Source organism: Streptomyces sp. NPDC054757, from assembly GCF_053612185.1.
In genome coordinates, this window is record NZ_JBSHBW010000005.1 from 113,257 (window position 1) to 170,927 (window position 57,671).

The 57,671-nt window shown below is 70.0% G+C and carries 48 protein-coding genes, 1 tRNA gene and 2 pseudogenes (1 of these 51 running past the window's edge); 28 read left to right on the plus strand and 23 right to left on the minus strand.

The genetic code is table 11. The features are described from left to right. The 4 genes from ACWGKJ_RS09235 to ACWGKJ_RS09250 form a co-directional block, all read left to right on the plus strand. Positions 1 to 130, plus strand: the final stretch of a protein-coding gene (locus ACWGKJ_RS09235) for a hypothetical protein (protein ID WP_385020723.1). The gene continues 281 nt to the left of window position 1, outside the view; 130 of the gene's 411 nt are visible here — the last part of the coding sequence; the start codon falls outside the window, past its left edge; it ends in the stop codon at positions 128 to 130. A 133-nt stretch (positions 131 to 263) separates the two neighbouring features. Further along, positions 264 to 872, plus strand: coding sequence for a phage tail tube protein (locus ACWGKJ_RS09240; protein WP_385020725.1), 609 nt, complete (start codon positions 264 to 266; stop codon positions 870 to 872). A 197-nt stretch (positions 873 to 1,069) separates the two neighbouring features. Then, positions 1,070 to 1,360, plus strand: coding sequence for a hypothetical protein (locus ACWGKJ_RS09245; protein WP_385020728.1), 291 nt, complete (start codon positions 1,070 to 1,072; stop codon positions 1,358 to 1,360). 65 nt (positions 1,361 to 1,425) lie between these two features. Beyond that, on the plus strand, positions 1,426 to 1,776 hold the full coding sequence (locus ACWGKJ_RS09250) for a hypothetical protein (RefSeq protein ID WP_385020731.1): 351 nt from the start codon (positions 1,426 to 1,428) through the stop codon (positions 1,774 to 1,776). A gap of 185 nt (positions 1,777 to 1,961) precedes the next feature. Here ACWGKJ_RS09250 and ACWGKJ_RS09255 read toward each other — a convergent pair whose 3' ends face one another. From ACWGKJ_RS09255 to ACWGKJ_RS09265, 3 genes are all read right to left on the minus strand, one after another. After that, the gene (locus ACWGKJ_RS09255; protein WP_453315697.1) at positions 1,962 to 2,387 is read right to left on the minus strand and encodes a hypothetical protein; all 426 of its coding nucleotides are present in this window, start codon (positions 2,385 to 2,387) and stop codon (positions 1,962 to 1,964) included. Between the two features lie 157 nt (positions 2,388 to 2,544). Continuing rightward, the gene (locus ACWGKJ_RS09260) at positions 2,545 to 2,934 is read right to left on the minus strand and encodes a DUF3592 domain-containing protein (RefSeq protein WP_385024416.1); all 390 of its coding nucleotides are present in this window, start codon (positions 2,932 to 2,934) and stop codon (positions 2,545 to 2,547) included. A gap of 707 nt (positions 2,935 to 3,641) precedes the next feature. Then, positions 3,642 to 4,034, minus strand: coding sequence for a hypothetical protein (locus ACWGKJ_RS09265; protein ID WP_385024412.1), 393 nt, complete (start codon positions 4,032 to 4,034; stop codon positions 3,642 to 3,644). Positions 4,035 to 4,205: 171 nt separating this feature from the next. Here ACWGKJ_RS09265 and ACWGKJ_RS09270 point away from each other — a divergent pair, with 171 nt between their 5' ends. The 16 genes and pseudogenes from ACWGKJ_RS09270 to ACWGKJ_RS09345 form a co-directional block, all read left to right on the plus strand. Beyond that, complete coding sequence (locus tag ACWGKJ_RS09270; protein ID WP_385024410.1) at positions 4,206 to 4,778, plus strand: hypothetical protein; 573 nt, start codon at positions 4,206 to 4,208, stop codon at positions 4,776 to 4,778. An 84-nt stretch (positions 4,779 to 4,862) separates the two neighbouring features. Beyond that, positions 4,863 to 6,056, plus strand: coding sequence for a phage tail protein (locus ACWGKJ_RS09275; RefSeq protein ID WP_385024408.1), 1,194 nt, complete (start codon positions 4,863 to 4,865; stop codon positions 6,054 to 6,056). An 83-nt stretch (positions 6,057 to 6,139) separates the two neighbouring features. Next, entirely contained in the window at positions 6,140 to 7,351 is a 1,212-nt protein-coding gene (locus ACWGKJ_RS09280; protein WP_385024406.1) for a hypothetical protein, read from the plus strand. 229 nt (positions 7,352 to 7,580) lie between these two features. Next, positions 7,581 to 8,534: a phage distal tail protein gene (locus ACWGKJ_RS09285; RefSeq protein ID WP_385024404.1), complete on the plus strand. Its 954-nt coding sequence runs from the start codon at positions 7,581 to 7,583 to the stop codon at positions 8,532 to 8,534. A gap of 161 nt (positions 8,535 to 8,695) precedes the next feature. Then, positions 8,696 to 9,901, plus strand: a complete 1,206-nt coding sequence (locus ACWGKJ_RS09290; protein ID WP_385024402.1) for a hypothetical protein — start codon at positions 8,696 to 8,698, stop codon at positions 9,899 to 9,901. A gap of 10 nt (positions 9,902 to 9,911) precedes the next feature. After that, on the plus strand, positions 9,912 to 11,036 hold the full coding sequence (locus ACWGKJ_RS09295) for a hypothetical protein (RefSeq protein WP_385024400.1): 1,125 nt from the start codon (positions 9,912 to 9,914) through the stop codon (positions 11,034 to 11,036). Positions 11,037 to 11,039: 3 nt separating this feature from the next. Continuing rightward, a complete protein-coding gene (locus tag ACWGKJ_RS09300) occupies positions 11,040 to 11,786 on the plus strand; it encodes a hypothetical protein (protein WP_385024398.1) in 747 nt (248 codons plus the stop codon). A gap of 300 nt (positions 11,787 to 12,086) precedes the next feature. Then, a complete protein-coding gene (locus ACWGKJ_RS09305) occupies positions 12,087 to 13,535 on the plus strand; it encodes an AsmA family protein (RefSeq protein WP_385024396.1) in 1,449 nt (482 codons plus the stop codon). A 121-nt stretch (positions 13,536 to 13,656) separates the two neighbouring features. Continuing rightward, entirely contained in the window at positions 13,657 to 14,520 is an 864-nt protein-coding gene (locus ACWGKJ_RS09310) for a peptidoglycan-binding protein (protein WP_385024394.1), read from the plus strand. Between the two features lie 218 nt (positions 14,521 to 14,738). Then, positions 14,739 to 15,020: a hypothetical protein gene (locus ACWGKJ_RS09315; protein WP_385024392.1), complete on the plus strand. Its 282-nt coding sequence runs from the start codon at positions 14,739 to 14,741 to the stop codon at positions 15,018 to 15,020. Next, complete coding sequence (locus tag ACWGKJ_RS09320; protein WP_385024390.1) at positions 15,007 to 15,270, plus strand: hypothetical protein; 264 nt, start codon at positions 15,007 to 15,009, stop codon at positions 15,268 to 15,270. The genes ACWGKJ_RS09315 and ACWGKJ_RS09320 overlap by 14 nt, the downstream gene beginning before the upstream one ends. Before the next feature lie 138 nt (positions 15,271 to 15,408). After that, a complete protein-coding gene (locus tag ACWGKJ_RS09325; protein ID WP_385024388.1) occupies positions 15,409 to 16,296 on the plus strand; it encodes a peptidoglycan-binding protein in 888 nt (295 codons plus the stop codon). Between the two features lie 209 nt (positions 16,297 to 16,505). Beyond that, a pseudogene (locus ACWGKJ_RS09330) lies at positions 16,506 to 16,941 on the plus strand (PadR family transcriptional regulator). 131 nt (positions 16,942 to 17,072) lie between these two features. Further along, complete coding sequence (locus ACWGKJ_RS09335; RefSeq protein WP_385024386.1) at positions 17,073 to 18,047, plus strand: ATP-binding cassette domain-containing protein; 975 nt, start codon at positions 17,073 to 17,075, stop codon at positions 18,045 to 18,047. Next, positions 18,044 to 18,847, plus strand: a complete 804-nt coding sequence (locus ACWGKJ_RS09340) for an ABC transporter permease (protein ID WP_385024384.1) — start codon at positions 18,044 to 18,046, stop codon at positions 18,845 to 18,847. The genes ACWGKJ_RS09335 and ACWGKJ_RS09340 overlap by 4 nt, the downstream gene beginning before the upstream one ends. 87 nt (positions 18,848 to 18,934) lie before the next feature. Continuing rightward, positions 18,935 to 19,096, plus strand: a pseudogene (locus ACWGKJ_RS09345) (transposase); the annotation flags it as partial. A gap of 31 nt (positions 19,097 to 19,127) precedes the next feature. On the opposite strand, the gene ACWGKJ_RS09350 reads toward ACWGKJ_RS09345, so the two are convergent. The 12 genes from ACWGKJ_RS09350 to ACWGKJ_RS09405 all read right to left on the minus strand — a co-directional run bounded on the left by ACWGKJ_RS09350 (position 19,128) and on the right by ACWGKJ_RS09405 (position 37,134). Then, complete coding sequence (locus ACWGKJ_RS09350) at positions 19,128 to 19,433, minus strand: DUF7677 family protein (protein WP_385024382.1); 306 nt, start codon at positions 19,431 to 19,433, stop codon at positions 19,128 to 19,130. Positions 19,434 to 20,068: 635 nt separating this feature from the next. Further along, positions 20,069 to 20,142, minus strand: a tRNA-Thr gene (locus ACWGKJ_RS09355). 97 nt (positions 20,143 to 20,239) lie between these two features. After that, complete coding sequence (locus tag ACWGKJ_RS09360) at positions 20,240 to 21,802, minus strand: alpha/beta hydrolase (RefSeq protein ID WP_385024380.1); 1,563 nt, start codon at positions 21,800 to 21,802, stop codon at positions 20,240 to 20,242. A 243-nt stretch (positions 21,803 to 22,045) separates the two neighbouring features. Beyond that, entirely contained in the window at positions 22,046 to 23,257 is a 1,212-nt protein-coding gene (locus ACWGKJ_RS09365; RefSeq protein WP_385024378.1) for a DNA polymerase III subunit delta', read from the minus strand. A 252-nt stretch (positions 23,258 to 23,509) separates the two neighbouring features. Beyond that, positions 23,510 to 26,959, minus strand: coding sequence for a dTMP kinase (tmk, locus tag ACWGKJ_RS09370; RefSeq protein ID WP_385024376.1), 3,450 nt, complete (start codon positions 26,957 to 26,959; stop codon positions 23,510 to 23,512). Positions 26,960 to 27,219: 260 nt separating this feature from the next. Then, positions 27,220 to 30,096, minus strand: coding sequence for a type I DNA topoisomerase (gene topA / locus ACWGKJ_RS09375; RefSeq protein WP_385024375.1), 2,877 nt, complete (start codon positions 30,094 to 30,096; stop codon positions 27,220 to 27,222). A 453-nt stretch (positions 30,097 to 30,549) separates the two neighbouring features. After that, on the minus strand, positions 30,550 to 30,747 hold the full coding sequence (locus tag ACWGKJ_RS09380; RefSeq protein ID WP_385024373.1) for a hypothetical protein: 198 nt from the start codon (positions 30,745 to 30,747) through the stop codon (positions 30,550 to 30,552). A gap of 202 nt (positions 30,748 to 30,949) precedes the next feature. Further along, positions 30,950 to 32,461, minus strand: coding sequence for a DUF7059 domain-containing protein (locus ACWGKJ_RS09385; RefSeq protein ID WP_385024371.1), 1,512 nt, complete (start codon positions 32,459 to 32,461; stop codon positions 30,950 to 30,952). Positions 32,462 to 32,601: 140 nt separating this feature from the next. Further along, a complete protein-coding gene (locus ACWGKJ_RS09390; protein ID WP_385024369.1) occupies positions 32,602 to 33,171 on the minus strand; it encodes a small secreted protein in 570 nt (189 codons plus the stop codon). 243 nt (positions 33,172 to 33,414) lie between these two features. Next, positions 33,415 to 35,820 carry a sodium-translocating pyrophosphatase gene (locus ACWGKJ_RS09395; protein ID WP_385024367.1) on the minus strand — a complete coding sequence of 802 codons (2,406 nt, stop codon included), beginning with the start codon at positions 35,818 to 35,820 and terminating at the stop codon, positions 33,415 to 33,417. Between the two features lie 423 nt (positions 35,821 to 36,243). Beyond that, positions 36,244 to 36,696 carry an ATP-binding protein gene (locus ACWGKJ_RS09400; protein ID WP_385024365.1) on the minus strand — a complete coding sequence of 151 codons (453 nt, stop codon included), beginning with the start codon at positions 36,694 to 36,696 and terminating at the stop codon, positions 36,244 to 36,246. Positions 36,697 to 36,780: 84 nt separating this feature from the next. Further along, positions 36,781 to 37,134 (minus strand): STAS domain-containing protein, encoded by a 354-nt coding sequence (locus ACWGKJ_RS09405; RefSeq protein ID WP_385024363.1) that lies wholly within the window; start codon positions 37,132 to 37,134, stop codon positions 36,781 to 36,783. Between the two features lie 80 nt (positions 37,135 to 37,214). On the opposite strand from ACWGKJ_RS09405, the gene ACWGKJ_RS09410 reads away from it, so the two are divergent. Beyond that, positions 37,215 to 39,713 (plus strand): DEAD/DEAH box helicase, encoded by a 2,499-nt coding sequence (locus tag ACWGKJ_RS09410; protein ID WP_385024361.1) that lies wholly within the window; start codon positions 37,215 to 37,217, stop codon positions 39,711 to 39,713. Here ACWGKJ_RS09410 and ACWGKJ_RS09415 read toward each other — a convergent pair. From ACWGKJ_RS09415 to ssd, 7 genes are all read right to left on the minus strand, one after another. Continuing rightward, on the minus strand, positions 39,634 to 40,032 hold the full coding sequence (locus ACWGKJ_RS09415) for an Rv3654c family TadE-like protein (protein ID WP_385024359.1): 399 nt from the start codon (positions 40,030 to 40,032) through the stop codon (positions 39,634 to 39,636). The two genes, ACWGKJ_RS09410 and ACWGKJ_RS09415, sit on opposite strands and share 80 nt — an antisense overlap. Then, positions 40,029 to 40,628, minus strand: a complete 600-nt coding sequence (locus tag ACWGKJ_RS09420; RefSeq protein ID WP_385024357.1) for a TadE family type IV pilus minor pilin — start codon at positions 40,626 to 40,628, stop codon at positions 40,029 to 40,031. The genes ACWGKJ_RS09415 and ACWGKJ_RS09420 overlap by 4 nt, the downstream gene beginning before the upstream one ends. Then, a complete protein-coding gene (locus tag ACWGKJ_RS09425) occupies positions 40,615 to 40,752 on the minus strand; it encodes a DUF4244 domain-containing protein (RefSeq protein WP_385024355.1) in 138 nt (45 codons plus the stop codon). Before ACWGKJ_RS09425 ends, ACWGKJ_RS09420 begins: the two co-directional genes overlap by 14 nt. Positions 40,753 to 41,048: 296 nt before the next feature. Next, complete coding sequence (locus ACWGKJ_RS09430) at positions 41,049 to 41,825, minus strand: type II secretion system F family protein (RefSeq protein ID WP_385024353.1); 777 nt, start codon at positions 41,823 to 41,825, stop codon at positions 41,049 to 41,051. A gap of 23 nt (positions 41,826 to 41,848) precedes the next feature. Then, a complete protein-coding gene (locus ACWGKJ_RS09435) occupies positions 41,849 to 42,694 on the minus strand; it encodes a type II secretion system F family protein (protein WP_385024351.1) in 846 nt (281 codons plus the stop codon). Beyond that, positions 42,691 to 43,881, minus strand: a complete 1,191-nt coding sequence (locus ACWGKJ_RS09440) for a TadA family conjugal transfer-associated ATPase (RefSeq protein WP_385024349.1) — start codon at positions 43,879 to 43,881, stop codon at positions 42,691 to 42,693. The genes ACWGKJ_RS09435 and ACWGKJ_RS09440 overlap by 4 nt, the downstream gene beginning before the upstream one ends. Next, complete coding sequence (gene ssd, locus ACWGKJ_RS09445; protein WP_385024347.1) at positions 43,878 to 44,981, minus strand: septum site-determining protein Ssd; 1,104 nt, start codon at positions 44,979 to 44,981, stop codon at positions 43,878 to 43,880. Before ssd ends, ACWGKJ_RS09440 begins: the two co-directional genes overlap by 4 nt. Before the next feature lie 485 nt (positions 44,982 to 45,466). Between ssd and ACWGKJ_RS09450 the strand changes: the two genes are divergently transcribed. Continuing rightward, positions 45,467 to 46,324, plus strand: coding sequence for an HAD family hydrolase (locus tag ACWGKJ_RS09450; protein ID WP_453315698.1), 858 nt, complete (start codon positions 45,467 to 45,469; stop codon positions 46,322 to 46,324). Positions 46,325 to 46,798: 474 nt separating this feature from the next. Here the strand turns inward: ACWGKJ_RS09450 and ACWGKJ_RS09455 are convergent, their stop codons facing one another. Beyond that, complete coding sequence (locus ACWGKJ_RS09455) at positions 46,799 to 47,659, minus strand: Fic family protein (protein ID WP_385024341.1); 861 nt, start codon at positions 47,657 to 47,659, stop codon at positions 46,799 to 46,801. A gap of 102 nt (positions 47,660 to 47,761) precedes the next feature. Here ACWGKJ_RS09455 and ACWGKJ_RS09460 point away from each other — a divergent pair, with 102 nt between their 5' ends. The 6 genes from ACWGKJ_RS09460 to ACWGKJ_RS09485 all read left to right on the plus strand — a co-directional run bounded on the left by ACWGKJ_RS09460 (position 47,762) and on the right by ACWGKJ_RS09485 (position 57,657). Next, positions 47,762 to 48,751, plus strand: a complete 990-nt coding sequence (locus ACWGKJ_RS09460) for an ATP-binding protein (protein ID WP_385024339.1) — start codon at positions 47,762 to 47,764, stop codon at positions 48,749 to 48,751. A 401-nt stretch (positions 48,752 to 49,152) separates the two neighbouring features. Continuing rightward, positions 49,153 to 52,047 carry a bifunctional SulP family inorganic anion transporter/carbonic anhydrase gene (locus ACWGKJ_RS09465; protein WP_385024337.1) on the plus strand — a complete coding sequence of 965 codons (2,895 nt, stop codon included), beginning with the start codon at positions 49,153 to 49,155 and terminating at the stop codon, positions 52,045 to 52,047. 161 nt (positions 52,048 to 52,208) lie between these two features. Further along, positions 52,209 to 54,164 carry an acetate--CoA ligase gene (gene acs, locus ACWGKJ_RS09470; protein WP_385024335.1) on the plus strand — a complete coding sequence of 652 codons (1,956 nt, stop codon included), beginning with the start codon at positions 52,209 to 52,211 and terminating at the stop codon, positions 54,162 to 54,164. Between the two features lie 352 nt (positions 54,165 to 54,516). After that, positions 54,517 to 56,034 (plus strand): Na+/H+ antiporter NhaA, encoded by a 1,518-nt coding sequence (nhaA, locus tag ACWGKJ_RS09475; protein ID WP_385024333.1) that lies wholly within the window; start codon positions 54,517 to 54,519, stop codon positions 56,032 to 56,034. Between the two features lie 166 nt (positions 56,035 to 56,200). Beyond that, positions 56,201 to 56,734, plus strand: coding sequence for a phage holin family protein (locus ACWGKJ_RS09480; protein ID WP_385024331.1), 534 nt, complete (start codon positions 56,201 to 56,203; stop codon positions 56,732 to 56,734). Then, the gene (locus ACWGKJ_RS09485) at positions 56,731 to 57,657 is read left to right on the plus strand and encodes an alpha/beta fold hydrolase (RefSeq protein ID WP_385024329.1); all 927 of its coding nucleotides are present in this window, start codon (positions 56,731 to 56,733) and stop codon (positions 57,655 to 57,657) included. The genes ACWGKJ_RS09480 and ACWGKJ_RS09485 overlap by 4 nt, the downstream gene beginning before the upstream one ends. Positions 57,658 to 57,671: the final 14 nt, after the last annotated feature.

The window sequence follows — 57,671 nt, forward strand, 5'->3', positions numbered from 1 at the left end:
CACCGTCTTCGGTACGTCGTTCGTCAGCGACGTGACCGAGGAGGACGGGCCGCGCTGGCTGCCCGACTACGTCTACGCGGGCGCCAACCGCTACGTCTGCATCCTCCGCCTCACCGTCCGCACGGACTGACACCGCACCACCTCTCCTCCTCCCTCCCCCTTGAACCGGGCCCCGCCGAACCGACCGGCGGGGCCTTCGCCGTGTCCGCCCCGGACACGGCGGCCCCGTCCCGGGGCAACTCCCTGGAAAGGAAGCCACTTTCATGGCTGGTAACAACTCGTCCGAGATCCGCATCGCAGGCACCGGCCGCATCCTCGTGGCCCCGGCCGGCACCCCGGCGCCGACCCAGTTCTCCGCCGACCCGGCGGCCGACTGGGACAGCGCGGTGTGGCGGGACCTCGGATACACCTCCACCGACGGCGTGACCTTCTCCAAGAAGGACAAGCTCGACCCGGTGGAGACGTGGCAGGCGGTCAGCCCGGCCCGCTTCATCTACGCGGACCGTGATCTGACGCTGAAGTTCGCCATGCTCCAGTTCAACGAGGACACCCTGCCGTTCTTCATGGGCGGTGACACGGTGACCGCGGTGAACGCGACCACCAACCCGGGCGTCTACTCGTACAACGTGCCGGACGGCCCGCAGTTCGACGAGCGCGCCCTCGGCCTGGAGTTCCACGACGGGGCGGACATCACGTACCGGTTCGTCATCCCGCGTGGCCAGGTCACCGCGTCGGACGACATCAAGCTGGCCCGCAAGGCGGCCGCCTCGCTCGGCGTCACCTTCACGGCCCTGTCCTCCGGCGAGACCATGCCGCTCGCGACCTTCGTGATGAAGGACCCGTCGTACCTCACGTCCACGCCCAGCGTCTGACCCGCCGCCCCCGCCCAGGGGGCAGCACCCGGGGTGCCGGGCCACCGGGCCCGCCCGGCCCGGCACCCCGCCGTACGCGACCGGGCCCCGGATCCGTACGGCCGGCCGACTCCACCCGGCCAGGCCACCCCACCACTCAGCACGTCCGCATCAGCACCCATCAGCACCCATCAGCACCCATCCGAAACGGAGACCCCATGGCCACCTTCGACGTGAACAGCGCCCGTGCCCAGCGCATGGAGGCGCTCGGCCGCACCTGGTCGTTCGAACTCGACGGCGAGACCTACCAGCTGCCGACCGAGCTGACCCGCACGACCGCCGGGGCGCTCCGCGGCCTGGACGACAACGACGTCGACGGCCTGCTCGAACTCCTCCTCGGCAAGCAGCAGTTCGCCCGCTTCGCCAAGCTCGACGTCACCATGCAGGACATCGCGGCGATCCTGGAGGCGTACGGCAAGGAGACCGGGCTCGGCCTGGGGGAAGACTGAGCCTCGTCGCGTTCGCCGAAGAACACGCCGAGGCTCTGGAAGCCGACCTGCTCCGGCACTACGGGGTGGACCTGCTCGACTGGCATCGCGGCCGGCTCTCGTCCCGCCGGCTGTCGATCCTGATCAAGCACCTGCCACGGGACAGCGCCACCATCCGCGACACGGACGGCGAGACCGCGGACTGGGCAGTCACCGACTACCTGCTCGCGGCCGTCGTGGACCATCTCGCGGCGGCCAACTGGATGTTCTCCGTCGTCAACGGCGACGGAGAGTCCGACCCGCCCGAGCAGCCGGTCCCGGTACCACGCCCGGGCGACCGGGCGGAGCGGGACGGGGCACCGGCCGAGACCACCTCACCGGCCACCACTCCCCAGCCCGCCCCGAGCCCCTCAGAACTGGCCCGCTTCTTCAGCTGACGCCACCGCCGGCCGTCCCGTGCCACGGGACGGCCGGCGGGCACAGGAGCCGCACAGGACTTCCCGGACGGGGCACATCAGCGCGCCGACGCTGCCAAAAAATATGACCCGTCAGGAATAGAAGACCCGCAAAATTAGCCCAGTAATGATCATGGTCAGACCCACACCGGTAGTGAACCCGGCGCTCACGCCTGCGCGCTGACACACACCAGGATGAGCGAGACAGCGGCCACGGCCAGTAGGCAGCCGAGATAGACGCGCTTCCGCTTCACGTTCTCCGGCATGAGAGACACGAACTCGGAGCGCTTGGGGTTCTCCGGATCGTAAATGACCGATGGCGCTCCCTGGGGCTGCATGGAGAGGCCACGCATCCATTTGGTGCGCTGTGGTTCCCCATCGCCCCCGTCGTACGCGTACTGCACGTCGATCTTGCCATCACGGGGAACTGTCCTTCCTACCTCCCAGGCGGTCGTATGCGTGCCACGTTCGCGCAGCGGCCTCTGCAGCATGAAGGGAACTCCCGAATAAAGAAGCGCCAGGACAGCGACGGCGAGCACTACCACACCGGCATCGAACACTGAATCCTCCATGGATTGAATCGCCAGCACCACGAGGCGTTCGGCGTCACAGCACCGCGCCGGTACATCCCGGAAAAATCAAGACCAGCGCTATCACAAAGCAGGGAAATAAAGAGGACCAACCCTCTGTTCACACACTTCTCCCCACGACGCCGCCCGGCCGCAAAATCACCGGTTCATACAACCGTAGTCAGATCAGCAAGCCAACACAGAGCAAAATGAGCGCTACGACTGCCACTACTCCCACAACCGTCAGGATGCCAACCTTCTTCTTGGGGTTCCGAGACATGAAAATCATAAACTCGGCCCGCTTGGGATTCTGCGGATCGTAAATGACTCGCTCACCCCCCTGCGGGTACTGAGAGCAGCCACGCTGCCAAATAGTGTGCCGCTCCCGCTCGTGGGTGATGTACAGGTATTCCACGTCGATCTTTCCGTCTCGTGGAACGGAGCGGCGCGCCACCTTCGCATCAACAACCACGCCTCTTTTACGCAGAGGGGCTTGCGCAAGAAAAGGGACTCCAGAACTCAGAAGCACCACAACGGAAACGAAGAATATTACGCCGACAACGACAAACATCGAGCCTCCACCTGCGCCTTGAAGGCGACACTCGCACACGCTTGAATGGTTCATCCGATCACACCGCGGCAAACTCCGGAGACAGAGAGGCCGCAGGCACTCCCAGTCCTCTCGGGGGCTGCTACACCAGCAAAGGCAGCTGAAACAGGCGAGTGAAGAAAATCCATTCAGCCCGCTGCGACCACAGGGAAGAGTCAGGACCAAATCGTCAGAGAAAGAATCTCGACAACCACAAGGAAGCACCAAATAGAACTCAGCACCACAGTGAACACACCACTGAACCCAATGTGCTCATCCGCCTCCGTCCGCGGCATCGACCGACGCTGACGCCGCGGATCATAAAGAACAGGAACCTCCGACCCAGCAGCAGGCGGACTGTAACTGTACAGCTTTGACTTCCCCTGCCGCGTTTCACCATCCGCCGAGACGTACTCATAGGCCATACCAACTTGATTGTTCGCATAAAACCACGTCGTACAGCGGCCTGACACCTCACGCCACGAATCCCGCGCAACCCCGGCACGCCACAGGCAGTAGAACTGCCCTATGAGAATGCATGAAACCGCAAAGATAAATATCAGAAGTACTAGGTCCACGGCCCCCACCAAGCGAAATCAGCACCCTAAACCATTGAGTAAGCAGATCCAACTCAGCCAGCGGCACACGCCGCCGATATCCCCACAAGCCCGCGCACGAACTGCAGCCGATCAGGTCAAAGCGCCGATAAGACCCAGAATCAACGAGATCAGCGCCACACCCCACAAGGCATAGAGAAGATTCCGCCTCTTGTTCACATTCTCCGGCATCCGGGAAACGAATTCCGCTCGCTTCGGGTTCTCGGGGTCGTACACGACCTCCTGCGAACCCGAGGGCATCGAGGTGAGACCGACCATGGCAATACTGTGCAATCCGCCATCCCGCCCGTCGTACCCGTACCTCACGGTTATTTTCCCGTCCTGGGGAACCGACTTGGAAGCCTCCCAGGCCCATGTCTTCACACCCCTCTTCCGCAGCGGAGCCTGCGTGCGGTAAGGAATTCCGAAAACGATAAGGCCCAGCACAGCGAGAGCGAAAACAACTCCGCAGACGTTGGTCTCCACAGATCCTCCACATTCCCTTTCTTGAATGATGACACAGCGTCACCTCTGGTGGCAACAACCCGATGCCGTGACAGTAGCGGGACTATCCCGTGCAAAGTTTCTCTTATGGTGAAATTTCCGACCTCTTCTGAGGGTGGATTCCAGCACCGGTAAGCGTAGAAGGGTTGCCCGATGACGACGAACGAAGAACTCCTCGCCAAGGACACCGAGATTCTGCAGGCTGTAAAAGGCGTCCAGGACTCGATTCCGGGAAAGGGGCCGAGCCGACTGGCCACCGAGGAATACATAGCCAAACAGATCGCTGCACTGAAGAAGTCATCCACCGGAACAGGGGCGAAGGCCCCCGAAGAAGAGAAGAAACCAGAGCCCGGATCCATCGAAACTCTTTTGTCGGGCATCCTGGGCAAGGACATCGTGGACAGCGTAAAGAGCCTCGCCACTTCGTCATTCTCGATGACGACGGTCGTGACACTGGGACTCGCACTCGTCGGAACACTCGGCGTGAAGCTCATCCAGTTCGACGTCGCACTGCAAAAATTCCTGGAGGGAAAAGGAAAGAAGATCGGCACGACCAAACGGGGCCTGCCTAAACTCGAAAGCACCGAGGTCACACAGATGAATGCCCCGGATACCGAGTGGACCAACCGCTCGGTCGCGAGGATCGAAGCGGCGACCCGGAAGCTCGACACCGCGATCGGCAGCCTGCACACCAAAGTCGACGGGCTGCTCGCCGAGTTCGCCTGACCGCCCATCGGCGGCGCACGCCCTCACCCACCCTCCGGCCGCCAGCCGGTCGGCTGAACAGGCCGATGAACGATCGGACATGGAATGGCGTTCACAGCCACACTCAAGAAGGCCTCCGACAGCCTCCGCGGCTTCAAGACCAACCTCGACCAGGCCAGCCGGTCGGCGACCGGCCTGAAGCAGAGCGCACAGAGCACTAACAGCGGTATCAACAGCATCAAGTCCTCGTCCCAGCAGTCCGCCAAGGAGCTGAAGTCGCTCCAACTGGCAGCCGACAAGGCGGAGAAGTCCGTCACCAAGGCCGGCAAGTCCGGGCAGACCGGCGGAGCCGGCATAGGCAAGTTCCAGACCGGTGCGGCCAAGGCCGACAAGGGCATGCAAGGGCTCAACAAGTCGATGAAGGGAAACCTCATCGGCGTCCTCATGGCGCTGCTGGCCCCGCTGATCGCCAAGATCGTGGACATGGCGATGCAGTCCAAGACCATGCAGAAGATCCTCAATACCGCCTTCAGCGTCATCAAGAGTGTCATCACCAGCGTGATGAAGGCCGTCGGCCCGGTCATGCAGGCCGCCGGGGCGCTGATGAAGAAGGTGTGGAACGGGATCAAGACGGCGGTCTCGGTGGTCGTCAAGGCGGTCGCGACCGTCATCAAGACCTACTTCAATCTCTGGAAGTCCATCATCACCACGGCCATGAACGCCGTGAAGAAGGTCGTCACCGCGGTCTGGAACGGCATCAAGTCCGTCATCTCGCCGGTGGTCAACTGGATCAAGAGCGTCGTGCCGGCGGCCTTCACCGCCGTCAGGAGCAAGCTGTCCAGCGCCTGGAACGGTCTCAAGTCCATCGCGAGCAGTGCCTTCGGCGCCATCAAGGGTGCTGTCACCGGCCCGATCAACGCCGTCATCGGCCTGATCAACTCGGCCATCGGCAAGCTCAACGGCATCCGGGTCTCCGTACCCGGCTGGGTGCCGGTCGTCGGCGGGAAGTCCTTCGGCATCCATCTGCCGACCATCCCCCGCCTCGCCCAGGGCGGCATCGTCCAGCCGCAGAACGGCGGCGTGCACACCATCGTCGCCGAGGCCGGTGAGGCCGAGGCCGTCCTGCCGCTCTCCAAACTGAGCAGGCTGCTCGGCCACACCACCCGCGCCGGCCAGACCGGCACCGGCGCCGCCGCGAGCGACGGCGGCTTCTACATCGAGCAGTACTACGAGGCGACCAGCAGCAGCCTCCAGGACACCGCCACCGCCCTGCTGTTCCTCTCCAAGGCGCGGGGATGAAGGGCACGCGGACGACCAGCGTCCGGCGGGATCCCACCTCCGGCGGGGCCCGCCCCGCAGCCTTCCTGAACACCTTCCGGACCGTGGCCCTCCAGACAGGCACAGCCGTCCAGACCATGCGGCGCGGACTCGTCGGAGTTCAGGCCCCCGTCCGCACGATGACGACCCGGGCAGACACCGCCGCACCGGCGGTGCGCCGTCTCCGTACGGCAACGACGCAGGCCGCCACCGCGGTGCGCAGGGTCGGACGCTCCGCCACCACCGCCGCCACCCGCATCCGCGCAGGAGCCACGAAGGTCCGGGGCCCGCTCGGAGTGCTCGGGGCCCTCGCCGCCGGGGCCGGGGTCTTCGGGTCCGTGACGGACCTGCTCGGCAGTTACACCCCGAAGGTCACCAAGTTCATGACCCTCTTCGGGACCGCGATGACGCTCGGTTCGATCGCCATGACCGCCGTCAACACAGCCATGAAGGCGAACCCGTTGGGCTTCATCCTCGGGATCGTCACCCCGCTGGTCGCCTATCTCGTCGACTACGCGGTGAACTCCGAGACCGGCCAGAAGATCATCCAGCAGGTCTTCCAGGCCGCGCTCGACGGCTTCAAGGCCGCCTGGGCGTTCATGGCGCCGGTCATCCAAGGCTGGGCGAAGACCGTCTCCGCGGTGTTCGACGGTGTACGGAAGACCGTCGGCTCCGTCCTCAAGGCCCTGGGCGCCGCGATCGGTTCGGGGTTCCAGGGCGCCGGAAGCGCGATCTCCACCGCGACCCGCGCCGTCACCTCGATCGTCAAGGGCGCCTGGAACGGCTTCAAGGGAGCCATCCAGCCCACCATGAACTGGCTGACCAGGACGCTCCCTTCGGCCTTCACCCGGGTACGCGACGCCATGTCGAAGTCGCTGCACGGGATGGGGAACTTCCTCTCCACCGGTATCCAGACCGTCGCCGGGGTGATCACCGGGCCCGTGAAGGGCCTGATCGCCTTCGCCAACTGGATCATCGACGGGCTCAACCATCTGAGCTTCAGCTTCTTCGGCAAGAAGTTCGGCGTGCACCTGTCGAAGATCCCGCAGCTCGCCGAAGGCGGCGTCGTCCTCCCGGCCGCCGTGCCGGGCGCCTCCGCCGTGCAGCCGCTCTTCTCGCTCGGCCGCTTCCTCCCCGCGCCGTCCGGCGCGTCCGCCACCACCGGGCCCGCCTTCTTCGCCGGCCGCCCCGGGGTCCGGGTGTACGAGGAGCGCGAGGGCAGCAGCCCGCTGACCATCGCGGACGATCTGCTCTTCCTGCACCGCACCGCGGCCTGACACCCCCTGCGATCCGGCCCCCGCCGGTACCTCGCGGCTCGCTACGGCCTGCCCCGCCCGGCGCCCCGCCGCGCGCCGCTTCGGCCTGCCGGGACGCCTCCGTATCCCCGAGCCGCACATCCGTACCGCCCGGGACACCTCCCTGCCCCGAGCCGCACATCCGTACCGCCCTGCGCCGTACCTGCCCGTACCCCCCGTACCCCACCCCGAAGTGAGGTGACGGCCCGACATGGCCGATACCGTCTCCACCCTCCCGCCCACCGCCGCACTCACCGACGACACCGCCCCCGGCTCCCTGATCACCCTCGACGGGCAGATCCAGTGGGGCGGACTCCTCATGGGCACCGGCACGGCCTACCCGGTGGACCGCACCGGCATCACGGGCTGGGACGACCTGCCCGAGCTTGACCTCGGTGACGTGCTCCGGCCCGACCAGCACGGCGCCTGGCCCGGCGACCGCTGGGCCCAGCCCCGGCTGATCGGCGCCACCGTCTGGCTGGCGCCCCCGGCCGGCACCGACCCGCTCGCCACCGCCACCGCGTTCCGCTCCGCGACCGGCCCCGACGGCCAGGAACGCTGGCTCGCCGTACGCCTGCTGGGCGAGACCCTGGCGGTCCGCGCCCGGGTCAGCCGCCGGGTCGTCCCGCAGGACCGCTCGTACGCCCTGCAGGGGTTCGCCAAGGTCAGCCTCCAGTGGACGGCCACCGACCCGCGCCGCTACGGGACCGTGCTGCACGAGGCGGTGACCGGGCTGCCGGTCGGCGAATCCGGTCTGGCCTGGGACGACACTGCGGGCTCCGGTCTGCGGTGGCCCCTGGACTGGGGCGCGGCCGGCGCCGCCGGATCGATCGCCGCGGCCAACGCAGGCGGCGCCTCCGTACGGCCCGTCGTGGAGTTCCGCGGGCCCGTACAGCGGCCGTCGCTGACCCGGCTCTCCGACGGACGCCAGCTCCAGTACGACCTGGCGCTCGGCGCCGGGGACGTCCTCACCGTGAACACCGAGACGGGCACGGTGCTGCTCAACGACACCGCGTCCCGTATCTACACCGCCACCCCGGACTCCTCGCCCGAGCAGCTGTTCCAGCTGGAGCCCGGCACCACCGACCTGGCGTTCCGCTCGGACGACACGACCCCGTCCCCGGCCGCGTCCGTCACCGTCCGCTGGCGCGACGGGCACTGGTGACCGGACCGCGCCCCCTTCTCCCGCATTCCCGCCGGTACCGCACTCCCGTTCCCGTCCCCGCTTTCCGTTCCCGCTTTCCGTTTCCGCTTTCCGTTCCCGCTTTCCGTTCCCGCTTTCCATTCACGTTCCTGTTATCCGCAGCCCCCTCACAGGAGGACCTCATGCCCGTACGCAGCGCATGGCTCGTCAACCGCACCGACGCCGAGTCCGGCCAGTCCCGTGCCGACACCCGGCTCGCCCCGACCGGCACCATGACCCCGACGAGCGGACTCACCAGCCGCGGCGGCATCATCCCGGGCTCGCCCGACGGCAAGTCCCTGATGTCCGCGTTCTACGTCTTCAGCTCCACCGCGGGCATGACCGCGACCGTCGCCCCCGGCCGGGCCGTCGTCCAGGGCTCCGCGGCGGCCGGTGCGTACCCGGTCGTCCTCACCGACTACACCACCGTGGTCTTCGCCGACGGTGACGCCAACAACCCGCGCATCGACCTCGTGGTGCTGCGGATCTACGACGCCCAGTACGACAACACCGGCCGCACCGAGGCCGTCCTGGAGATCATCCAGGGCGCCCCGGCCGGCACCCCGCAGGCCCCGGTGGCGCCCGACGCCGCCCTGCCGCTGGCGACCGTGCAGGTCCCGGCCGGCGCGTCGGTCGGCACCGGTGGCCTCGCCTGGGCCGGCGCCGTGGCCAATCTGCGCACCAGCACCGTCGCCGTCGGGGGCATCCTGCCGCTGTACGGGAACACCGCCGAGGCGGGCAGCTACCCGGGCCAGTACCGCGACACCGGCAGCCAGCTCCAGCGCTGGGACGGCTCGCAGTGGGTGAGCTACCCGGGCCAGACCGGCGGGATCGCCCCGACCGGGCAGCTCGCCACCGGCGGTTACGTCGGCCAGTACCGGGACAACAACGGCCGTCTGGAGCGCTGGAGCGGCACCGCCTGGATGCTCGCCCTGCCCAGCCCGGTGTTCGCGTACAACACCGACGGCGGCTACTGCAAGACCACCACCTGGTCCGAGACGGTGACCGGGACCACCGGGCCGACGATCACCGCCACCTTCACCGCCCCGGTGTCCGGGAAGGTACTGGTCACCGTGGGTTTCCAGGGCCAGCCGTCCATCGAGGGCGGCTGGGGCCGGATGTCCGCGAACATCCGCAAGGAAGGCGTCCTGGTCACCGGTCTGGGCGCCGACGAGACCCGCTCCGCCATCGACACCGGGCGTGGCAGCCAGTCGGTGACCACCGTCTTCCAGGTCAGCGGGCTCTCGGCGGGCGCCCAGTACGCGGCCGTCTCGGCATACTCCTCCAGCGCCACGACCAACAACCACTGGTTCGACAACCGGTTCGTCCGCGTCGACCCGATGCTCTGAGGAGGGCGGCGTGACAAGTTCGCCCCGTACGGCGTACACCCCGCTCACCCCCGTCTACCGTGCGGTCTTCTGCGATCTGCGCACCGACCGGGTGCTGGACGTACTGCCGCTGACGGAGACCAAGTTCGACGACTACATCGGCAAGTCGGGGTCGCTGTCGGCGACGGTCCCGCTGCCGGACGCCGCACTGGCGGGCCGGGCCCGCGCCGCGCTGGTGCCCGGCAGGACCGCGGTGTGGCTGGAGCGTGACGGAGACATCTGGTGGGGCGGGGTGCTGTGGACGTGCACCCCGTCGTCCGACGAACGCGGCCGGGTCCAGGTGGAGTTCCAGGCCGGCACCTTCGACTCGTACCTGGACCACCGCATCCTCGCGTTCCCTCTCTCGTACACGGGTCTTGACCAGTTCGAGATCGCCCGGATGCTGGTGGCCCACGCCCAGGACCAGCAGGGCGGGGACATCGGCATCCAGCTCGGGCACGAGATGTCAGGGGTGGCGCGGGACTGCGCCTTCGCCTACTCCTCGCTCACCCGGATCCGTGAACTCCTGGACCAGCAGGCGCAGCTCGCCGACGGCTTCGAGTGGCGGGTGCACTGCTACCGGGACGCCGAGGGCCGGCGCGCCAAGCGGCTCCAGCTCGGCCATCCGGCCATCACCAGCAGCGCGTCCGACATCGTCCTCGACCACCCGGGCCAGGTCATCACGTACAGCCTGCCGGCCGACTCGACGGTGCAGGCCGATGTGTGGGTGGCGCGCGGCGACTCGCCCAACACGGACCAGTCGGAGGAGTCCCAGCCGCTCACCGTGTCCGTCGAGTCGCCCGGCGACCTGGCGGACGGCTGGCCGCGGCTGGAGTCCACGTCGGACCACAGCGGGGTCACCGACACGGCCACCCTGCGCTCGCTGGCCCAGGCCGAACTGGCCCGTCAGCGCATGCCCGAGGTGATCCCGGAGATCACCGTGCGTCTTGACGGCCGGATCAGCCCGGCGCTGCTGGGCGCGGGAATCCGGCTGCGGCTGCGGGACCTGTGGCACCAGGAACCGCAGGACGAGCGGTACCGGATCGTCGGGATCGCGGTGGAGCCGCCGCAGCGCACCAAGGCCGAGACGGCGACCCTCTATCTGGAAGGGGTGTGAGACATGGCCACCATCCCCACCGATCTCCTGGACCGTATCCGGGACATCGAGCGCCGTATCCGCGGGCTGATGGCGAGCGCCAACAGCAGTCCGCCGATGAACCAGGTCGGCAACGGCGACATCGTGGTCGGCGACCAGGGCCGTCTCCGTGTCCGGACCTCGCTGGGCGAGGACCTGCTGCTGGCCGGCCGGGTGCAGCCGGACCGCGACAGTGAGACTCAGCGTTACCAGCAGGGCCTCGAACTCCGGCGCGACGACGGCTCGTTGGCACTCTCCCTGGTCACGGCCGACCCGGTGAACTCGCCGGTGCAGGCGCTGCGCATCCTCGACCACAAGGGCCAGACGGTCCTGGCCACCGACTCGGCGCGGGGCGGCCTGGCCCGCCCCTATCTGCCGTTCCCGACACCGGTCCCGGTGGGCGCCGCGGGCTGGGAGTCCACCACCGCCACCGACTGGACCACGCTCTATGCGGGCCCCGGCTTCGCCCAGCACCCCAAGGTGTACTGCGTGATCGCCGTCTCGGGGGCCGCGGGTGCGGCCGTCCGGCTGCTGGTCAACGGTGAGCCGGTCGGCGACGAACAAACCCTCACCGGGGCCGCCGGACAGACGGTGGCTCTGACCGTGACCCTGGTGGAGGACCTTCCCGCGTCGTTCGGCGACGCGCTGTCCTTCGAGATCCAGGCCAAGGCCCCGGCCACCGGCGGCACGGTCGCCTGCCTGCCGCGCGGGCTGTACGGGGTGCAGTCCTAGCCCCGTCCCAGCCCGGGTCCGTCCGGGTTCATCCGGGTCTGCCCGGGGGCGGACCTGGTGGCGTCGGCTGCGTACGACACCGGGATGCGGCCGTACATCACCCGCACCCTGACCGTCGTCCGGTCCCGTACGACACCGAGACCCGCACCGCTCCCACACCCGCACCCGCACCGCGCCGTCGGTTCCCGTACGGGGCGGGCGCCCCACCACCGCCCGGTCCCGTACGGGGCCGACGCCCCCCCACCCCGTACCCCCCAATGTCCAACTCCCAACGCCCACACCCGACATACCGGAGTCTCCGTGCTGCCCGAATCCATCCCCACCGTCCGGCTCACCGCCCAGTACCTCTCCCTCGACGGCCACCCGCTCAGCGGCACCGTCGAGTTCCAGCCACCGGCTCTGCTCACCCACTCCGAGGCCGATCTGTTCGTCGGCGGCCCGGCCACCGCGGCTCTCGACTCCGAGGGCCGTATCGATGTGGTGCTTCCGGCCACCGACGCCGAGGGCTGGAACCCGTTCGGCTGGACGTACACCGTCACCGAGCGGCTCAACGGGGTCGGCCGGACCCGTACGTACCACATCGCCCTCTCGGCCACCGTCCCCGAAGTCGACCTCGCCGACATCGCCCCCGCCGACCCGGCCGGGACCCAGTACGTCTCCGTGCCCGGCCCCGCCGGACCGCAGGGCGAGCCGGGGCCCGCGGGACCGGCCGGCCCGGTCCGCTCGGTCAACGGGCACGCCGAGGCGGACATCATCCTGACCGCCACCGAGGTCGGCGCCCTCGCCACGTCGGCAGCCGGGCAGGCCGGCGGGGTCGCCCAGCTCGACGCAGCCGGCCAGGTACCGCTGGCCCAACTGCCGGCCGGCACCGGCGAAGGCGTCACCTCCGTCAACGGCAGGACCGGCACCGTCACGCTGGCCGCCGCCGACCTGGGCGCGCTCACCGAGGCCACCGGCGACGCCCGGTACATGGGGCTCGGCACGGCGCCCGTCCTCTCCGTCAACGGACAGACCGGCACGGTCGCCCTGACCGCCGCCGACCTCTCCGCCGTCCGCGCCGACCAGGCCGTCCTGCTCACCGGTGACCAGACGGTCGCGGGCGCCAAGACGTTCTCCACCGTCCCCACGGTCACCGCCGACCCGGTCGGTGGCGACCAGCTGGTGCGCCGCTCGTACGTGGACACGGTGGCCTCGTCCGGGACCTGGACGCCGGCCGCCCTCGGCTTCAAGTCCTGGGCGTTCGACCCGGCGACGTCCTCCGTGACCAACCCGCAGTACTGCATCAACGGCACCGTCTATCTGGTCGGCGTACCGCTGACGACCGGCGCGACCCTCACCAACGTCGTCTTCTACGTGCCCGGTTACGCGGGCGGCACCCTCGCCGCCACCTCGTACGCCGGTCTGTACAACAGCTCGGGCAGCCGGGTCGGTGTCACCGGCACCCTCGACAAACTGATCGGCCAGACCCCGGGTACCACCGCCGTCCTCAAGCTGACGACACCGTACGTCGCCACCGCGGGCAATTACTGGGTGGCGCTCCTGGTCAACGGGCCCGACCCGAAGACCAACGGTCCCGCCTTCATGGTGGGCGCCAGTGTCGGCAACAACCCTGGCGGCAGCGCACGGATGCCCGGCAAGTTCGTCCGGCATGCGCGGCTCGCCGCCACCGGACAGACCTCGCTGCCCACCTCGTTCACCCCGTCCACCATCGTCGCGGACGCCAACGCCATCTGGGCCGCAGTCTCCTGACCGGGCGTACGCCGGGCTCGTCCGGTACCCGGGCCCCGCCGACCGTCCGTACCGCAGGCCCCGCCCGATCCCACACCCCGCACCGCCCATCTCACACCCCGCACCCCGAGGAGCCGCCACCATGGCCATCCCACTCACCGCAGACACCCTGGTCAGCGCCCTGACCGCCGAAGGTGTCCACGTCGTCGAGTACGGCGACTGGCGCACCCACAACCGCAATACGAAGGGAGCATGGGGCCCCGTCAACGGCGTCATCGTCCACCACACCGTCACCTCGGGCACCGACAGCTCCGTCGCCTACTGCTACGACGGCGACTCCGACCTGCCGGGCCCGCTGTGCCACGGCGTCATCGACAAGAACGGCACCGTCCACCTCGTCGGCAACGGCCGCGCCAACCACGCCGGGCTCGGCGACGGCGACGTACTGACCGCCGTCGTCAACGAGACCGCGCTGCCCGCCCCCCACAAGGACGACACGGACGGCAACGCCCGCTTCTACGGCTTCGAGTGCATCAACCTCGGGGACGGCTCCGACCCGTGGCCCGAGGCGCAGCTCGAAGGCATCGCCCGGGTGTCCGCCGCGATCTGCCGTGCGCACGGCTGGCATGCCCCATCGGTCATCGGCCATCTGGAGTGGACCAGCCAGAAGATCGACCCGAAGGGCTTCAGCATGGCGTCGATGCGTACCCGGGTGGCCGCCCTGCTCGCGGGCGCGCCGGGCGCGAGCGCCGTGCACTACCAGCCCTTCCCCGGCCAGCCCTTCTTCACATCGGCACCCCGCTCGACGATCGTGGCCGCGATGGGCGGCCGGCTGGTCGCCGAGGGCTGCTCCGCGTACGCCGACGGCCCCGGCCCGCAGTGGAGCGAGGCCGACCGGGCCTCGTACACCAAGTGGCAGCAGAAGCTCGGCTACACCGGTTCCGACGCGGACGGCTGGCCGGGCGCCACTTCCTGGAACGCCCTGAAGGTCCCGTACACCAGCTGACCCCACACCAGCCGGCCTCGCCCCCTGCCGGGCCGGGCGCTCCACCGTGGGCCCAGCCCGGCAGGGCGCTCACCGTGGGGCCCGGCCCGGCAGGGCCCCACGGGCTGGGCCCCACCGCCCCCACCGGCTGGGCCCCACCGCCCCCAGCGGCTTGGTCCTGCCGCCCTGCCTGGCCGGGGCCCGCTCCCCGGCTGCCCCACCGCGCGAAAGGCGCTCGCATGACCCCAACCACCATCCGCGTCCTGCGCACGGTCATCCAGACCGCCGCGGGGATCGCCCTCGCACTCCCCGCCCTCGTCGACAGCGGGACCCTGCCCCGCTCGTTGCCGTGGGTGGGAGCGGCTCTCGCCGTCTCCGGCCTGCTGTCCCGCGCGATGGCCGTTCCCGCCGTACAGTCCCTGCTCCCGGCGTGGCTGACCGCGCCCGACAGCCCTCCGTCACCCGGGACTCCGGACACCGGGGCCTCCAGTTCCGCCCCGGCCGCGCATGTATCCGACTGACGCGAACGACCCGGTCGCCATCGCCCGGGAACTGGAGCGGCTCCGAGGGACCATGGAGGCGGGGTTCGCCCGCGCCGACGGCTCCCTTGCCCTGCTGGTGCAGCGCAGCGACCAGACCGACCGGCAACTCGCCGACCACGAAGCCCGTCTCGACGCCCTGGAGCGCGCCCGCTGGCCGCTGGCCAGCATCGGCGCCGTCACCGGTGTCGCGGTCGCTGCCCTCACCCTGTGGGAGGTCCTGCCCCGCTGACCGGCCGCCGCCGGGGTCCTTACCGCCGCGGGCCGCCGCCGTCCTCCGGGACGACGGTGGCCCCCCGCGCACCCTCCAACGCACACCGCCCGACAAACGCCCCACCCACTCCGCCCCACCCCCTCCGGAGGAATCCCCATGGCCATCCCTCTCTCCGCCGACGCTCTCGTCGCGGCCCTGAAGAAGGAAGGCGTCACCGTCGTCGAGCACCCCGGCTGGCGCACCCACAACCGCAACTCCAAGGGCGCCTGGGGCCCGGTGAACGGTGTGATGATCCACCACACCGTCACCTCGGGCACCGCCGCCACCGTGGCCCTCTGCTACAACGGCCGCTCCGACCTGCCCGGCCCGCTCTGCCACGGCGTCATCGCCAAGGACGGCACCGTCCACCTGGTCGGCAACGGCCGCGCCAACCACGCGGGCCTCGGCGACGCCGACGTACTGACCGCCACCGTCGCCGAGAGGAGCAAGCTGCCCGCCCCCAACCAGCAGAACACCGACGGCAACACGCACTTCTACGGCTTCGAGTGCGAGAACCTCGGCAACGGCCGGGACCCCTGGCCCGAGGCCCAGCTCACCGCGATCACCAGGGCGTCCGCCGCGCTCTGCCGCGCCCACGGCTGGCACGCCGCCTCCGTCATCGGCCACAAGGAGTGGACCAGCACCAAGATCGACCCGGTCGGCTTCACCATGGCCTCCCTGCGCACCCGGATCGGCTCCCGGCTCGCCACCGGCGCATCCACCGGCACCCCGGCCCCGGGCCACTCGGGCGCCGCCTACCAGCCGTTCCCGGGCGCCGACTGGTTCAGGAAGAAGCCGAAGTCGGCCGTCGTCACCGCGATGGGCAGACGCCTGGTGGCCGAGGGCTGCTCCGCCTACAGCTCCGGCCCGGGACCCCAGTGGACCGACGCGGACCGGGCCTCATACGCCAAGTGGCAGCGCAGGCTCGGTTACACGGGCCCCGACGCGGACGGCTGGCCGGGCGCCACCTCCTGGAACGCCCTGCGGGTCCCCGCGTCCTCCTGAGCGACAGCGAGACCCGCGCCCTTCCAAAAGCAAAAGCCCCAGGTCACGGCGAGTGAGTCCTGGGGCTTTTACAGGGCCGCCTTCGGGATTCGAACCCGAGACCTGCGCAAGACGAGACCGTGAGCGTTGATGCGGTCCGGTGCCGCGGACCCGGCGTCCACCCGCCCTCCGCCGCAGTCGTGCGCCGCCGGCGCCATAACCTGGAACGCATGTCAGCAATCCGTCTCCTCGTTCTGGGCGCGGTGCGTCGGCACGGGCGGGCCCACGGCTACCAGGTAGGCAACGACCTGGAGTACTGGGGCGCGCACGAGTGGTCCAACGCCAAACCGGGTTCGATCTACCACGCTCTGAAGCAGATGGAGAAACAGGGACTGCTGCACGCGCACGAGAGCGCACCGTCCACGGCCAGCGGCCCGCCCCGCACCGAGTACCAAGTGACGGGGAAGGGTGTGGCACAAGGCGGTCACCGCGTACTACACGCTCCAGGGCGGCCCGGGCCAGCTCGGGCACATCGGCGAGATCATGAACCTGTGGATCCATTCAGCCGATGAGGGCGAGCCGTTCGCGGGGGTGCACGCGGTGCTCGCGGAGGGGGAGCGAAACCCCTACGCGACGAGAGATCTGCACCCCGGGGGCGCATGGTGAGGGTTGGTTTCTGCCTGGTGGCAGGCCCGTACCGTGGCGCACTCTAATCAAGTTTGACTAACTCGCCGAAGGGGCGTTTACTCCGTTCGACGAGCAGTAGTCAAGTTTGACTATGGAGTCGAAGGAGACGCATGGCCGACGGGATCGTCGTCGAAGGCGTACGCAAGCGATACGGCAAGAAGGCCGCCCTGGACGGGCTGGACCTTCGGGTGGGACGCGGCACCGTGCATGGATTGCTCGGTCCGAACGGTGCGGGCAAGACCACCGCGGTACGGGTACTGACCACCCTGCTGCGGCCGGACTCGGGCCGTGTGGAGGTGGCTGGGTACGACGTCCTGAAGCAGGCCGGCCGTGTGCGCGCACGCACCGGTCTGCTCGGCCAGCACGCCGCGCTCGACGAGGAACTCGGCGGTCGGCAGAACCTGGAGATGTTCGGTCGGCTCTACCACCTCGGCGCTCGACGCGCCCGCGCCCGCGCCGACGAACTGCTGGAGCGCTTCAGCCTCACGGACACCGGCAGCAAGCAGGTCAAACGGTACAGCGGCGGTATGCGGCGGCGGCTCGACCTCGCCGCTTCGCTGATCACCGAGCCGGAGGTGCTGTTCCTGGACGAGCCGACCACCGGACTCGACCCACGCAGCCGAGCCGAGGTGTGGGCCTCGGTGCGCTCCCTGGTCGGCGGCGGCACCACCGTACTGCTGACCACCCAGTACCTGGAGGAGGCAGACCAGTTGGCCGACCGCATCTCGGTGGTCGACCGGGGGCGGGTCATCGCCGACGGCACCGCCGACGAGTTGAAGGCCCGCACCGGCGGGGACCGCATCGACGTCGTACTGCGCGACGCCGGGCAGCTGGACGCCGCGGTGGCCCTGCTGCCGTTCCCCGCCGAGGACGTCTCGGTGGACGTCGATCGCCGGCTGTTCAGCGCTCCGGTCGCAGACCGGATGAGCGCACTCACCCAGGTCGTGCGGGCCCTGGAGACGGCGGACATCGAGGCTGAGGACGTCGCGCTGCGCAGGCCCACCCTGGACGAGGTGTTCCTGCGGCTGACGGGGCACTCCGACGAGTCGGTGGCGGACGTGACGCAGGCCAAGGAGGCGGTATGAGCGCGGCGAGCGGAACGAACCTGGTACGTGACGGCGGCGGCCTCGCCCACGCCCTGAGCGACTCCTGGACCATGACCGGGCGGGAACTCGCCCACTGGGGACGGCAGCCGGTTCAGGTGGCCGTCGGTGTGGTCTTCCCCGTGATGATCCTGCTGATGTTCGGCTATCTGATCGGCGGCGGCCGGGACGTCGGCGGCGACTACATCGACTACCTGGTGCCCGGAACACTCGCGCTGACCATGGCTTTCGGCCTGGAGAGCACGGTGATCGCGGTCACTCAGGACCTCAACAAGGGCGTGATCGACCGCTTCCGCTCCATGCCGATGGCCAACGGCGCTGTTCTGGTGGGCCGTTCGGCGGCGGACATGCTGCAGTCGGCGCTGAGCCTCGCCGTGATGATCGGAATCGGGTACACGATCGGCTGGCGGCCCCACACGACAGCGAGCACATTCCTGGGCGCCGTGGGGCTGCTGCTGCTGTTCCGGTTCGCGATGCTGTGGATCGGTATCCATCTGGCGCTGGTGGCCGGGAAACCAGAACTCGTGCAAGCCGTGCAGATCCTGGTCTGGCCGGTGGGTTTCCTGTCCAACGCGATCGCGACTCCCGAGTCCATGCCGGACTGGCTGGGCACGGCGGTCCAGTGGAATCCCATGTCCCGGACCGCTACGGCGGTACGGGACCTGACCGGCAGCGTCGGCGGCGAATCCGGCCACGTCTGGGCCTCCGTGCTATGGCCACTGGCCCTGCTGGCGGTGTTCTTCCCGCTGGCCCTGCGCCGGTTCGCAAAGCTCAGCCACTAGCCAAGGGCTGTCCCATGCAGGCCGGCACAGCCTGCGCCAACCCCTGATCCCCGCCGAGGGCCGGCCCGCTGCTCACCACCTCCGGCTCCACCGGCCTGCCCAAGACCGTGCCGCTACAGGCAGCGCAACGTAGTGGAACGCTGCTTCAATCGGCTGAAGCAGTGGCGCGGCATCGCTATTCGTTACGACAAGACCGCGGAGTCCTTCCAGGCGGCCGTCACTCTCGCGTCGCTCCTGATGTGGGCGTGATGTTCCGACGGTCGGTGAGCGGGGCGGGTCATCAGAGATGGAGTTCCGTCTCCCAGTCCTCGAAGGGCGGCTCGACCCGATAGCTCGGGTCGCAGCACACTCGAACCCACTGCGCGACCCGGTACTGCGCCTCTCCGTCGTTCAGCACCATGCCGTCGGCGTCGACTTGCAGCACATTGCTATAGACCGCGAAGACCTGTTCCAACGAGGAGCCGGAGTGAAAAACGGTCGAGCGATAGTCGAACCCATCGAGCAGGTCCAGGTCGAGGGTGCCGTTCGCCAAGTAGAAAGCGAAGAGCCGGAGCGAAGCGCGCACGTCGACAGGGAGATGTTCCACCAAGGCATCATGCGCAGCTACCGCGCCACCTTGACAAGATCTTTTGAAGACGCCGCCTTGCGGCCCCTCCAGCGGCGGGCAAACGCGGCATCGGCTCGCAGGGGTGTGGGCACACCCGCGTCGACTTCGCTCTGGTCGTGCTGTGCGCCGCACGGACAGATGCTCCATCCGCCGCGTTCGGCTACCGTCTCACTGACGTCGGCGAGTTCGGCCAGCACGCCGACTGGAATCTCGGCGTCGTCACTGACGTCCGCTGCAGTCAGAGCCGCTGCAGTCTTGAAGTCCGCCTCTGCTGGATATCCTGCACGTCTTCAGCCTAATTGGCCCCCTTCTCGTCAGGATGCGACAACCCAACAAGAACGCCCGGACCGCTCCACGCCTCAGCCATCTGGGCAGGTGCCCTCCGGGGCCGCCGGGAGGGCACCTGTAGGCGTCGCAGGATCACGCCGCCGAGCCCCTGCGGCGCGCACCACGCGCAACCAGGAAAACGGTCCGTTGTCCGCCGCCTGTCCCAATGCGCTCCCCTCGCGCTCCCCCCGGCCTCCTACGACCCACACCGGTCGGGCCATCTGGTGCCGGAGGCGCAGACATGAAAAAACCCCAGGTCACGGCGAGTGAGTCCTGGGGTCATTCCGGGCCGCCTTCGGGATTCGAACCCGAGACCTACGCATTACGAGTGCGTTGCTCTGGCCAACTGAGCTAAGGCGGCACGCCGTCCTGACCATGGTGCGGTCAGCAGCGACGCCAAGTCTACACAGTTTCCCGGGGTGCTCGGAACACGCCTGAGCTGGGCCTCTCTGTGCAGGTCAGGAGCATTTCTTGCCGTTCTTCGGCGGGGTGCCGTCCAGGAGGTACCTGTTGATCGCCGTGTCGATGCAGTCGCTGCCGCGGCCGTAGGCGGTGTGGCCGTCGCCGTCATAGGTGAGCAGTGTGCCGGAGGACAGCTGGGCGGCCAGGGCCTTCGCCCACTTGTACGGGGTGGCCGGGTCGCGGGTCGTGCCGACCACCACGATCGGGGCCGCGCCCTTCGCCGTGATGCGGTGGGCGGTGCCGGTGGCGTGGAGCGGCCAGTAGGAGCAGTTCAGGGCCGCCCAGGCGAAGCCCCTGCCGAAGACCGGGGACGCCTTCTCGAAGGACGGCAGGGCCTTGGTGACGGCTGCGGGGTTCTTGAAGGCGGGGGGCAGGTCCAGGCAGTTCACCGCGGCGTTGGCGTACATCAGGTTCGCGTACTTGCCCTTGCTGTCGCGCTCGTAGTACGAGTCGGACAGGGTGAGCAGTCCGGCGCCGTCGCCGGCCATCGCGCGGGTGAGCGCGGTGCGCAGCTGGGGCCAGGACGTCTGGTCGTACATGGCCGAGATCACGCCGGTCGTGGCGAGCGACTCGGTCAGCTTGCGGCTCTGGCCGGTGGGGACCGGCTTGGCGTCCAGGCGGGAGAAGAAGGCTTCGAGCCGGTGTGAGGCGTCGGCGGTGGACTTGGTGCCGAGTGGGCAGTCCTTGTGCTTGATGCAGTCCGCCGCGAAGGACTTGAAGGCGGTCTCGAAGCCCGCGGTCTGGTCGCGGTTCATCTGCAGCGACGTCAGCGCCGGGTCCATCGCGCCGTCCAGGACCAGCCGGCCCACCCGGGAGGGGTAGAGGCCCGCGTACGTCGCGCCGAGGAAGGTGCCGTACGAGGCGCCCACGTAGTTCAGCTTCTTGTCCCCGAGGATTCCGCGCAGCACGTCCATGTCCCGGGCGGCGTCGACCGTGGAGACATGCGGGAGGATCTTCGCCGAGTGCTTCTCGCAGCCCTGCGCGAATTCCTTGAGCGACGCGGTGAGCTTCTTGGTCTCCGCCGCGTTGTCCGGGGTCTGGTCGACCTCCGTGTACGCGTCCATCTGCTTGCCCGTAAGGCATTCGACGGGCTGGCTGCGGGCGACTCCGCGCGGGTCCATGGCCACCATGTCGTAGCGGGCGCGGACCGCCGCGGGGTAGCCGATGCCCGCGTACCCCTGGAGGTAGTCGATCGCCGAGCCTCCGGGGCCGCCCGGGTTGACCAGCAGGGAGCCGATCCGCTTTCCGGGGCCGGTGGCCTTCTTGCGGGAGACGGCGAGCTTGATGTCGCCGTCGGACGGCTTCGCGTAGTCGAGCGGCACCTTCATCGAGGAGCACTGGAACCCCGGGGCGCCGCAGGAACGCCAGGTCAGTTTCTGGCCGTAGTACTTGCCCAGATCCGCCGCAGGCGCGGACTCCGATGTCCCGACCTGCTGGGACGCCGAGGCGCCGGCCTGCGATGTGGCGGGGGCCGAGCCGCCGGACGAGCAGCCCGAAACAAGCAGTCCGGCCAGGGCCAGCACGGTGACGGGGGTGGAGAGCAGACGCCTGAAGTCCATTCCCGGAGCGTAGTCCGGCCCCGGCCCCAGGCCCTCTTTTCCGGCCCGTACGAGTGAGCGGTCAACCGGCGCGGACTCGGCTGCCGGGCCCGTGACTCCGGTGCGGGACCGGTGATGCGGGGCCCGTGATGCGGGACCCGTGACCCTGCTGCCCGGTCCGATGGCTCCGGTGCCGGTCCAATGACCCTGGTGCCGGGCCGGTCCTGCTGCTGCGGCCGCCTTCGGTGCCGCTGCCGCCGCTCTTCACCCCGCCCGGAGGGACACCGTCATCGCCTCGACCGCCAGCAGCGGTGCGACGTTACGGTCGAGTGCCTGGCGGCAGGCGGTGATGGCCTCTATCCGGCGCAGGGTGCTCTCCGGGCTGGAGCTCAGGGCGATACGGTCCAGCGAGTCCCTGACGTCCTCGTTGGCGATGGCCACCTTGGAGCGCAGCTGGAGCGCCAGGACATCCCGGTAGAAACCGGTCAGGTCGGTCAGCGCGAGGTCGAGCGTGTCGCGCTGCGTACGGGTCGAGCGGCGCTTCTGCCGGTCGGCCAGCTCCTTCATCGCACCGGCCGTGCCCCGGGGCATCCGCCCCCCGGCCGACGCGCCGAGCGCCGCCTTCAGGTCCTCGGTCTCCTTGGTGTCGGCGCCCTCCGCGACCTCCTTGGCGTCCTCGGCCGCCGCGTCGATCAGCTCCTGGGCCGACTTCAGACAGCCGCCGATCTCCTCGACCCGCAACGGCATCCGGAGCACAGCGGCGCGCCGGGCCCTGGCGCGCTCGTCGGTGGCGAGACGGCGCGCCCTGCCGATGTGGCCCTGTGTCGCGCGGGCCGCGTCCATGGCGGCCTGCGGTTCGATGCCGTCCCGTCTGACGAGGATGTCGGCCACCGCCTCCACAGGCGGTGTACGGAGCGTCAGATTGCGGCACCGGGAGCGGATGGTCGGCAGCACATCCTCAAGCGACGGCGCGCAGAGCAGCCACACCGTACGGGGAGCGGGCTCCTCGACGGCCTTCAGCAGCACGTTCCCCGCGCCCTCGGTGAGCCGGTCCGCGTCCTCCATGACGATGACCTGCCAGCGGCCGACCGCAGGCGAGAGCTGGGCGCGGCGGACAAGCTCCCGTGTCTCCTTCACCCCGATGGAGAGCTGGTCGGTACGGACGACCTCGACATCCGCGTGCGTGCCGACGAGGGCCGTGTGGCAGCCCTCGCAGAAACCGCAGCCCGGGACGCCACCGAGCGCCCGGTCGGGGCTGACGCACTGGAGGGCGGCGGCGAAGGCACGGGCCGCGGTGGACCGGCCCGAGCCTGGCGGTCCCGTGAACAGCCAGGCATGCGTCATGGTCGACTTCGATGTGCCGTCGGCGGAGGTGTCCGTGGCACCCGCGGTGACGAGCGCGTCGGCGTCACGGGCGGCGGCGGCGAGCTGCGTCCGGACGCGCTCCTGGCCGACGAGGTCGTCCCATACGGGCATGTGGTCGCCCCCCTCTTCTCCTGCCGGCCGGGGCTTCAGCCTTCGCTTCGCCCTCGGCGGTCCTGGTGTGCCGGTCCGGCCCTGCCGTGCACTTCCGCCGTACTGCGTGCGGCGCCGTGCGGTCTCCATTGTGGCGCAGGGGTCTGACAGCACGGTCCGTCCCGGTCCGGCGGGTGCGGTGTCCGGCCGCGCAGCACAGCACCGCGGGCCCGGAGGACGGTGATGTTCTCCGGGCCCGCGGGGGTGCCTGCCTCAGCGTCGGCCCTTGCCCTGGCCTCTGCCCTTGTTGTCGTGGTCCTCGTCCTCACGGTCCGAGCCCAGCAGTTCGTCGGCCAGCGTGGGCAGGTCGTCCAGCGGGGTCTCCTCCGCCCAGTCCGAGCGGCGGCGCGGGCGGTCCGGATCGATCTGCGGCAGCTCACGCGTCCGCTCGTTCGCGTTCTCCGGAGGCGTCTGCTGCGTCTGCGTGGGGTGCTCGTCCCGGAAGTACCCCGGAGGCACCCGGTCCGCGGGGGTGGCTCCCCGCAGCTGGGCCTGCGGCAGAACTGTGGTCTCCTCCGAGTCCGCGGTGGAGCCCTGAGCCCCGGACCGGGAACCCGAACCGGAACCCGTCCCTTCCGTCTGCCCCGACGACTCCGGCTGCTCCGCCGGATCGGACAGCCGCGCGGCCCACGAAGGACCCGCCGACCGGCCGGAACGTGCGGAGCCCTGCGACGGCGAAGCCTGCCCGGAGTGCTCGGCGCGCGAGGACCCCGTGTGGCCCGAGTTGCCCGTGTGGCCCGAAGAGCCGGACGTACCGGACGCCCCGCTCTCCCCCGGCTCATCCGTGAACTTCGGGATGACCGTGGTCTCGTCCGAGTCGGACGACGACGGTGCGGGCCGCACCTCGACCGGCTGGGTCACCTCGTTGGCGCCCACCATACGAGTCTCGACCGTCGTCTCGTTGTCGGTGGTCCCGTGGCCGGTGCTCCCACCGTCTGTGGTCCCGCTGTCGGTGGTCGCGTGGCCGGTGGTCGCGTAGCCGGTGGTCCCGTCGCCGGGGGTCCCGTCGCCGGAGCCCTCCCCGTACGGCCCGCCGTCCGCCAGCCCGCTGTCGGCCGAAGCCGCCGCCGTCCGTGCCGCCTCGGCGGCCTCCGCCTCGGCCTGCCTGCGGACCTCCTCGGCCCGCAGCAGCGCCTGCTCCGCCTTGCGCTGCTTCTCCTTGCGGCGCTCCTCGGCCTCCGCGCGGAGCCGCTCCTGCTCTTCCTTCTGCTTGCGGAGCCGCTCCTGCTCCTGCTCCCGTGCCTGCTCCTCGGCCTCGCGGCGGAGCCGCTCCTCCTCGGCGAGCCGCCTGGCCTCCTCGGCCTGACGGCGTGCCTCCTCGGCCTGGCGCTCCTCCTCGCGCCGCCGCGCCTCTTCGAGCTCGCGGCGCTTGCGCTCCTCCTCCTCGGCCCGGAGCTTGGCGAGCTGCGCCTGGCGCTCCCGCTCCAGCCGCTCCTCCTCCGCCTTGCGGGCCGCTTCCTCCTCGGCCTTCCTGCGGGCCTCCTCCTCGGCCGCCTTCCGCGCCTCCTCCTGAGCCTTGATCTCGGCTTCGGAGAGCGGCAGCAGCTGGTCGAGACGGTGGCGTACGACCGTGGTGATCGCGTCCGGCTCCTGCGCCCCGTCCACCACCAGGTAGCGACCGGGGTCGGCGGCGGCCAGCGTCAGGAACCCGGCCCGTACCCGCTGGTGGAACTCGGCCGGCTCGGACTCCAGCCGATCGGGCGCCTCCGTGAAGCGCTCACGCGCGGCCTCGGGTGAGACGTCGAGCAGCACCGTCAGATGCGGTACGAGACCACCGGTCGCCCAGCGGTTGATACGGCCGATCTCGGTCGGCGCCAGCTCACGGCCCGCGCCCTGGTAGGCCACCGACGAGTCGATGTAGCGGTCGGAGATGACGATCGCGCCGCGCTCCAGGGCGGGCAGGACGACCGAGTCGATGTGTTCGGCGCGGTCCGCGGCGTACAGCAGCGCCTCCGCGCGGTTGGAGAGACCGGCCGACGCCACGTCCAGCAGGATCGAACGCAGCCGCTTGCCGACCGGTGTCGCACCCGGTTCGCGGGTGACGACGACCTCGTGGCCCTTGGCGCGGATCCACTCCGCGAGCGCCTCGACCTGGGTGGACTTGCCGGCCCCGTCGCCCCCTTCGAGGGCGAGGAAGAAGCCGTTCGCTGCGGGGGCCTGGACAGGGTCGGCGCCGCCGCGCAGGGCGTCGCGCAGATCGTGGCGCAGCGGTACGCCCGTACGGTCGTCCGCCTTGACCAGGACCAGAGCGCCCACCGGCAGCAGCAGCGCACCGACGAGCATCAGCGTGAAGGCGGCCCCGCCGTGGGCGAAGACGAAGCTGCCGTTGCCGAGGTGGTGCGGCCCGATCAGGGCGGCGACCAGCGGTGCCACGATCGCTCCGAGCGCGACGGCGACCCGCACGACCGCCTGCAGGTGCCCGGTGGTCCGGGCCCGCCTGCTGTCCTCGGTCTCCTGGTCGACCAGCGTGTGCGCGGTGTGCGCCGCGACACCGGCCGACCAGCCGGCGAGTGCCGCGATCAGCACGACGGTCGCGGTGTCCGGGACGAGCCCCATCACCAGCAGCGCCACACCGGTCAGAGTGATCGCCAGGGCGAGCAGCCTGCGGCGCGAGAGACCCGGGAGGGTCTTGGGGGCCGTTCGGATACCGGCGGCCGTGCCCGCGATGAGGACGAGGACGAGCAGCGCGAAGGCGACCGGCCCGCCGTCCAGGTCGATGGCGTCCAGTACGGCGACGGCCGTGGCGGAAGCGATGGCTCCGGCGACGGCTGCGGCCGCCAGGATCAGCAGCGGGACGCTGCCCGTGCGGCCCTTGTCGGGGCCGTTGGGGCCCGCGGGGCGGCGCAGTCCCTCCAGCGGGGAACGGGCGCGCGGCGTCTGGCCGTCGGGCAGTTCGAGGAAGTACAGCGTCGAAACGGACGCGGCGAAGAGACCGGCAGCGGCGTAGGAGCCGAGCGCGGCCTGGTGCAGGGAAAACCAGTCGATGCCCGATCCGAGCAGCTTGCTGATCAGCGTGGCGACCAGCAGTACGGCGGCGGCCGCCGGAATCGCGAGGAAGGCGGTACGCAGCGAGAGCCTGCGCAGCGCTTCGAGATGGTCGGGCAGACCCCGCACCGCGACGCTCTCGGGCGGCGGCTTCGGCAGCAGCGCGGGTGCGGTGCTCTCCTTGGCGACCGTCCAGAACCGCTCGGCGACGCCCACGACGAAGACCGTGGCCAGCAGGGCGGCGGGCGCGTTGGCCGGCGTCCAGTTGACCCACAGCGGGGCGATGATCAGCAGGGCGACCCGCAGGCCGTCCGCGCCGATCATGGTCCAGCGGCGGTCCAGCGGCCCGTTCGGCGCCGTGAGCGCGGCGACCGGGCCGAGCAGTACGGCCCCGAAGAGCAAGGTGGCAAGGGCCCGCGCGCCGAATACGGCGGCTACGGCGAAGGCGGCACCGCGGTACCCGCCCCCGAAGGATTCCTGCGCGACCGCCGCCTGCAACGAAAGAAGCAGCAGCACGAGTAGGGCGAGGGTGTCGCCGATATTGCCGACGAGCTGGGCGCTCCACAACCGCCGGAGCGGGGGGATACGCAACAAAGCTCGGACGGCGCGCTCGCGTGAGTCTGCGGCTAGTTCGTCGGAGGTGGGGCTCACGACCGTTGGCTGCTCGGCTCGCGTCATCCGACCAGCCTATCCGGAAGGGTCAGGTCCCTGGCGGGCCCCCCGAACATTTGGGCGGCCGGTACGCCGCGCCCCTCGGGGACGCGCCGTACCGGCCGTTCGATCTCACCCGGCTCACCCGCACCAGGACCCCGGCGGGGCGGACTCCGGTGTACAGCACACCGGTTCACCGTGCGCCCGGCCCAGCCGGCCGACCCGCGGGCTCCACACCACGGGCGCGGAACCGGGGTCAGCGGTGGGCCGACGAGTCCGCTCCGGTGCTACTCGTCGCCGGCTGCGGATGCGCCCGTCTGCTGGGCAGCGGCCTTCTTGGCAGGAGCCTTCTTCGCCGCGGTCTTCGACGCCGTCTTCTTCGTCGTGGTCTTCGATGCCGTCTTCTTCGCGGCCGTCGTGGTCTTCTTGGCCGCCGTCTTCTTCGCCGCCGACTTCTTGGCCGGAGCCTTCTTGGCCGTCTTCTTCTTCGCCGGGCCCTTGGCACGCTTCTCGGCGAGCAGTTCGTAACCGCGCTCCGGCGTGATGTCCTCGACGCTGTCGGCGGTCCGCAGCGTCGCGTTCGTCTCGCCGTCCGTGACATACGCGCCGAACCGGCCGTCCTTCACGACGACAGGGCGCTCACTGACCGGGTCCGTGCCCAGCTCCTTGAGCGGCGGCTTGGCGGCGGCCCGCCCGCGCTGCTTGGGCTGGGCGTAGATCGCCAGCGCCTCGTCGAGCGTGATGGCGAAGAGCTGGTCCTCGGTCTCCAGGGAGCGCGAGTCGGTGCCCTTCTTCAGGTACGGGCCGTACCGGCCGTTCTGCGCGGTGATCTCGACGCCCTCGGCGTCCGTGCCGACCACCCGGGGCAGCGACATCAGCTTGAGCGCATCGGCCAGGGTGACCGTGTCGAGCGACATCGACTTGAAGAGCGAGGCGGTCCGCGGCTTCACCGCGTTCTTGCCGGTCTTCGGGGTGCCCTCGGGGAGGACCTCCGTGACGTACGGGCCGTACCGGCCGTCCTTCGCCACGATCTGGTGGCCCGACTCGGGGTCGGTGCCCAGCTCGAAGTCGCCGCTCGGCTTGGCGAGCAGCTCCTCGGCGTACTCGACGGTCAGCTCGTCGGGCGCCATGTCGTCGGGGACGTCGGCGCGCTGGTGGTTCTCCGAGTCCTTCTCGCCGCGCTCGATGTACGGGCCGTACCGGCCGACGCGCAGCACGATGTCGTCGCCGACCGGGAAGGACGAGATCTCCCGGGCGTCGATGGCCCCGAGGTCCGTGACGAGCTCCTTGAGCCCGCCCAGGTGGTCGCCGTCGCCGTTCCCCGCGGCGGCCGCGGTGCCGGTGCTCGGGTCGGCGTCGCCCTCGCCCTCGCCCTCGCCGAAGTAGAAGCGCTTCAGCCACGGCACGGACTTGGCCTCGCCCCGCGCGATGCCGTCGAGGTCGTCCTCCATCCGTGCGGTGAAGTCGTAGTCGACGAGCCGCCCGAAGTGCTTCTCCAGCAGGTTGACCACGGCGAAGGAGAGGAAGGAGGGGACCAGCGCGGTGCCCTTCTTGAAGACGTAGCCGCGGTCGAGGATCGTGCCGATGATCGACGCATAGGTCGAGGGACGGCCGATCTCGCGCTCTTCCAGCTCCTTGACCAGCGAGGCCTCGGTGTAGCGGGCCGGCGGCTTGGTGGAGTGGCCGTCGACCGTCATCTCCTGGGCGGAGAGCGCGTCACCCTCGGCGACCTGCGGCAGCCTGCGTTCACGGTCGTCCAGCTCGGCGTTCGGGTCGTCGGCGCCTTCGACGTACGCCTTCATGAAGCCGTGGAAGGTGATCGTCTTGCCGGAGGCCGAGAACTCGGCGACCCGGCCGTCGGAGGAGGTCCCCGCGATCTTGACGGTGACCGAGTTGCCGACCGCGTCCTTCATCTGGGAGGCGACGGTCCGCTTCCAGATCAGCTCGTACAGCCGGAACTGGTCGCCGGAGAGACCGGTCTCGGCAGGCGTACGGAACCGGTCGCCCGAGGGGCGGATCGCCTCGTGCGCCTCCTGGGCGTTCTTGACCTTCCCGGCGTACGTACGCGGCTTGTCCGGCAGATAGTCGCTGCCGTACAACTGCGTGACCTGGGCGCGGGCGGCCCCGACCGCGGTGTCCGAGAGGGTGGTGGAGTCCGTACGCATATAGGTGATGAAGCCGTTCTCATACAGCTTCTGGGCCACCTGCATGGTCGACTTCGCACCGAACCCCAGCTTGCGGCTGGCCTCCTGCTGGAGGGTCGTCGTACGGAACGGGGCGTACGGCGAGCGGCGGTACGGCTTGGACTCGACCGAGCGCACGGCGTAGGCGGAGTCGGCCAGCGCGGCGGCGAGCGCACGGGCGTTCGCCTCGTCGAGGTGCAGGACGTCGCTCTTGAGCTGTCCCGTGGAGTTGAAGTCACGGCCCTGGGCGACCCGGCGGCCGTCCACCGAGTTCAGCCTGGCCACGAGGGTCGACGGGTCGGAGGCGTCGCCCTGGCGGCCGGTGGAGAACGTACCGGTGAGGTCCCAGTACTCAGCAGAACGGAAAGCGATGCGTTCGCGTTCCCGTTCGACCACCAGGCGGGTGGCGACGGACTGCACGCGGCCGGCCGAGAGGCGCGGCATGACCTTCTTCCACAGGACCGGGGAGACCTCGTAGCCGTAGAGACGGTCGAGGATCCGTCGGGTCTCCTGCGCGTCGACCATGCGCTTGTTGAGCTCGCGCGGGTTGGCGACGGCGGCCCTGATCGCTTCCTTGGTGATCTCGTGGAAGACCATCCGGTGGACCGGGACCTTGGGCTTCAGGACCTCCTGGAGGTGCCACGCGATGGCTTCGCCCTCGCGGTCCTCATCGGTGGCGAGGAAGAGTTCGTCGGACTCCGCGAGGAGCTCTTTGAGCTTTTTGACCTGCGACTTCTTGTCGGAGTTGACGACGTAGATGGGCTGGAAGTCGTTGTTGACGTCCACTCCGAGGCGGCGCACCTCGCCGGTGTACTTGTCGGGTACCTCAGCGGCACCGTTCGGGAGGTCACGGATGTGCCCGACGCTTGCCTCGACGACATAACCCGGGCCGAGGTAGCCCTTGATCGTCTTCGCCTTGGCGGGCGACTCGACAATGACGAGTCGGCGGCCGCCGTGTGCGGTCTCGCTGGTCGGGGACAACGTGGCTCTTCTCTCCGGTCGGCACTCGGTGGTCATGCTCGCTGCGGAGTGTGACGGTACATCCCGTCCCCGTGTCAAACGGCGAAAGCCCGCAACGGCCACTGGAACGGTAACCCGACTACCGCCATTTCTGCCGCCCGGATCGGCCCACTGCCCTCCCCGGGGCCCTGCCCGCACCCCCTCGGGGACGCCCGCACGGCCCGCACTCCGGCGGTCCTGAGGGCGGGCCGGTGCACGGGGCCCGCGTACGCCCATGCGCCGGTGCGCGTGGTTCCGGAAGCCGGTACGCCGCCCCTCCGGAGGTGGGTGCGGCTGCTTCCGGGAGCGGTGGCGGAGGACGTACGGGCGGGGGCTCCGGAGACCGTTTCGGGCGAGTGGTCAGGAGGCGAGTGGTCAGGAGGCGGTTTCCGATGCCAGGTCGGAAGCCGTGTCCAAGGCCAGGTCGGAGGCGCATCAGAGGCGGGTGAAGCACCACACTCCGAGGGTCAGGGAGACCACACCGAACGCCACCGCCAGAGCGAGGGCGCGCGTAGGGCTCACCCCCTCCACGACCGGGGCGCGGCGGAACGTCCGCGCGCCGGTCCACAGCAGCAGCGCACCCCCGAACAGTGCGAATGCCGTGCCGACGAAGACCGCGGGCGCGCTCTCCATGTCCGTACCGTCCCGTCCCCGAGCCCCGAGTTCCAGAACGGTGAGGCTGGCACCCCAGGACGACACCGGCGCGAACAACGGGTGAACGGCGTGCGCACCGGGGCCGGCCACAGGAGGACAGAAGCGGGCACATCAAGGGGCCTAGCGGGCACCGGCGGACATCTGTGGTCACCGGTGAACGCCGGCAGGACACGACCCGACGTCAGACGGAAGCGCCGGGCCCCACCGGGTCGAGGAAGCCCTCCTCGACCAGCAGCCGGATGGACTGCGGGGTGCGGTCCCTGAGCACCACCGGGTCCTCGCCGAGCAACTGGGCGATGGCGTCGAGGATCTGCCCGGCCGAGAGTGTCCCGTCACACACTCCCGCGAAGCCCGCGCCCACCGTGTCGACCTTGGTGGCCCTGCGCATTCCGCGGTTCTGCCGGAGGATCACATGCTCGGGGTCCTCGGCGCCCGGCATGCCGACCTGCTCCTGCACCACCTCGGGCGCGAGCCTGAAGCGGTCGGCGAGCAGCGCTGCGTCGTCGTGGTCGCGCAGATAGCTCCGGCGCTCGAAGTGCGCCCGTACGGTCTCGCCGAGCGGCTGCTCCACCGGGTGCGGCCACTCCTCCACCACGACCGACGGACGGTCGGACCCCGACTTGTGCAGCGTGATCCAGCCGAAGCCGACAGCCTTGGTCCGCCGGGCGTCGAACTCGTCGAGCCACGCCTCGTACCGCTCGGCATAGACATCCGGGTCGGTGCGGTGGTCACCGCTGTCCCGCAGCCACAACTCCGCGTACTGCGTGATGTCCTGCACCTCGCGCTGCACGATCCACGCGTCGCAGCCGCGCGGCACCCAGGAGCGCAGCCGCTCCTGCCACTCCTCGCCCTCCACGTGCTGCCAGTTGGCCAGGAACTGCGCGTATCCCCCCTCGTTCAGCCGGTCGCCCGCCTCCGAGACGAGCGAGCGGCAGAGGTCGTCCCCGCCCATCCCGCCGTCCCGGTAGGTCAGCCTGGCCCCGGGGGAGATGACGAAGGGCGGATTGGAGACGATCAGGTCGTACGTCTCACCGGCCACCGGTGCGAAGAGCGAGCCCTCACGGAGATCGGCCGCGGGCGCCCCTGAGAGCGCGAGGGTGAGCCGGGTGAAGGCGAGCGCCCGGGGATTGAGGTCGGTGGCGGTGACCGCCGTGGCGTGCTGCGCGGCGTGCAGAGCCTGGATACCGGAGCCGGTACCGAGGTCGAGCGCCCGCCCGACAGGCGTACGAACGGTGATCCCGGCGAGCGTGGTGGACGCCCCGCCGACCCCCAGCACCACGCCCTCGTCATGGCTGCCGATGCCGCCCGCACCGCCGACCCCGCACCCCGGATCCGAGACGATGAACCAGTCCTGCCCCTCCGGGCCGCCGTACGGCCTGACGTCCACCGTCGCCCGTACGCCGTCGTCCGCGCGCGCCAGCCAGCCGTCGGCGACGCACTCCTCCAACGGCAGCACGGACGCGACCTGCTCGGCGGGGACGGGCTGCTGGAGCAGGAAGAGGCGCACCAGTGTCTCCAGCGGTGCACGGCCTCGGGTGGCCCGCAGGGCAGGCACCGTCTCGCTGCGGGCCAGCGCGGCGTACGCGGGCGCGCCGAGCAGGTCGAGCAGACCGTCCGCGGTGAAGGCGGCGGCGAGCAGAGCCTCGCGGATGAGGGGCGAGTGGTCGGGCGCGGGAAGACTGGTCGTACTCACCCGCCCATTGTGGCCGCTCCCACTGACAACGCCCGCACCGAGCGCGGCGAACAGCGCAAAACCGCCGGTGAAAGAAGCCCGCGAGCGGTCGGGGTGTCAGTCATCGGCGGTCTCAGGCCGGCTGTCCGGCCTCCGCTGCGCTATGCCTTGGAGGGCGCGACGGTGGGGGACGGCGAGGAGGTCGCGACCTTGCACTTGTCCTGGTTGAGCAGCGCCTTGCCCGTGTCTCCGGAGAAGAGCTTCTTGTAGGCGGTCTCGTTGATCTTCTTCATGTTCTCGCCGATGCTCTTGAGACCGTCCGAGAACTTCTGCTGGTCCTTGACGTCCAACGCGTCGACCTGCTTCTTCAGATCGGCGTACGCCTTCGAGTTGGTGTTCAGCTCGGCGATGGCGTCCTGCTGGATCTTCTTCCCGTCGTCACCGGGCGGCGGTCCTGCCTTCTTGAGGCCCGCGGCGATGGCCGCGTCGGCCGAGGACAGATCCTGGAACGCGGCCGAGTCCGCCTTCTGGATGTCTGCGGGCTTGCCGTCCGCCGCCACCGCGGTGATCTGCTGGTTGGCCTTGTTGATCTTCGTCAGCTGGGGCCCGATGTCGCCGCAGAGCGACTTGGCCCAGTCGTCCGTCTTGTTGCTGCTGTTGTCGCTGCAGCCCGACAACGCCAGTACCAGTACCGCACCGCCGGACAGTGCGGCAGCAAGCTTCTTGTTCACCGGATTGGTCCCTTCCAAGGCTCTCGGCCCCGGAACATACACGCCAAGTGGGCGACATTCGCGTGTCGTACGACCGTTTTTGACCGTATTGCAGCCATTTGCACCAAGCGGGACGGGAGAGACAAGGCTCACGGGCGCAGCAACCCGCGCCGGCATACGGCGAGGGCCGGACAGGCCGTCAGCACGGCCTGCCGGACCCCCGCCTGATGGCGCATTACCGAAATGACCGGATCAGTGACCGGATCAGAGAGTGTCCTGGGCGGACACCGCCGACCCCACTCCTTCACCGGCCCCGACCGCCTCGCCGTCGCCGTCCACGGAGATTCCGCGCCGCTTCGACACGTACACCGCGGCGACGATGACCACGAGGGCGACCGCGGCCACCACGGCACGCACCGGAGCGCTGGCATGGTCGCCGTAGCTGAACTTCACCACCGCGGGCGCGATCAGCAGCGCCACCAGATTCATCACCTTGAGCAGCGGATTGATCGCGGGGCCCGCGGTGTCCTTGAACGGGTCGCCGACCGTGTCACCGATGACGGTCGCCGCATGGGCGTCACTGCCCTTGCCGCCGTGGTGGCCGTCCTCGACCAGCTTCTTGGCGTTGTCCCACGCCCCACCGGAGTTGGCCAGGAAGACCGCCATCAGGGTGCCGGCCCCGATCGCGCCTGCCAGGAACGAGCCGAGTGCGCCCACCCCGAGGGTGAAACCCACCGCGATGGGCGCCATCACGGCGAGCAGGCCCGGCGTGGTCAGCTCGCGCAGGGCGTCCTTGGTGCAGATGTCGACCACCCGGCCGTACTCGGGTTTCTCCGTGTGGTCCATGATCCCCGGGTGCTCGCGGAACTGCCGCCTGACCTCGTAGACCACGGAACCGGCCGAGCGTGAGACCGCGTTGACGGCGAGCCCGGAGAAGAGGAAGACGACCGCGGCGCCGAACATCAGACCCACCAGGTTGTTGGGCTGGGAGATGTCCATGCTCAGTCCGAGTTCGCCCGCCTTGGCATGTACGTCGTCGACGGCGGTGGCCAGCGCGTCACGGTACGAACCGAAGAGCGCCGAGGCGGCGAGCACCGCCGTCGCGATGGCGATGCCCTTGGTGATGGCCTTGGTGGTGTTGCCGACCGCGTCGAGATCGGTGAGCACCTGGGCCCCCGCGCCTTCGACGTCACCGGACATCTCCGCGATGCCCTGGGCGTTGTCGGAGACCGGCCCGAAGGTGTCCATGGCGACGATGACACCGACGGTGGTGAGCAGCCCGGTGCCCGCCAGGGCCACCGCGAAGAGAGCGAGCATGATCGACGTACCGCCGAGCAGGAACGCCCCGTACACACCGAGCCCGATGAGCAGCGCGGTGTAGACGGCGGATTCGAGCCCGATGGCGACACCCGCGAGCACCACGGTCGCGGCGCCGGTGAGCGAGGACTTGCCGATGTCCCGGACCGGACGGCGGCTGGTCTCGGTGAAGTACCCGGTCAGCTGCTGGATGAGCGCGGCCAGGACGATACCGATGGCGACCGCGACCAGGGCGAGCACCCGCGGGTCGCCGCCGTGCGCCCGGATGGCCGCATCGGTCACTCCGTCCAGGTCGCGGTAGGAACCGGGCAGATAGCTGTAGACCGCCACGGCCATCAGGACCAGGGAGATCACCGCGGAGATGAAGAATCCGCGGTTGATGGCGGACATCCCGCCGCGGTCGGAGCACCGTGGGGCGACCGCGAAGATACCGATCATCGCGGTGACCACACCGATCGCCGGAACGATCAGGGGAAAGGCGAGTCCGGAGTTCCCGAAGGCGGCCCTGCCGAGGATGAGGGCCGCGACGAGCGTGACGGCATAGGACTCGAAGAGGTCGGCCGCCATGCCCGCGCAGTCGCCGACGTTGTCCCCCACGTTGTCCGCGATGGTCGCGGCGTTACGCGGATCGTCCTCCGGAATGCCCTGCTCCACCTTGCCGACCAGGTCGGCGCCGACATCGGCGGCCTTGGTGAAGATGCCGCCACCGACCCTCATGAACATGGCGATCAGCGCGGCACCCAGACCGAAGCCCTCCAGCACCTTGGGCGCGTCGGCGGCGTAGACGAGGACGACACAGGAGGCACCGAGCAGACCGAGGCCCACGGTGAACATGCCCACCACACCGCCCGTACGGAAAGCGATCTTCATTGCCCGGTGCGAGACGGTGGTGAGATCCCTTTCCGGCTCACCCTCTCCCGGAGTTGCTTCCCGGGCGGCTGCCGCTACGCGCACATTGGCTCGTACGGCAAGCCGCATGCCGATGTATCCGGTGGTCGCCGAGAAAAGCGCGCCGACCAGGAAGAAGACAGAACGCCCCGCACGCTGCGACCAGTCGTCGGCCGGGAGCAGGAAGAGCAGGAAGAACACGACGACGGCAAAGGCGCCGAGTGTGCGCAACTGCCTGCCCAGATAGGCATTCGCGCCTTCCTGTACGGCTGCCGCGATCTGTTTCATGGATTCGCTGCCCTCACCGGCGGCCAGTACCTGACGTACCAGCAGCTGGGCGACGAGCAGGGCCGCTAGCGCCACCACGGCGATGACGATCACGATGATCCGGTTGCCGTCGGTGAGTACCGCGGCTGCGAGGGTTGTGGAGTGTTCGGACTGCTGTGGGTTGAAGAGCCCCGCCATTCGTCCTCCTTGACGCTCAAAGCTCAAGATGTGGACGGATTGTAGGGAGCGGGACCTGATCAAAAAAGGGCGTGGTAAACAGAATTGACACCTGCCCGAATAAACCTGCCTTGGCGCATAAATGGAGAGTAATGGGGCAGAGGCATTCGGCGGGACAGCTGCCGCAGGATGAAATACAACACAAGGATCAAGAAAAACAAAAAGGCCCTGCTCAGCAGGGCCGATCAAAAGGCGGGGAGATCGGGGCTCGTCACCAGGTGAGGCCCCCGCAGGGACGGACCACGTCGTAGCAGCGGGCCTCGCTGCCGGCACAGGCCCCGCAGGGAGACGGTCCCCTCATCGGGGAGACGGTCCCCGCCTCAGGGGGCAGGATTCTGACCGGGCCCCACGCAGGGAACGGGTGCACCGGAAACCAGGGATGGGTCAGGGCAGTGCGGGCGCCGACGTCGTCGGCCATGTCATCCGGATGACGCCCCCGGCCTCGCCGGAGGTGACCTCCACATCGTCGACGAGCCCGCTGATGACCGCGAGGCCCATCTCGTCCTCACCGTCGGCGGAGGCACCGGCGCCCCCCACGGCCGGAGCGGCGGACGCCCCGGAACCCGGGGAGGCCGCACCGCCCGTACTGGGCATCTCGTCCCCGACCTCGATCGAGAAGGACTTCTCCTCCTCGATCAGTACGACACGGACGGGAGCCGCGATGCCATTGCCGCGGTGGAGTCCCACCGCACGGGAACAAGCCTCGCCGACCGCGAGTCTCACTTCGTCCAGCACGGCCTCATCGACCCCGGCCCGGCGTGCCACGGCGGCCGCCACCAGGCGAGCCGTCCTCACATGTTCGGGCTGGGCGCTGAAACGGAGTTCAACGGTGGCCATGCGATCCCCCTCAGACGTACGGGCGTGCTTCTCGGGGGGACCGGGCTGGGAGCCCGGTACCCCTGCGTTCTTCCTCCGGAGCCGTCAGTCGTTTGCCGCGACGGCTTCATCGACCGTGGTGTGGATCGGGAACACCTTGGTCAGACCGGTGATACGGAAGATCTTGAGAATGCGCTCCTGGTTGCAGACCAGGCGCAGCGAGCCCTCATGGGCACGCACACGCTTCAGGCCGCCAACGAGCACGCCGAGTCCGGTGGAGTCGAGGAAGTCCACGCTCTCCATGTCGACGACCAGGTGGTAACTGCCGTCGTTCACCAACTCGACCAACTGCTCGCGCAGCTTGGGCGCGGTATATACATCAATCTCGCCACCGACCTCGACGACCGTACGGTCGCCACCAGGCCCGGACACATTGCGAGTCGACAGGGACAGGTCCACGGATCCTCCAGCACCTTGCTATCGAGCGGCCGCCCCACGTGGTCTCCCCGGCGGAGTCGGGGAACGGATCGCCAGCCGCGATGGCATTCAATCACTTACCAGCAGGCATGCACGACGCCTTGAGCCCATTGTCCGTCATGCCGGTGACACACTCGGTACCGATGGCCAAGAATCACCGCCCCAGGCGACCCACCGGGGACACGGGTGCACGACCCGGTCCGCGGCAGATACTCGAGCGTCTCTCCGCAGGGCAGAGCCGGGCTTCGCGCATCACTCATACGGAGCACCTGCCCCCACGTGCGGGGCGCCATGCCGTCTGGCCCGATCGCATCCGACCGGAAGTGATTGCGGCCATTCAGGCACAGGGCATCGAACATCCATGGGCCCATCAGGCCACAGCTGCCGAGCACGCGCTCGACGGCGAGTCTGTGATCATTGCCACGGGCACCGCTTCGGGCAAGTCGCTCGCCTACCTCGCGCCGGTGCTCTCGGCTCTCCTGGACGGCTCGGAGGCGCCCAACGGCCGGGGCGCCACCGCCCTCTACCTCGCCCCCACCAAGGCCCTCGCTGCCGACCAGCGCCGCTCCTTCCGGGAGCTGGCCGCACCGCTCGGCCACGGCATCAGACCAGCCGTGTACGACGGGGACACACCCGTCGAAGAGCGCGAATGGGTACGTCAGTTCGCCAACTACGTCCTCACCAATCCGGACATGCTGCACCGCGGGATCCTGCCCTCCCACCCGCGCTGGGCCTCCTTCCTGCGTGCTCTGCGGTACGTGGTCATCGACGAGTGCCACACCTACCGGGGCGTCTTCGGCTCCCACGTGGCCCAGGTGGTACGCAGGCTGCGCCGCCTCTGTGCCCGTTACGGCTCCGACCCCGTCTTCCTGCTCGCCTCCGCGACCGCGGCGGAGCCCGCCGTGACCGCCGGACGCCTCACCGGGCTCCCCGTGCGCGAGGTGGCCGACGATGCCTCTCCGCGTGGCGAACTGGTCTTCGCCCTCTGGGAGCCGCCGCTCACCGAACTCCACGGCGAGCAGGGCGCCCCCGTACGCCGTACCGCCACCGCCGAGACCGCCGACCTCCTCACCGATCTCACCGTGCAGGGCGTCCGCTCGGTCGCCTTCGTACGGTCCAGGCGCGGCGCGGAGCTGATCTCCGTCATCGCCCAGGAGCGTCTTGCCGAGGTCGACCGCTCCCTGGTCTCCAGGGTCGCGGCCTACCGGGGCGGCTATCTCCCGGAGGAGCGCCGTGCCATCGAAGCCGCCCTGCACTCCGGCGAACTGCTCGGCCTCGCCGCCACCACCGCCCTGGAACTCGGCATCGACGTCTCGGGGCTGGACGCGGTCGTCATCGCCGGCTACCCCGGCACCCGGGCCTCCCTCTGGCAACAGGCGGGCCGGGCCGGCCGCTCGGGCGGGGGCGCCCTCGCCGTCCTGGTGGCCCGCGACGATCCGCTGGACACCTACCTCGTCCACCATCCCGATGCCCTCTTCCAGCGGCCCGTGGAGTCCACCGTCCTGGACCCGGACAATCCGTATGTCCTCGCCCCCCATCTGTGCGCGGCCGCGGCGGAACTGCCGCTGACCGCTACCGATCTGGAACTCTTCGGCCCGGCGACCGCCGGGCTGATGCCGCAGCTGGAGACCGCGAAACTGCTGCGCCGGCGGGGCGGATCCTGGTACTGGACGCGCCGGGAGCGGGCAGCGGACCTGACCGACATCCGCGGTGAGGGCGGCCGTCCCGTCCAGATCGTCGAGGCGGGAACGGGGCGGCTGCTCGGCACGGTCGACGAAGCCTCCTCCCACACCACCGTCCACGAGGGCGCCGTCCACCTCCACCAGGGGCGCACCTACGTGGTGAAGCACCTGGATCTGGAGGATTCTGCCGCCCTGGTCGAGGAGGCCGCCCCGCCGTACTCGACCACCGCACGGGACACCACCGCCATCGCCGTCCTGGAGACCGACACCGAGATCCCGTGGGGCACCGGACGGCTCTGCTACGGATCTGTCGAGGTCACCAACCAGGTCGTCTCCTTCCTACGTCGCAGACTCATCACCGGGGAGGTGCTCGGTGAGACGAAGCTCGACCTTCCGCCCCGCACCCTGCGCACCCGGGCCGTGTGGTGGACGGTCACCGAGGACCAGCTCGATGCCGCCCGGATCAACCCCGAACAGCTGGCGGGCGCCCTGCACGCCGCGGAACACGCCTCCATCGGCATGCTGCCGCTCTTCGCCACCTGCGACCGCTGGGACATCGGGGGCGTCTCCATCCCGCTGCACCCGGACACCCTGCTCCCGACGGTCTTCGTGTACGACGGCCACCCCGGCGGGGCCGGCTTCGCCGAGCGGGCCTTCCACACGGCCCGCGAATGGCTCACCGCGACCCGGGAGGCCATCGCCTCCTGCGAATGCGATGCGGGCTGCCCCTCCTGCATCCAGTCCCCGAAATGCGGCAACGGCAACGACCCCCTGCACAAACGCGGCGCCGTACGCCTCCTCACGGAACTCCTCCGGGAAGCTCCTGGCGGCGATTCGCCCGAACGGGGGAATCCTCCGGAGGACCGGCCCGGGCTCTGACCTTCGGCGTGTACGGACCGAACCGCGCCTCCGCCGTCACATCGGCGATCTCGTCCCGCACCCCGCACCGCACCACCCTGGCCCCTTGCGCTCCGGCCACCCGGACCGCCGCGGCGCACGCCGTGGCCTGCCCCTGCAGCGCGCGGTCGGCAGCTGCCAGAGCCGCCAGGTCGGCGGCGCCACCGGCCCGGTGACGGGCCGCCACACCCTGCCCCATCACCAGCAGGGCTGCGAAGACCACACAGAGGGAAGTCATCGCCATGGCCACCCACACCGTCGCCGAACCCCGGTCGTCGAACTGATCCTCGGCCCTCCTCATACCCGCACCGCCGTTTGGCCCGGCTGCGCCTGCTTTTCGCCATGCCCACTCGGATTTTCGCCATGACCGCTCGGACTGGCAGCTCCATCGGGTGCGTCCTGGCTGCCCGGACGGTCCGAACTGCCGGGGCTGTCCGGACCGGCGGGGCCCGCAGGGTCGTCGCGGCCACCGAGTCCGCTCTGTCCCCCGGTGTCTCCGGAGTCGCCCACCTCGGCCTCGTCGAACGCGGCCGCCTCGGCCTTGAGCGTCAGGGCGAGGGGGCCGGGCCCCGGCGTCGGCGCTTCCACCCGAACCTGCCAGAGGTCCCCGGCGCGGCCGAGCGTGACGCGGGCGCCGCGTGGGGCCGCCGACCGGGCGGCGGCGAGGGCCGCAGCCCCCGGCTCCGACCGGGCGGCTGCCCGCGCACCGATCCGTGCCGCGTCGATGCACTGAATCTGGGCAGCTGCGGCGGCGAGGGCCCAGACCAGTGCCATCGTGAACAGCACCAGCGCCGGAATCACCACCGCTGCCTCGGCCGAGACGGATCCCTGGTCGGCAGACCACCTCCCACCCGTATCGCTTTCGGCCCGCCTCCCACGGGCGTCAGAACTTCGCATGGAGCGCCTTCTCGACCACCGATTGCAGCGCTGCCGCAACGGGCCCGCTGGTCACCACCTTGTAGAGCACCGCAGCGAAGGCACACGCCGCGATCGTGCCCATCGCGTACTCAGACGTGGACATTCCCGCGTCCCTGCCGGCTCCGTGCCTCAGCCGATGCCAGCGGGCCCGCACCCACCTCACTGCTCCTGCACCCTCCGGTGTACCGGACTCCACCGGACCTCCGGATCCGTTCAGCAGATTCTGCTCGTTCACCATGTCAACCCCCGTATTTCCCCGTGCTGTTCGTACGTTCGGAGCGCAGCCGTCCGGCTCGCGCTGTTCTTCCGCTCTTCCGCTCTTCCGCGCCATTTCGCGCGATGGGTCGAGTCGGTTCAGCAAGGTCTCTCGCTAGTTCCTCTCGCTCTCGGACGAGTTCGTCAGCTCGCCTTCAGCAGATGGCCCGCCAGTCCGATCACCACGGGCACCACTCCGACCGCCAGGAAGGCAGGCAGGAAGCAGAGACCAACAGGCCCGGTGATCAGAACGCCCGCCCGGCCGGCCCTTTCCTTGGCCGCCCTGGCCCGGTCGGCTCTGAGCCCCGCGGCGAGCCGGGCGACCGAATCGGCGGCAGGGGCACCGGTCGACGCGGCCCGCTCCAGGCAGCGGGCCAGCCCCGGCGCCCCCGGTATCGAACCGAACCGCCCCCAGGCCGCGGCAGGTTCACTGCCGAGCCGCAGCTCTGCCGCCGCACGGGCCAGCGCGTCGCCGACCGGCCCGCCCAGTGATTCCCCGACCGCCTCGGCCGCCTCGCGGGGTCCGGCGCCGGCAGCGATGCATGCCGCCAGCAACTCGGCGGCGAGAGGCAGTTCACGTGCCGCCGACCTCATCAGGGTCTCGTCGGCTTCGGAGGAAGAACGCCTTCGCCGCCAGCACCGCACCCCGTACCCGGCGGCAAGGCCGAGCGCACATCCGCTCCACCCGCCGACCAGGACACAGCAGGTGGCCACTGCGGCCAGCGGAGCGCCCCACCGGGCAGCCCACACCCGGTAGGCAGGGCGTCGCGCCGGCCTTTCCGGTGTCGCGGCCAGCAGCGCGGTGGCCCGCTTGCGGGACAGGCGTTCATGCCGCCGCCCGGTCCAGGCAAGGCCCAGTCGGGCTGCCACAGCCACGGCGCACAGCACTGCCCCCAGCCTGTGGACAACCTCCCCCGCCATGACAGCGCTGTGCGCGGCCCCGGTCACAGCCCCTCCCCCGCCCGCACGATCCGCCCTGCCCAGAAGAACCCCGCGCTCTCCAGCACCCCGCCCGCGAGCAGACAGCACAGCCCCGCCGGAGTGTGCAGCAGCGTCCACAGCGGATCGGCACCGAGAGCGGTGCCGAGCAGCAGCCCTCCCGCCGGAAGCAAAGCGAGGACAAGCACCGTCGACCTCGCCCCGGCCAATTCGGCGCGCAGGCCGACTCGTTCGTCCCGTTCGGCGCGCAGCGCGCCCTCCAGCCCTTCGAGTCCGGCCGCCAGGCCGGCGCCCCCGTCCACGGACACCCGCCAGCAAGCGGCAGCACCTCGCAGTCCCGCAGCGCCCGGCTCCCGGGCCGCACTCCGGAGAGCCTCCGGCACATCTCCACCGAACCGCGCCGCTGCCAGCACCGCGGCCTCCGCCGTACCCAGAGCGCCCGATCCCCGTCCCGCAGCCAGCAACGCCTCTCCGGGCTGCTTCCCGGCCCGCAGTTCGGCGGCCACCGCCCCACAGAGTGAGATCACCGCGTCGGTCCGCGCCAGCCGGTCACGGGCCGCAGCCGCCGCCCGCAACCGCCGCCCCACCAGGGGCACAGCCACTCCCCCCGCCAGTAGCGGCAGCACCGATCCGCCCAGTACCGCGACGACTCCGGCCACCACAAGGCAGAGCCACTCCGGCCGCAGACGGCCACGCACCCGGCCGCGGAGCCGACCGCTCCACGCGTGCGCGCCCGCCCCCGGACCGCCGGCGAACAGCATCCGCCCCCTGCGCAGCCCCCGCTCCTGCGCGGCCAGCATGCAGAGGGCCGCACCCGCACAGAGCACCGTCACAAAGACGAGAGCCGTCATGACGCGCCCCCGATCATGGCCCGCAGCCGGGGCCATCCGCGCCCCTGGGTGAAGCCCTCAGCGCCCCAGCGCAGCGCGGGCACGGTCATCACCAGTCCCGTCGCGTCCCGGTCCAGCACATGCACCTCGGCGACCCGGCGCAGCCCGCACCGATCCCGTACGAGATGCACCACGACCGCAAGCGCCGCAGCCAATTGGCTGTGCAGGGCGGCCCGGTCGAGCCCCGCCGCCGTCCCGAGCGCTTCGAGACGGGCAGGGACATCGGCTGCGGCATTCGCGTGCAGAGTTCCACAGCCTCCTTCATGACCTGTGTTCAGCGCGGCCAGCAGCTCGGTGACCTCGGCGCCGCGCACCTCGCCCACCACCAGCCGGTCGGGCCGCATCCGCAGTGCCTGGCGGACCAGATCCCGCAGGGTCACCCGGCCCGCCCCCTCCTGGTTCGGCGGGCGCGACTCCAGCCGCACCACATGCGGGTGCTCGGGCCTCAACTCCGAGGAGTCCTCCGCCAGCACAATCCGCTCGGCCGGCCCGACCAGGCCCAGCAGGGACGAGAGGAGCGTCGTCTTGCCCGAGCCCGTGCCCCCACTGACCAGGAAGGAAAGCCGGGCATCGATCAGCGCCCGCAGCACCGCGTCACCGCCCGGCGGGACGGTCCCCGCCGCCACCAGTTCCTCAAGGGTGAAGGCCTTCGGCCGCACCACCCGCAACGAGAGGCAGGCCGACCCGACGGCCACCGGTTCAAGCACCGCATGCATCCGCGTCCCGTCCGGCAGCCGGGCGTCCACCCAGGGCCTGGCATCGTCGAGGCGCCGCCCGGCCACCGCGGCGAGCCGCTGTGCCAGCCGGCGCACCGCGGCGGCGTCGGGGAAGGCCACATCGGTCAGTTCGAGTCCGGTGCCGCGGTCGACCCACACCCGGTCCGGCCCGGCGACCAGCACATCGGTCACCGCGGGATCAGCCAGCAGCGCCTCCAGCCTTCCGGAGCCCACGAGTTCGGACCGCAACTCCTCCGCGTGCCCGAGCACTTCCGCGTCCCCCAGCAGCCGCCCCTGGGCGCGCAGCGCCGCTGCCACCCGTGCCGGTGTGGGCTCGGCCCCGCTCTCCGCGAGGCGCTGCCGTACGGCGTCGAGGAGTGGCGGCGTGCCGGCGCAGGACGGCGCCCCGGCGGACATGGCCGCCGTACTCATGAGACACCTCGCCCGGCCAGGGCCTGCGCCCAGAACGCCGTACTGAATCGGGCCAGCGGTCCCTTGGCCCGGCCACCCGGCGGAGCGCCGCCGCCCTGGGCGGCGAGCAGCCCTTCCTCCGGCGGCAGTTCGCCCGCGAGGGGCAGCTTCAGCGCCTGAGCGACCCATTCCTCGTCCAGCCCCGGCGCATAGGGCCCGCGAACCACCGCCCGCAGGTCCTGGAGGACCATCCCGGCCATGGAAGCCACCCTGGCCGCGGCAGCGACCGCCCGGAGCTCACCCGGCACCACCAGAAGGCCGAGATCGAGCTGGGCGAGCGCTTCCGCGACCCCTTCGTCGACCCGCCGGGGCAGATCCACGACCACCGCTCCGCCGCCCCTGCGCGCGGCCGCCAGGACGGCCCGCATCGACTCCGGTGCGATCACCACCGCATCCGTCCGGTCCCAGCTGAGGACGCGCAGCCCGTGCAGTCGCGGCAGGGATTCCTCCAGCGCGCTCCCGGCGACCCGCCCTTTTGAACGGGCGAAATCCGGCCACCTTCTGCCCGGTGCGTGTTCACCGCCGAGCAGCACATCGAGTCCGCCGCCCAGCGGATCCCCGTCGATGAGCACAGTGCGCAGACCGCTCCGGGCCGCGGTCACGGCGAGCGCACACGCCAGGGTGGATGCCCCGGCCCCGCCCCGGCCGCCGATCACTCCGACCGTGAGCGCCTGGTCCCCGGCGCCCTCGGCCACATCCGCGATCCGCTCCACGAGCCAGCTCTCGGCATCCGGCAGCCGCAGCACGTACTCTGCCCCGATCTCGACGGCCCGCTGCCAGACACCGGGGTCGTCCTGGTCCCTCCCCACCAGATACACCCCGGGTCTGCGGGTGCTCCCACGGACCCGGGCAGCGGCGTCGTCCCCCACGAGGATCAGCGGTGCGCCCTCCCAGCCGCCCTTGTGCTCGGGCACCCCGTGATGGACTTCCGGCTCGGCCCCGGCCGCGGCGCACAGCCGCAGCAGATCGTCGAGGAGAGCCGCGTCCTCAGTGACGATCAGCGGTCCCCCCCGGCGCCTCTCGGCCGCCGGCGGTCGATCAGGTGTGATGGATCCAGCCACGATCCCGCCTCCCTCTGACAGTGATTCCCTGGTGCCGCGAAGCCGTGGCGAACGGCCGCCGACTTCGCGATGGGAATCACCGTGCAGGGACCCGGGAAATTAAGTGGATCTTGCTCGAAAACTGTGGACAACTCACTGGTTGTGAATATCTCCCCCACCCTTATCGGTGACTTCCGGAGAGGAGTGCAACGACTACGGAGCGTCATGCGTATTCAGTACTGAGGACCGTCACAGCCGACCGGAGGAGAGTGCCGCAGATGACCGCTGAGCCGCTGCCGACAGGGAGTGCACGCCCGAAAACGTGTCCGGACATGCGACGACCCCAGCCGGGGGGGAGAGCTGGGGTCGTCCCCACGTCCGACTCGGGGGGGGAGGAGCCGGACGGGGATAACACGGTCGCGAACGATCCGTGACTTCCATGGTGTACCCGAGAGCCTTCTCAGGCAAACCCACGCGCCGCCGGGTAAGCCGAATGGCGGGCACCTATGCTCGGAGCTGTGGAAAACCACTCGTCGCCCCGTACCGCTGCCTTCTTTGACCTCGACAAGACAGTCATCGCCAAGTCGTCGACGCTGACCTTCAGCAAGTCCTTCTATCAAGGCGGACTGATCAACCGCAGGGCCGTACTGCGCACCGCGTACGCCCAGTTCGTATTCCTCGCCGGTGGCGCGGATCACGACCAGATGGAGCGGATGCGCGAGTATCTCTCCGCCCTCTGCAAGGGCTGGAACGTCCGGCAGGTCAAGCAGATCGTCGCCGAGACCCTGCACGATCTGATCGACCCGATCATCTACGACGAGGCCGCTTCCCTCATCGAGGAGCACCACACGGCAGGCCGCGATGTGGTGATCGTCTCCACCTCCGGTGCCGAGGTAGTCGAGCCGATCGGTGATCTCCTCGGCGCCGACCGGGTCGTCGCCACCCGCATGGTGGTGGGCGACGACGGGTGCTTCACCGGCGAGGTGGAGTACTACGCCTACGGTCCCACCAAGGCGGAGGCCGTGAGGGAACTCGCCGCCTCCGAGGGGTACGACCTGGCGCGCTGTTACGCGTACAGCGACTCGGTGACCGACATCCCCATGCTGGAGTCGGTCGGCCACCCGCACGCGGTCAACCCGGACCGGTCGCTGCGCCGTGAAGCGGGGACCCGGGAGTGGCCGATTCTCGTCTTCAACCGGCCCGTGCGACTGAAGCAGCGACTGCCCGCGCTGCGGATGCCCCCGCGACCCGCACTGGTGGCCGCTGCCGCGATCGGTGCCGCGGCAGCCACGGCAGGTCTCGTCTGGTACGCGAACAGGGGCGGCCGGAGCACCGCCCGCCGTGGGCCCTTTGCCCGGGTTTGACAGTAAAAGTAAAGAAGTGGAGCGAGGCCTTCCCCTCGGCCCGCGAAGAGGAGTACAAAGGAGTCAACGGCCCGCGAGACCAAGGACATCCGCGAGGATCACCTGAAACCGCAGAAGGCCCCACGGACCGCGCACGGAAACTGAGTACCCACGCGACGTCGACCCGTCGATTACGGGCCAGCCACACCAGGTTGACGGGCGAAGTTCCCGGCCTGATGGGCAAAATTTCGAGGACGCCTGGTAATTCGGTGGACGTGCCAGCGGCGGCACCTCCGGGTGCCGCCGCATTTTCGCGGGACGAGCCGGACAGACTCACCTCACCGGCACGGCTTCAATCCCGGACCGCACCGCACCCCTCAGGCAGCGCCGTGACGTACCCGGGCAGCGCCGCGGCCCCGGGCAGCGCACCGCGGACCCGGGCAGCACGCCGCGGACCCGGGCAGCCTCGCGACACACCGGGGCAGCACCGCGGACCTAGGCAGCACCGCGCTGAAGCGCCTCGCACACGGCAGTCGTCTCCCGGACGCCCAGCTCGACCGCGCGACCGCAGTGCATGATCCATGCGGCCATGCCCTCCGGGGTTCCCGACGCATAGCCGTCCAGCGCAGCCACGTACGCCGCGCGCCCCAGCTCCGCGTGGCCCACCTCCGCGGGGCAGATGGACTTGGGGTCGAGCCCGCTGTTGATCAGCACGACCCGCTCGGCGGCCCGCGCGACGAGACCGTTGTACGAAGTGAAGGGCCGCAGCGCGAGCAGTTCACCGTGCACCACGGCCGCGGTCACCAGCGCCGGAGCCGCGCTCCCCGCGATGACCAGCTGCGAAAGCCCCTCAAGCCGGGCGGACACCTCGTCGGCGTCCGGCAGCGGCAGCTCGATCAGGGGCTCGTCGGCCTTCTCGCCCGCCAGCCGCGGACGGCCGACCGTGTCGCCCGAGTCCGCAGCCGCCACCAGATGCAGCCGGGCCAGTACTCGCAGCGGCGACTGCCTCCAGATGGACAGCAGTTGACCCGCCTCCGCGGAGAGCCGGAGCGCCGCGCCGACGGTGAGCGCCTCGGGATCGCCACCGAAATCGGTCCGCCGGCGCACCTCCTCCAGCGCCCAGTCCGCACCCGACAGCGTGGCCGATCCACGCGAGGCGCGCAGGGCGGCCTCACCCGTCACCTCGGTGCTGCGCCGTCTCATGACGCGGTGCCCGTAGACCCGGTCGACGGCTTTGCGTACCGAGTCGACAGCATCGCCGACGCCCGGCAGCTGGCCCAGCGCGGCGAGAGGATCCGAGTGTTCTGGAGGAGTCACCGGGGCTCCGGCGGCGGCCTTCCGGGAGAACGCAGTCATAGGAAGCGAGGCTACGCGTCCATGGCAGTCACCCCACCTTGGAGTGGTCTTCTTCACTTGCGCTACCCACGCACCGCATTCACACCGCTACCCTTCGTGAACATGAAGATCGCTTTCGTAGGGAAGGGCGGCAGCGGCAAGACCACGCTGTCCTCTCTCTTCATCCGCCACCTGGCCGCCAACGAGGCCCCCGTCCTCGCCGTGGACGCCGACATCAACCAGCACCTCGGTGCCGCACTAGGTCTCGACGACGCGGACTCCGCCGCACTGCCCGCGATGGGCGCGCACCTCCCGCTGATCAAGGAGTACCTCCGCGGGACCAACCCGCGGATCACCTCCGCCGAGACCATGATCAAAACAACTCCGCCCGGCACCGGCTCCCGGCTGCTGCGGATCCGGGAGGACAATCCGGTCTACGACGCGTGCGCCCGCCCTGTCGCACTGGACGACGGCGACATCAGACTGATGGCGACGGGGCCGTTCACCGAGTCGGATCTCGGCGTCTCCTGCTACCACTCCAAGGTCGGCGCGGTCGAGCTCTGCCTGAATCATCTGGTCGACGGCCCGGAGGAGTTCATCGTCGTCGATATGACGGCCGGTTCCGACTCCTTCGCCTCCGGCATGTTCACGCGGTTCGACATGACATTCCTGGTGGCCGAACCGACCCGTAAGGGGATCTCCGTGTACCGCCAGTACAAGGAGTACGCACGGGACTTCGGCGTCGCGCTGAAGGTCGTCGGCAACAAGGTGCGCGACGCGGACGATCTGGAGTTCCTGCGCGCCGAGGTCGGCGACGACCTGCTCGTCACGGTCGGCCACTCCGACTGGGTCCGCGCAATGGAGAAGGGCCGCCCGCCGCACTTCGACATGCTGGAGGCGGAGAACCGTCTGGCGCTCCAGTCGCTCCAGGACACCGCGGAGGACAGCTACGCGCATCGCGACTGGGAGCGCTACACGCGTCAGATGGTGCACTTCCATCTGAAGAACGCGGAGAGCTGGGGCAACGAGCGGACGGGGGCCGATCTGGCTTCCCAGGTCGACCCCGCGTTCGTGCTCAGCGAGCGGTACGCCGAGGTCAGCGCCGCCTCCTGACGCTCCCTCCGGTCCGGGGACGACCCGGAGTCGGCAACCGGAGCCGGTGAACAGCCAGGGGAGGGGGTGGAGCGGGCGGACGGCTCGCTCCACCCCCCCCTTTTCCGTTCCACTCCGGAGACGTCCCTCCGTTCATCGAACTGGAGTGTGTTTCATCTATGCCGCCTCACCGGATCGGGTGAACCACTCGCCCATATGTACCTTATGACCATTCCTGGCCTTTACTCTGCATTACGATTCATTTACCGAGGGTTGATGAGCGTGCTCCCGCCCGCCGCTCCCCACAGCCCGCCCCAGGCCGCCCTCACGCCCTCCAAGCCCCGCCTAGCCCCCGACGCCCTGTGACCGCCGTTCTGTGACCGCTGTTCAGTGACCACGCCGCCCCGGAGGAGACGGGAACCATGCCTGCCTACGTCCCCACCCGTACGGAGAACACCCTTACCGACTGTTCACCCACCACTCGCGTCCACCCCCCGCACGGGCCCCCTCCGGGCGGAGACCGCCCCCGGCCCCGCTTCCGGATTTCCGGTGCCGATCTGTCCGCCTCGATCACGGTGTTCCTGATCGCGGTCCCGATGTCCCTGGGTCTCGCGGTCGCCATCGGCGCCCCGCTCGAAGCGGGACTGCTCGCGGCGGCCGTCGGCGGCATCGTGGCCGGACTGCTCGGGGGCTCCACCCTCCAGGTCAGCGGCCCCTCAGCGGGACTCACTGTCGTGACGGCCGGACTCATCCAGGACTACGGCTGGCGCACGACCTGCGCCATCACCGTCGGCGCCGGCCTGCTCCAGCTGGTCCTGAGCTCACTGCGCGCCGCCCGCAGCGCGCTCGCGGTCTCCCCGGCCATCGTGCACGGCACGCTCGCCGGCATCGGTGTCGCCATCGCGCTCGCCCAACTCCATATCGTGCTCGGCGGTACACCACAGAGCTCGGCCATCGCCAACGCCCTCGCTCTGCCAGGACAGTTCGCCCGCGTGGCCCCGGCCGCACCGCTGATCGGCGCGCTCACCATCGCCGTACTGGTGCTGTGGCCGCGCATCCCCGGACGTACGGGGCGGGCGCTGCGCAGAATCCCCGCCGCCCTCACGTCCGTTGCGGCAGCCACCGCCCTGGCCTCGGTCGCCGCGCCCGGGATCGCACGCGTCGACCTCCCGTCCTGGCGGGCCCACGCCCTGCCGGAGCTGCCGCACGGCCCGGTGCTCGGTCTGCTCGGCGCCGTGTTCACCGTGATGCTGGTGGCGAGCCTCGAATCACTGCTGTCGACGGTTGCCGTGGACAAACTGACCGCCGACCGCCCCGGAGCCACGGGAAGACGCGCCGACCTCGACCGCGAACTGCGTGGTCAGGGCCTCGCCAACACGGTGTCCGGAATGCTCGGCGGCCTGCCGGTGTCCGGTGGAGCGGTGCGCAGCACGGCGAATGTCCGGGCGGGTGCCACCGGCCGCGCCTCGACCGTGCTGCACGGTGTATGGATGCTGCTCGCCGCGGGGCTGCTGGTGGGCGTCCTGGAGTGGATGCCGCTCGCCGCGCTGGCCGCCCTGGTGATGGTGGTCGGCCTCCAGATGGTGAGTTACGCGCACATCCGCAACGTCCACAGACACCGGGAGTTCCCAGTGTACGGGGCCACGGTGGCCGGGGTCGTGGGCTTCGGTGTGCTGGAGGGGGTGGCGGTCGGTATCGCCGTCGCCGTCGGTGTGGCGCTGCACCGGCTGGCCAGGACCAGGATCACTCTCGACCAGGTGGGCGGCGTCCACCGGTTGCGGGTACGCGGGCAGTTGACGTTTCTGGCCGTGCCCCGGCTGAGCCGGACGCTCGCGCAGATCCCCGGCGGGGCGGACGCGGTGGTGGAGCTGGACGGCTCGTTCATGGATCACGCGGCGTACGAGACGCTCCAGCACTGGCAGGAGGCGCACATTGCCCAGGGCGGCACGGTCGATGTGACCGGGCGAGAAGGCGGCCGGATCGCCGAGCCCCCTTCCGGCACCCACACCTGCTGCCGCCCCTGGACACCCTGGCGCAACCACCACTGCGACGACCGCGCGCCCGACCCGGCGGGCTCCGGCCACCCGGTCCCCGCGGCCGGTTCGCCCGTGCACGGCGGGGCGGCACCTCCCGTTACGGCGCTCCGCTCGACGTCGCCCGGTGCCGGAGACCAGGCCGCTCCCCACGCCGTACACACTGCACGCGCCGCACAGGCAGTACCGGGCGGAGGACACCCAGCCCGTCCCGTGCACGCACCACCACCACCACCCGGGCACGCACCACCGCGCGTACGTCCCGTAAACCCCGTAAGCCCCGAACATCCCGGATATCGGGCCGGCCCGCCGGAGAACCCCAAGTCCCACACCACCGGCCGCTCCCCCGGACCCCGCTCTCCGGCAGCCCGGGACAGCTCATCCGCCGCCACGTCGGCCGCCGTCGAGTCCGCCGCGGCCGGGGCGGCCCAGCGGCCGGGGGGCCGCCAACTGGCCAGTGGTCTGAGCTCGTTCCAGCGGGACACCGCTCCCCTGGTCCGGGACGAACTGGCGCGTCTCGCCCGGGAAGGACAGCGCCCTTCGCAGCTCTTCCTCACCTGCGCGGATTCCCGGTTGGTGACCAGCATGATCACGTCGAGCGGACCCGGCGACCTGTTCACCGTGCGGAACGTGGGCAATCTCGTACCGCTGCCCGGCGCCGAGGGGTCCGACGACTCGGTGGCAGCGGCGATCGAGTACGCGGTCGACATCCTGCGGGTCGAGTCGATCACCGTCTGCGGGCACTCGGGCTGCGGCGCCATGACCGCACTCCTGAACGATGCGGAGGACGAAGACGAGGACGCGGACGCGGCCACTGCCAGCTCCGGCACGGGTCCCCGCCCCGGCACGGGCCGGCGCCCCGGCACGGGCGCTGGTCATCGTGCAGCTTGCGGGCCGACCGCCGGACCCGGCCCCCGGCCCGGCGAGAGCACACCCCTCCGGCGCTGGTTGCGTCATGGGCAGCCCAGCCTGGAGCGGATGCTGAGCCGTCATCACGCATGGGCGCGGATCTCCGGGCGGATGCCGGCCGATGCGGTGGAGCAGCTCTGTCTGACCAATGTCATCCAGCAACTGGAGCATCTACGGGCGCACGAGTCGGTCGCACGCCGGCTCTCGGAGGGCACGCTGGAGCTGCACGGTATGTACTTCCACGTCGGCGAGGCCCAGGCCTATCTGCTCACCGACTCCGCTGAGCGGGACGGGGTCTTCGCCCAGGTGGCTCCCGCCGAAGAGAGAGGAGAACGGAGGGAGAGTACGGGGCCGCAGGTCCACCTCACTGGCTGAGCTGCCCGGAAATACGCGCCCGGACCGAGCCGGAAGGAATACCCAGCCCCTCCCCGGGGGTAGAGGTCTAAACCAATTGATTGGCGTGAGGCCTTGTCAGAGTGGCTCACGGGCTGATGAGCTAGACCTGGGACACAAGGCTTTGTCGAAAGGGCGATCTCGTGAGCAACGAAAGCTTGGCCAATCTGCTCAAGGAGGAGCGACGCTTCGCGCCGCCCACCGAGCTGGCCGCGAACGCCAACGTCACAGCGGCGGCGTACGAGCAGGCCGCAGCGGACCGGCTGGGCTTCTGGGCCGAGCAGGCGCGGCGGCTGACCTGGGCCACCGAGCCCACCGAGACGCTCGACTGGTCGAACCCGCCGTTCGCGAAGTGGTTCGCCGACGGTGAGCTCAACGTCGCGTACAACTGCGTGGACCGGCACGTCGAGGCCGGCAACGGCGACCGTGTCGCCATCCACTTCGAGGGCGAGCCCGGCGATGGCCGGTCGATCACCTACGCACAGCTCAAGGACGAGGTCTCGCAGGCCGCGAACGCCCTCACCGAGCTGGGCGTCGTGAAGGGTGACCGGGTCGCCGTCTACCTGCCGATGATCGCCGAAGCGGTAGTGGCCATGCTCGCCTGCGCCCGGGTCGGGGCAGCGCACTCGGTGGTGTTCGGCGGGTTCTCGGCCGACGCCGTCGCCTCCCGTATCCAGGACGCCGACGCGAAGCTCGTCATCACCGCCGACGGTGGCTACCGCCGCGGCAAGCCCTCCGCGCTGAAGCCCGCGATCGACGAAGCGGTGGCGAAGTGCCCGCAGGTCGAGCATGTGCTCGTCGTGCGGCGTACGGGCCAGGACACGGCATGGACCGAGGGCCGGGACGTCTGGTGGGACGAGTTCGTGGGGCGCCAGTCCACCGAGCACACCCCCGAGGCATTCGACGCCGAGCACCCGCTGTTCATCCTCTACACCTCGGGCACGACGGGTAAGCCGAAGGGCATCCTGCACACGTCCGGCGGCTACCTCACCCAGGCGGCCTACACCCACCACGCGGTCTTCGACCTCAAGCCGGAGACGGACGTCTACTGGTGCACGGCCGACATCGGCTGGGTGACCGGCCACTCGTACATCGTGTACGGGCCGCTGGCCAACGGTGCGACCCAGGTGATCTACGAGGGCACGCCGGACACCCCGCACCAGGGCCGGTTCTGGGAGATCGTCCAGAAGTACGGCGTCTCGATCCTCTACACGGCGCCGACCGCGATCCGTACGTTCATGAAGTGGGGAGACGACATCCCCGCCAAGTTCGACCTGACGTCGCTGCGGGTCCTCGGGTCGGTCGGTGAGCCGATCAACCCCGAGGCATGGATGTGGTACCGGAAGAACATCGGCGCCGACAAGTGCCCCATCGTGGACACCTGGTGGCAGACCGAGACCGGCGCGATGATGATCTCCCCGCTGCCCGGAGTCACGGAGACCAAGCCGGGGTCCGCACAGCGTGCGCTGCCGGGTATCTCCGCGACGGTCGTCGACGACGAGGGTCGCGAGGTGCCGGACGGAGGCGGCGGCTATCTGGTCCTGACCGAGCCGTGGCCCTCCATGCTCCGTACCGTCTGGGGCGACGACCAGCGCTTCATCGACACCTACTGGTCGCGCTTCGAGGGCAAGTACTTCGCGGGTGACGGCGCGAAGAAGGACAACGACGGCGACCTCTGGCTGCTCGGCCGGGTCGACGACGTGATGCTGGTGTCCGGGCACAACATCTCGACCACCGAGGTCGAGTCCGCGCTCGTCTCGCACCCGGCCGTCGCCGAGGCGGCGGTCGTCGGCGCCGCTGACGAGACGACCGGTCAGTCGATCGTGGCCTTCGTGATCCTGCGCGGCACGGTGGAGGAGTCGGCGGACCTCTCGGCGGAGCTGCGGAACCATGTGGGCTCGGTGCTCGGGCCGATCGCCAAGCCGAAGCGGGTCCTGCCCGTGGCAGAGCTGCCCAAGACCCGGTCCGGGAAGATCATGCGGCGGCTGCTGCGCGACATCGCGGAGGACCGTGAGCTGGGCGATGTCTCCACGCTCACCGACGCCTCGGTGATGGGCCTGATCCAGACGAAGCTGCCGAGCGCCTCCAGCGAGGACTGAGCCGAGGACTGAGTCAGAGCAAGGCAGGGGAACGCCGGACGGGCTCGATATGCCCGTCCGGCGTTCTGTCCGTAAGATGACGGACAGAGACGGCCGCCGGACGGCCACGTCACCGGATTCTCCCTGCACCCATCCCCGCTGAGCCGCCCCATCTGCGTCAACAGAGCGCTGGGTCAACAGAGCGCTGGGTCAACAGAGCGCTGGGTCAACAGAGCGTTCCGGCCTCGGATAACGTGGAGCAGACGGAACAGCAGGAAGAATCCGTGAGAAGTTAAGAAGTAGTGAGACGGGTGCGCCGGGAAGTCTGGTCGGCATGTGTTCTGTGCTGTCCATCTGACCGGAGGTCCCCCGCGTGGCCGCGCCCGCCCCGAAGCCCAAGCGCTCTTCCGAGCCGCAGCGCCGTTCCGAGCCCCAACCCTCTCCGGAACCCCAGCCCTCTCAGGACCCGCAGCCCCCTCCGGCACCCCAGCCCTCTCCCGGGCCCCAGCGCCGAACCGCGTCCTTCCTCGGGCGGCTTCCGCTCCCCGAACGGACCTATCTCGCTGACGCACTGCGGGCCGAGACCGTCGGGGGCCTGCTGCTCCTCCTCGCCGCCGTTGCCGCCCTCGTCTGGGCGAACACCCCGCTGCGCGGCAGCTACGACGCCGTCAGCCACTTCCACCTGGGTCCGGGCGCCGTCGGCCTGCACCTCTCGGTCCAGCACTGGGCGGCCGACGGGCTGATCGCCGTCTTCTTCTTCGTCGCCGGGATCGAACTGAAGCGCGAGATGGTCGCGGGTGAGCTGCGCGATCCCAAGGCCGCCGCGCTGCCGGTCATCGCCGCGGTCTGCGGGATGGCGGTACCGGCCCTGGTGTACGCCCTGGTCAACGTCTTCCGCGGCGGTTCGCTCGACGGCTGGGCCGTACCGACCGCCACCGACATCGCCTTCGCGCTCGCCGTCCTCGCGGTCATCGGGACCTCGCTCCCCTCCGCTCTGCGCGCCTTCCTGCTCACCCTGGCCGTCGTCGACGACCTCTTCGCGATCCTGATCATCGCGGTGTTCTTCACCAGCGACATCAACATCGCCGCGCTCGGCGGCGCGGTGGCCGGCCTGGCCGTCTTCTGGCTGCTGCTGCGCTTCGGCGTGCACGGCTGGTACGTCTATGTCCCGCTCGGGCTGGTCATCTGGGGGCTGATGTACAACAGCGGCGTCCATGCCACCATCGCCGGTGTCGCCATGGGCCTGATGCTCCGCTGCCACCGCCACGAGGGCGAGCGCCACTCCCCGGGGGAGCATGTAGAGCACCTGGTCAGGCCGTTCTCAGCGGGTCTCGCCGTACCGCTGTTCGCGCTGTTCTCCGCCGGGGTGCCGGTGTCGGGCCGAGCTCTCGGTGACGTGTTCAGCAGGCCGGAGACCCTGGGCGTCGTCCTGGGCCTGGTCGTCGGCAAAACCGTCGGCGTCTTCGGTGGTACGTGGCTGACGGCCCGCTTCACCAAGGCCCGGCTCAACAAGGACCTGGCCTGGGCCGATGTGTTCGCGGTGGCGACGCTCGCCGGGATCGGCTTCACCGTCTCGCTCCTCATCGGGGAGCTGGCCTTCGACGGAGATCCCACGGCGACCGCCGAGATCAAGGCATCGGTGCTGCTGGGCTCGGTGATCGCCGCCGCGCTCTCCTCCGTCCTGCTCAGAGTGCGCGACCGCAGATACCGGGCGCTCTGCGACGAGGAGGAGCGCGACGAGGACCACGACGGCATCCCCGACGTCTACGAGGAGGACGAAGCCGCGCACCATCTGCGCATGGCAGCGATCCTTGAGGGGAAGGCGGCCGAGCACCGCCGTCTGGCCGAACGGGCGGGGGCAGCAAGCGAGGACGAGGACCGTCCGGCATGATCTGAAGTCAGATCACTCCGAACAGACCGTTCATGACGACACCCACGGCCTGTGATGCCCACGACTTGTGGACGCCACGACGTGTGACGACGCCCATGACGACGCCCGCGCGGATGATCGCTCGACCGGACGAACGCTCGCGCAAGAGAAGAAGAGGGATTCAGCGATGAGCCACCCCAGCAGCCCTGCCGGCACCGCCGACCGCAGTCTCGGCCAGCTGGTCGCCTCGGCGACCGCCGAGATGTCCGCACTGGTGCACGACGAAATCGCCCTGGCCAAGGCCGAGCTCCGCCAGGACGTCAAGCGGGGCGCCGTCGGCAGCGCCGCGTTCTCGGCGGCCGGGATCGTGCTCCTCTTCTCGCTGCCGATGCTGAGTTTCGCCCTCGCCTACGGCATCCGGACCTGGAGCCACTGGAACCTGGCGATCTGCTTCGTCCTGTCCTTCGCCGCGAACGTGCTGGTGGCCGGGATCCTCGCGCTGATCGGGACCGTCTTCTTCAAGAAGGCCAAGAAGGGCAAGGGCCCGCAGAAGGTCGTCGCGTCCGCCAAGGAGACCGCGGCTGTCATCCAGGGCGTCAGGCCGCACCCCCGCCCGTCCGTCGACCGTCCGTCCCTCGACAAGGCGGCCGTCCTGGTGCCCGCCGACGCCGCCCTCACGGTCAACGGTGAGCCGTCGGCTGTGGCACGCTCGTCGGCATGACCGCTTCTGCCGAAATGGGCTCCGTCGTACGAATCGACGGGCCCTGGACCCACCGCGACGTCGCCGCCAACGGCGCGCGCTTCCACATCGCGGAGGCGGGTGACGGGCCACTGGTACTGCTGTTGCACGGTTTTCCGCAGTTCTGGTGGACCTGGCGCCATCAGCTGACCGCGCTCGCCGACGCCGGGTTCCGTGCCGTCGCGATGGATCTGCGGGGCGTGGGCGGCAGCGACCGCACGCCCCGGGGGTACGACCCCGCCAACCTGGCCCTCGACGTCACCGGTGTGATCCGCTCCCTCGGCGAGCCGGACGCCGCGCTCGTCGGGCACGACCTGGGCGGATATCTGGCGTGGACGGCGGCCGTGATGCGGCCCAAGCTGGTGCGCAGGCTCGCCGTCTCGTCGATGCCGCACCCGCGGCGCTGGCGTTCGGCGATGCTCTCCGACTTCTCGCAGTCCCGGGCCGGTTCGTACGTCTGGGGCTTCCAGCGGCCGTGGCTGCCGGAGCGTCAGCTTGTCGCCGACGACGCGGCGCTCGTCGGTGAGCTGGTGCGTGAATGGTCGGGGCCCGTCCGCCCGGAGGACGACGCCGTCGAGACGTACCGGCGAGCGATGTCGATCCCGTCCACGGCGCACTGTTCCATCGAGCCGTACCGCTGGATGGTGCGGTCGCTGGCGCGGCCGGACGGCATTCAGTTCAATCGCAGGATGAAGCGGCCGGTGCGGGTCCCGACCCTGCATCTGCACGGATCGCTCGACCCGGTGATGCGCACGCGCAGCGCGGCCGGATCGGGGGAGTACGTCGAAGCGCCGTACCGCTGGCGGTTGTTCGACGGTCTCGGGCACTTTCCGCAGGAGGAGGACCCCGGGGCGTTCTCGACGGAACTCATCAACTGGCTGCAGGACCCCGAGCCCGACCGCTGAACCCCGGGTCTGCC

What these genes read in the sequence shown, in the direction of transcription:
- ACWGKJ_RS09450 (WP_453315698.1), top strand. Translation starts at nt 45,467, where the DNA reads ATGCTCGGAGCTGTGGAAAACCACTCGTCGCCCCGTACCGCTGCCTTC.
- ACWGKJ_RS09455 (WP_385024341.1), bottom strand. Translation starts at nt 47,659, where the DNA reads ATGACTGCGTTCTCCCGGAAGGCCGCCGCCGGAGCCCCGGTGACTCCT.
- ACWGKJ_RS09430 (WP_385024353.1), bottom strand. Translation starts at nt 41,825, where the DNA reads ATGGCGGGGGAGGTTGTCCACAGGCTGGGGGCAGTGCTGTGCGCCGTG.
- ACWGKJ_RS09290 (WP_385024402.1), top strand. Translation starts at nt 8,696, where the DNA reads ATGCCCGTACGCAGCGCATGGCTCGTCAACCGCACCGACGCCGAGTCC.
- ACWGKJ_RS09480 (WP_385024331.1), top strand. Translation starts at nt 56,201, where the DNA reads ATGAGCCACCCCAGCAGCCCTGCCGGCACCGCCGACCGCAGTCTCGGC.
- ACWGKJ_RS09320 (WP_385024390.1), top strand. Translation starts at nt 15,007, where the DNA reads ATGTATCCGACTGACGCGAACGACCCGGTCGCCATCGCCCGGGAACTG.
- ACWGKJ_RS09245 (WP_385020728.1), top strand. Translation starts at nt 1,070, where the DNA reads ATGGCCACCTTCGACGTGAACAGCGCCCGTGCCCAGCGCATGGAGGCG.
- ACWGKJ_RS09325 (WP_385024388.1), top strand. Translation starts at nt 15,409, where the DNA reads ATGGCCATCCCTCTCTCCGCCGACGCTCTCGTCGCGGCCCTGAAGAAG.
- ACWGKJ_RS09275 (WP_385024408.1), top strand. Translation starts at nt 4,863, where the DNA reads ATGGCGTTCACAGCCACACTCAAGAAGGCCTCCGACAGCCTCCGCGGC.
- ACWGKJ_RS09285 (WP_385024404.1), top strand. Translation starts at nt 7,581, where the DNA reads ATGGCCGATACCGTCTCCACCCTCCCGCCCACCGCCGCACTCACCGAC.
- ACWGKJ_RS09260 (WP_385024416.1), bottom strand. Translation starts at nt 2,934, where the DNA reads ATGTTTGTCGTTGTCGGCGTAATATTCTTCGTTTCCGTTGTGGTGCTT.
- ACWGKJ_RS09360 (WP_385024380.1), bottom strand. Translation starts at nt 21,802, where the DNA reads ATGGACTTCAGGCGTCTGCTCTCCACCCCCGTCACCGTGCTGGCCCTG.
- ACWGKJ_RS09240 (WP_385020725.1), top strand. Translation starts at nt 264, where the DNA reads ATGGCTGGTAACAACTCGTCCGAGATCCGCATCGCAGGCACCGGCCGC.
- ACWGKJ_RS09460 (WP_385024339.1), top strand. Translation starts at nt 47,762, where the DNA reads ATGAAGATCGCTTTCGTAGGGAAGGGCGGCAGCGGCAAGACCACGCTG.
- ACWGKJ_RS09440 (WP_385024349.1), bottom strand. Translation starts at nt 43,881, where the DNA reads ATGAGTACGGCGGCCATGTCCGCCGGGGCGCCGTCCTGCGCCGGCACG.
- ACWGKJ_RS09365 (WP_385024378.1), bottom strand. Translation starts at nt 23,257, where the DNA reads ATGCCCGTATGGGACGACCTCGTCGGCCAGGAGCGCGTCCGGACGCAG.
- ACWGKJ_RS09340 (WP_385024384.1), top strand. Translation starts at nt 18,044, where the DNA reads ATGAGCGCGGCGAGCGGAACGAACCTGGTACGTGACGGCGGCGGCCTC.
- ACWGKJ_RS09415 (WP_385024359.1), bottom strand. Translation starts at nt 40,032, where the DNA reads ATGAGGAGGGCCGAGGATCAGTTCGACGACCGGGGTTCGGCGACGGTG.
- ACWGKJ_RS09335 (WP_385024386.1), top strand. Translation starts at nt 17,073, where the DNA reads ATGGCCGACGGGATCGTCGTCGAAGGCGTACGCAAGCGATACGGCAAG.
- ACWGKJ_RS09315 (WP_385024392.1), top strand. Translation starts at nt 14,739, where the DNA reads ATGACCCCAACCACCATCCGCGTCCTGCGCACGGTCATCCAGACCGCC.
- ACWGKJ_RS09420 (WP_385024357.1), bottom strand. Translation starts at nt 40,628, where the DNA reads ATGCGAAGTTCTGACGCCCGTGGGAGGCGGGCCGAAAGCGATACGGGT.
- tmk (WP_385024376.1), bottom strand. Translation starts at nt 26,959, where the DNA reads ATGACGCGAGCCGAGCAGCCAACGGTCGTGAGCCCCACCTCCGACGAA.
- ACWGKJ_RS09425 (WP_385024355.1), bottom strand. Translation starts at nt 40,752, where the DNA reads ATGTCCACGTCTGAGTACGCGATGGGCACGATCGCGGCGTGTGCCTTC.
- ACWGKJ_RS09395 (WP_385024367.1), bottom strand. Translation starts at nt 35,820, where the DNA reads ATGGCGGGGCTCTTCAACCCACAGCAGTCCGAACACTCCACAACCCTC.
- ACWGKJ_RS09485 (WP_385024329.1), top strand. Translation starts at nt 56,731, where the DNA reads ATGACCGCTTCTGCCGAAATGGGCTCCGTCGTACGAATCGACGGGCCC.
- ACWGKJ_RS09465 (WP_385024337.1), top strand. Translation starts at nt 49,153, where the DNA reads ATGCCTGCCTACGTCCCCACCCGTACGGAGAACACCCTTACCGACTGT.
- ACWGKJ_RS09380 (WP_385024373.1), bottom strand. Translation starts at nt 30,747, where the DNA reads ATGGAGAGCGCGCCCGCGGTCTTCGTCGGCACGGCATTCGCACTGTTC.
- ACWGKJ_RS09300 (WP_385024398.1), top strand. Translation starts at nt 11,040, where the DNA reads ATGGCCACCATCCCCACCGATCTCCTGGACCGTATCCGGGACATCGAG.
- ACWGKJ_RS09410 (WP_385024361.1), top strand. Translation starts at nt 37,215, where the DNA reads ATGGCATTCAATCACTTACCAGCAGGCATGCACGACGCCTTGAGCCCA.
- ACWGKJ_RS09400 (WP_385024365.1), bottom strand. Translation starts at nt 36,696, where the DNA reads ATGGCCACCGTTGAACTCCGTTTCAGCGCCCAGCCCGAACATGTGAGG.
- ACWGKJ_RS09435 (WP_385024351.1), bottom strand. Translation starts at nt 42,694, where the DNA reads ATGACGGCTCTCGTCTTTGTGACGGTGCTCTGTGCGGGTGCGGCCCTC.
- ACWGKJ_RS09270 (WP_385024410.1), top strand. Translation starts at nt 4,206, where the DNA reads ATGACGACGAACGAAGAACTCCTCGCCAAGGACACCGAGATTCTGCAG.
- ACWGKJ_RS09310 (WP_385024394.1), top strand. Translation starts at nt 13,657, where the DNA reads ATGGCCATCCCACTCACCGCAGACACCCTGGTCAGCGCCCTGACCGCC.